Source organism: Patulibacter minatonensis DSM 18081, from assembly GCF_000519325.1.
Taxonomy (GTDB): domain Bacteria; phylum Actinomycetota; class Thermoleophilia; order Solirubrobacterales; family Solirubrobacteraceae; genus Patulibacter; species Patulibacter minatonensis.
In genome coordinates, this window is sequence record NZ_KI912613.1 from 4,348,469 (window position 1) to 4,406,139 (window position 57,671).

Here is a 57,671-nt window from a genome sequence, read left to right on the forward strand (position 1 = left end):
ACCGATGAACAGAGAGATTGCCATGAATCAAAACAGGGGCACCAGTACACCACGGCACCCCCAACATGACGGAGGAACCGACCCTTCGACACTCAAACGAGCACCACCAGATCGGAACCAAAATATTCAATCGACCGACACCACCCCCGCCCCAAACGAGACAAGAAACGGTCCGGCCATCGAACCTGGACGCACACCCCGCTTCCGCGAGACATGCGCATGCTGTTGCGTTTTCAAAGACCGCCACGCCCTACGGACCAGGTGTTCAAACTCTGGAGGCGCACACCAGACCGATGTCCGATGCGGGCTGATCACTGTAGCGCATCCGCCCCTGCCCTGTCGAGCCCAACTTCGGACTCTCGGGCTCGGCGCCACGCCGCGGTGACCAGCGGCTCGATGAATATACATACGACCCCCCAGCCATGCGGCGCGACCCCCGTCCCTCGTCGCGTCCGGGGGTGCTCAGGCGGCACTGCGTGCCGCAGATCGCCAGTGCGCACCGAGGTTCCGGCGTTCGAGAACGTTTCTCGAAACGAGTGCGTTCCGTCGGCCCGGGACCAGTCGGATGTCCTACTCGGACCCCGATGCCCGCGATCCGTCCGGCGCATTCGCGCGGCTTCCGCGTCTCCCGCCCGGTCCTCGGTCCGTGCGTGAGGGCCCGGGCTTCCGCTCGCTCCGCGCGCTGCCGGCCTCATCGATGATCCTTCGCGCCGGTGTGGCTCCCTCAGGCCGGAGCCGGGACGACCAGGCGCGCGAACCGGCGCTTCCCCAGCTGGAGGACGACCCCGTCCAACCGGTCGACGCCGACGTCGAGGACGTCCTGGGGCCACGGCTCCCCGTCGATCCGGACGCCGCCCTGCGTGATCGCCCGCCGGCCTTCCGACCGCGACACCCCGAAGGCGTCGGCCAGGAGCGCCGGGAGATGGACGTCGTCCTCGCCGCCGAGCTCGTGGACCGGGATGTCGTCCGGGATCGCACGGTCCTTGAAGAGGCGATCGAAGGCCGCCTGCGCACGATCGCCCTCCCCCTCGCCCGCGAACCTGTCGCACAGGCCTCGCGCGAGCGCGCGCTTGCGCCCGCGCGGGTCGTCGCCCGGTGTTCCCGGCAGGTCCACGCCCAGCAGGTCCGACCAGGGATCGATCAGCTCGTCGGGGATCCGCATCGTCCTGCCGAAGATCTCCTCGGCCGGCTCCGTGATCCCGATGTGGTTGCCCAGGGACTTGGACATCTTCTGGACCCCGTCGGTGCCGACGAGCAGCGGCATCGTGAGGACCGTCTGCTCCGGCCGGCCCTCGGCCCGCTGCACGTCGCGCCCGAAGAGCAGGTTGAAGGTCTGGTCCGTCCCGCCGAGCTCGACGTCCGACTCGACCGCGACCGAGTCGTACCCCTGCAGGAGCGGGTACACGAACTCGAGCAGGCTGATCGGCTTCCCACCGGCGTACCGCTTGGCGAAGTCGTCCCGCTCGAGCAGCTGCGCCACCTTCGGGATCCGCGCGAGGGTCAGGAAGGCGTCCATCCCCATGTCGAGCCACTCGCCGTTCCGGCGGACCTCGAGCCGGTCCGGCGCGTCGTCGAGCACGCGGAGCGCCTGCTCCTGGTAGGTCAGGGCGTTGCGGTCGATCTCCTCGCCGGTCAGCACCGGACGGGTCGCCGACCGACCGCTGGGGTCGCCCACCCGCGCGGTGTAGTCGCCGATGATCAGGACGACGCGGTGCCCGAGATCCTGGAACTCGCGGAGCTTCTGCAGCACGACCACGTGTCCGAGGTGGACGTCGGGCGCCGTGGGGTCGATCCCGAGCTTGACCCGGAGCTGCCGTCCGTCCTTCGCCGCCTGCCCCAGCCGCTCCTCGAGCGCACCCGCGGGCTGGGCCGCCGCGGCGTTGCGGGTGAGGAACGCTGCGTCGGTGCGGGGGTCTGCCATCGGACCGATGTTAGGATATGCGGGCTCTTGTTCCGCGAGCGAGAGTCGGGCCCCGCCGCCGTACCGCCCGACCAGCCCGCGTTCACCCATGATCGAACCGACCGGACATCCCGGTGCAGGGCCCTCCGGCCCGCACCCCGGACCCGGCGCCGCGCCTGCGGTGCCGCCGGTCGTCGACCCCCACGCGCCCTGGTGGGGAGCCCGGGGCGGGGCCCCCGGATCCGCGGCGGGGACCGGGCGCTCCGGGGTCTCCGAGGCCCGTGAGGACGCGGGCGCGTCGCGTCCGTCCGCGGCCGCCGACGGTCCGCCGACGGCGGCGCTCCCGCGGGCGTCAGCTCCCCGTCCGACCACCCCGATGCCGTCGCCGCCCGCCGGGTCCGCCTTCCGGACCCCCGCCCCGGGAGGCGCCCGGTCCCGCGCGGCGTCGTCGGTCCCCGGTGCCGGGTCCGTCGGCGCGCCGCCGTCGACGGGCGGCTGGGCCACGACGTCCTCCGCCCCCGTCACCCCCGCCGGTGACGCACCGGTCCCGCGCCCGCGGGCTGCCGCGACGACCGGCCCCTCGGCCGCGGTCGAGGCGCCCGCCGCACCTCCGGCGCCCGGCGGTCCCGGGGCGAACGACGGCTCCGGCGGAGGGGCCTCCGGGGGCGGCGACGGCGACGGACGCGGCGACGCGGACGGCCCGATCCGCCCGAAGCTCCGTTTCCGGTGGCTGCGCCTGCTCCTGCTGCTCGTCCCGCTCGGTGCGCTCGCGGTCGTGTCGACGATCTTCGGGATGATGATGGCCGTCTCGACGGACCTCCCGGACCTCGACACGGCGAAGGAGTTCCAGACCGCCAAGAACTCGGTGCTCCTCGACCGGAACCACCGGCCGATCGGCGTGCTGGCCGACTCCTCGCGGTACATCGTCGCGTCGAACCAGATCAGCACGTCGATGAAGGACGCCGTCGTCGCGATGGAGGACGAGCGCTTCTACCAGAACAGCGGCGTCGACCTGAAGGGCATCGGCCGCGCCGTCGTCCAGGACGTGATCTCCCGCGGCGCGGTGCAGGGCGCGTCGACGATCACCCAGCAGCTCGTGAAGGTCTCGCTCGAGGCGGAGAACAAGCGCACGGTCTTCCAGAAGCTGCGCGAGGCCGCGCTGGCGTACCACATGACCAAGCAGTGGTCGAAGCAGAAGATCCTGACGACGTACCTCAACCGGATCTACTTCGGCAACGGCGCCTACGGCGTCGAGTCGGCCGCCAAGACGTACTTCGGCTCGCTCCCCGACCACGCGGGCTGCGCCCCGCCCGACGACCCGTGCGCCGAGGGCTTGTCCCCCGCCGAGTCCGCGCTGCTGACCGCGATCATCGCCTCGCCCAGCAAGTTCGACCCGCTGACCGAGCCCGAGGCCGCGCGTCGCCGGCGGGACACCGTGCTCCAGAAGATGCGCCAGCAGGGCAAGCTCTCCGAGGAGGACTACCAGCTGGCCCTCATCGAGCCGCTGCCGACGCGGGACCAGGTCGAGCCGCCGACGCTCGATGCCACGAACCCGTACTTCGCGTCCTGGGTCAGCGCGCAGCTCGTCGACAAGGTCGGCGCCCAGCGCACGTTCGAGGGCGGCCTGAAGGTCACGACGACCCTGGACCAGAACCTCCAGAAGGCCGCGCAGGGCGCGATCGGCGCGTACCTCACGAAGCCGACGGGGCCGCAGGCGTCGATGGTCGTGATCGACAACAAGACCGGCGAGGTCCGTGCCATGGTCGGCGGGCGCGACTACTCGAAGCGGCCGTACAACCTCGCCACGCAGGGCCAGCGGCAGCCCGGCTCGTCGTTCAAGCCGTTCGTGCTGACGCAGGCGCTGCGCGAGGGGATCTCCCCGAGCCGGACGTACGCGTCGAAGAAGCTGACGCTCAAGGTCAAGGACTCCCGCGGCCGGACCGAGGCCTTCCCCGTCACCAACGACGAGAGCGCCTACTCCGGCCGCTCGACCATCGCACGCGCGCTGACGTTCTCCGACAACGCCGTGTACGCGCAGCTCGGGCAGACGGTCGGGACGAAGCGGGTCTCGAAGCTGATCACCCGGATGGGCGTGCGGACGCCGGTCTCGAGCAACGCGGCGCTCGCGCTGGGCGCGATCGACCCCGGGGTCACCGTGCTCGACATGGCGCACGCGTACGAGACGTTCGCGACCCGCGGGCTCCGCGTCAACGGCACCCTCGGCGGGCCCGGGGGCGGCGCCGTCGGGATCAAGGAGATCAAGGAGCCCGGTCGCAAGACCCGCGTGAACCGGCGCCGGACCGAGCGGGTGATCTCCCCCGAGGTCGCCGACACGGCCACGTCGATCATGCGGACCGTCGTGTCGAAGGGCACCGGGCACCGCGCGCAGTACGGCGGGTTCGCCGCCGGAAAGACCGGCACCACCGAGAACAACGTCGACGCCTGGTTCGTCGGGTTCAGCCGCGACCTGACCGTCGCCGTCTGGGTCGGGTATCCCGACTCCGGCAAGCCGATGCAGACGGAGTGGATGGGCGAGCCCGTCGAGGGCGGCACCTTCCCGGCGGCGATCTGGGGCGAGTTCATGGCCCGCGCGACGGGCATCCTCGACGCGCGCGACCCCGACCGCGCCAAGAAGTCGAAGAAGGACGCCGAGCTGCCGAAGGAGAGCCCGGAGCCGACGGTCAGCGCCGCGCCCTCGGGCAGCACGGACTCGTCGGGCGACGGGTCGGACGGCGGGTCCGGCACGTCGGGATCGGGCTCCACCGGCTCCGGGTCGGGCGGCACGTCGTCCGGGACGACCGGTGGCGGCGACGGCGGCACGCAGTCGCCGGCGCCGTCGAACTCGACGCCGCCCTCCGGCACGGGATCGGGCAGCGGCACCGGGTCGTCGGGCACCGGGTCGTCCGGCACCGGCTCCGGGACGGGGTCGTCGGGCACCGGCTCCGGCGGCGGCTCCGGGAGTGGCGGGTCGGGCAGCGGCGGCGTCCCGCTCGAGTAGGACCGGCGCCGATCAGCGCCCGCGCCGCATGGCCGGGGGCCACGGGCGGGAGACGTCGGGGCTCGACGCGTCGATGAACCGCCACGGCAGCTCGGTCGCACGCGTGATGCCGATGCGCGGTCCCGTCACGATCCGTGGCTCGCGATCCGCGCTCCGCGGTGGCCCGATCCGCACCGGCCCCGTGCTCAGATCCGTCCCGTCGTGCTCCATCCGCACGTCGAGCGCGAGCGTCAGGCGGCCGGGTCCGGCGACGAGCTCGCGGTCCGGCCGGCCCGGCCGGCGCTCCCGCATCAGGTCGAGGCCGTCGAGCGGCTCGACGGCCCGGATCAGCACGGCCGCGGCGACGCCGGCGGGCTCGCAGACCGCGTTCAACATCGTGTGGATGCCGTACGACCGGTACACGTAGGCGACGCCGGGCGGACCGAAGAGCGCGGCGGTGCGCGGCGTCGGCCGGGGCATCGCCGGCGGCGGCCGCCAGGCGTGACAGGCGCCCTCGGTCTCGTGGTACGCCTCGGTCTCGACGATCCGGGCGTTCGTGTCGCCGTGGATCAGGACGCAGCCGAGCAGGTCGCGGGCGACGTCGACCACCGATCGGTCGTAGAAGGCGTGGGGCAACGACGCGGGCGCGGCGTGGTGCCCGTCCTGCGCGGTCACCGGCCGGACCGTCGCGCGATCAGGCGAGGAGGGCCCGGGCGAGATCGAGCTGCTCCGCGACCCGCGCCGAGGACGTGCCGCCCTGGCTCTGCTTGCGCTCGAGCAGCGACAGCGGCTCGAGGAGGTCGCGGATCCACGGGCCCAGGTGCTCGCTCTGCGCCGTGAGCTCGTCGTCGGAGAGCTCCGACAGCGTCCGCTTGGAGTCGACGGCCTCGCGGACGAGCCCGCCCACGATGGCGTGGCACTGGCGGAACGGCACGCCGCGCTTGACGAGCTCGTCGGCCAGGTCGGTCGCAGCGAGGAGCTCGTCGGCCGCGGCGGCTGCCATGCGGTCGGCGCGGAAGGCGGCGCCGCCGATCATCCCGCCGGCGGCGGCGAGGGCCTGCTCGAGGGTGTCGGCCGCGTCGAAGACATGCTCCTTGTCCTCCTGGAGGTCCTTGTTGTACGTCAGCGGCAGGGCGTGGATCACGCCGTGCAGCGCCGAGAGGTGCCCGACGATGCGGGGCGCCTTGGCGCGCAGGAGCTCCGCGCAGTCCGGGTTCTTCTTCTGCGGCATCAGGGAGCTGCCGGACGACCAGGCGTCGGGGAGCGTGAGGAAGCCGAACTCCTCGCTCGCCCACTGCACGATCTCCTGGCCCAGGCGCGAGAGGTGCGTCGCGCAGGTCGCCGCGGCCCCGAGGTAGTCGAGGGCGAAGTCGCGGTTGGAGACGGCGTCGATCGAGTTCGGGTGCGGCTCGTCGAAGCCGAGCTCCGCCGCGGTCATCGTGCGGTCGGTGTCGAAGTTGACCCCGGCCAACGCGCCGGCACCGAGCGGCATGCGGCGCAGGGCCTGCTCCTGCGTGAAGCGGAAGCGGGCGCGGTCGCGCTCGAGCATCCAGACGTAGGCGAGCAGGTGGTGGGCGAGGTAGACCGGCTGCGCCCGCTGGAGGTGCGTGTAGGCCGGCATCGGCCAGTCGGCGTGCGCGGTCGCGACGTCGATCAGGACCCGCATGAGGCCCTCGATCGCGTCGACCGCGCGGCCGGCGGCCTCGCCCGTCCAGAGCGCGAAGTCGGTGGCGACCTGGTCGTTGCGCGAGCGAGCCGTGTGCAGGCGGGCGCCGGGGTCTCCGACGAGCTCCGTCAGGTGGCGCTCGATCGCCATGTGGATGTCCTCGTCCTCCGCCCCGAACGGGAACGTCCCGTCCGCGAGCTTCGCCTCGATCGTCTCGAAGCCGGCGAGGATCGCGGTCAGGTCCTCCTCGCCGATGATCCCGCGGGACGCGAGCATCCGCGCGTGGGCGCGGGAGCCGCGGATGTCCTGCGGCCACATCCGGCGGTCGTAGCCCAGGCTGGTGTTCATCTCCCGGAAGACGGGGTCCTGCGGCTCACTGAAGCGCGACATACCGGCGGGAGTCTATGGAGCCGCAGGACCCGGCCCTGGCTCCCCTCCCGCCCACCGCAGCGCGACGTACCGGCGGGAGTCGATCAGCCGCGCCGCCGCGCCGAGCGGCGGATCAGTCGCCGGTGAGCACGGCCGTCAGGTCCGCGACCACCCGCTCGACCTGGTCCTGGGTCATCTCCGGGAAGAAGGGGAGCGACAAGCCGCGCGTTGCGGCGTCCTCCGCGACCGGGAACTGCCCCTCGCGGTAGCCGAACCGCTCGCGGTAGAAGGCGAAGAGGTGGATCGCGGGGAGGTAGGGCCGGGTCTGGACGCCGCGCTCGGCGAGGCCCCGGATGGTCGCATCGCGGTCGACGCCGTGCGGCACCCGGACGACGTAGACGAACCACGAGCGGCGGGCGCCGCCGTGGTCCTCGCACAGGAGCTCGAGTCCGGTGCGCTCCGCCAGCGGGCGCAGGGCCTCGCGGTACCACGCGGCGGCGCGGCTCCGGCCGTCGATCATGTCGTCGAGCCGGTCCAGCTGCGCGATGCCGAGCGCGCAGTGGAGGTCGGACAGCCGGTAGTTGAAGCCGAGGCGGTCGTGGTCGAGCCACTGCATGTCCGGCGCCCGGCCCTGGTTGCGCTCGGAGTCGATGCGCTCCTTGATCGCCGCGTCGCCGGTGACGACCATGCCGCCCTCGCCGGTGGTCAGCTGCTTGTTCGCGTAGAAGGCGAAGATCGTCGGGTGGCCGTGACCGCCGACGGGCACGCCGTCGGCGTGGACGGCACCGAGCGCCTGCGCGCCGTCCTCGACGATCGGCAGCCCCAGGCGGGTCATCGCCGGCACGTCGGCGGGGTAGCCGAAGATGTGGACCGGCAGGAGCGCCTTCGTCCGCTCGGTGACCGCGGAGGCGACGGCGTCGGGCGTGACGTTCAGGGTGTCGGGGTCGACGTCGACGAAGACCGGGGTCGCGCCCTCGAAGAGCACCGCGTTGGCGGTGGCGATGAACGAGAACGGCGAGGTCACGACCTCGTCCTCGGTCGTGCAGTCCTCGACCCCGACCGCGCGCAGCGCGAGGTGCAGGCCTGCCGTCCCGGACGAGACGGCGCAGGCGTGGGTCGCCCCGACGCGGTCCGCGAACCCGCGCTCGAACGCGGGCACCCGCGGTCCGAGCGACAGGTGCCGCGAGCGCAGGACCTCGAGGACCGCCCGCTCCTCCTCCTCGCCGATGACCGGCCGGGCCAGCGGGACGGGGGTGCGGTCGTCGGCGGGCGACGCGGGCGTGCCCGCGGTGTCGGACGTCGCGGCCTCGACGTCCGAGGCCGACACGGCCCCGGGGTCGACGGACGCGCGGATCGACCGGGCGTCGCCCGCCGCGCTCACGCCTCGACCTTCGGGGTCGCCGCGGCCCCCGCGACGCGCCGGCCGGACTGCTCGCTGCGGGCCAGCGAGTCGACCAGGGCCTCCCACGAGGCGGCGATCAGGTTCTCGTCGACGCCGATCGAGCCCCAGGTCTCCTGGCCGTCGGACGCGTCGATCAGGACGCGGGTCGTGGCGCCGGTGCCCTTGGTGGAGTCGAGGATGCGGACCTTGAAGTCCGTGAGCTCGATGTCGCGCAGGTGCGGGTGGACCTGCCCGATCGCGGCGCGCAGCGCGGCGTCGAGCGCGTGGACGGGGCCGTTGCCCTCGGCGGTGCGCACGTAGCGCTCGCCGCCGACCCAGATCTTGATCGTCGCTTCGGTCTCGACGCGGCCCGCGGCGCGCTGCTCGACGATGACGCGCCAGGACTCGAGCTCGAACAGCGGCTCGTAGACGCCGGTCTCGCGGCGCATCAGGAGCTCGAACGAGCCGTCGGCGGCCTCGTACTGGTAGCCCTGGTGCTCGAGCTCCTTGACCCGCTCGATGATGTGGGCGGCCTGGTCGCCGTCGACCTCGATGCCGGCGTCGGCGGCCTTCTCGACGATCGTGCCCCGGCCGGCGAGCTCGGAGACGACGATCTCGCGGGCGTTGCCGACCGCGGTCGGATCGACGTGCTCGAACGTGCGGGCGTCGGCGCGCATGCCGGCGATGTGGAGGCCGCCCTTGTGGGCGAACGCGTTGCGGCCGACGTACGGCTGGGTCGCCCGCGGCGTGCGGTTCAGGAGCTCGTCGACGAAGTGGGAGGCCTCGGTCAGGCGCTGCAGGCCGCCCTCGGGGAGCGAGCGGACGCCCATCTTCAGCTCGAGGTCGGCCGTGATCGTCGTGAGGTTCGCGTTGCCGGTGCGCTCGCCGATCCCGTTCATGGTGCCTTGCACCTGCGTGGCCCCGGCCTCGACGGCGAGCAGCGAGTTGGCGACGCCGCAGCCGGCGTCGTCGTGGGCGTGGATCGCGACGCGCGCGTGCTCGCCGAGCTCGGTGACGACCGTCGCGACCGCCTGGTGGATCTGGAGCGGCAGCGACGAGCCGTTGGTGTCGCAGAGCGAGAGCGTGTCGGCGCCGGCCTCGACCGCGGCGCGGAGGCAGCGCAGGGCGTAGGCCTCGTCGTCGCGCCACGCGTCGAAGAAGTGCTCGGCGTCGTAGATCACGCGCTTGCCCTCGCCGCGCAGGAACGCGACGGAGTCCGTGATCAGCCGGAGGTTCTCCTCCGGGTCGACGCGGACGACCTTCTCGAGGTGCAGGCCCCAGGTCTTGCCGACGATCGTCGTGACGGGGCAGAAGGAGTCGGCGAGCGTGCGGAGCGCCGGGTCGGCGTCGGCCGTGACGTCGCGCCGGCGGGTCATGCCGAAGGCGGCGATCGTGGCGTTCGTCCACGTCTCGCGGGACAGGAGGTCGAAGACCTCGAGCTCCTTCGGGTTGCTGGACGGGAACCCGGCCTCGATGAGGTGGACGCCGAGCTCGTCGAGCTTCTTCGCGACGCGGAGCTTCTCGTCGGCCGACAGCGTCATGCCCTCGCCCTGCATGCCGTCGCGGAGCGTGGCGTCGTAGAGCTCGAAGGGGCGGGTGGTGGTCGTGCGGGTCATCAGGTCGTCTTCGTGTGGTCCGCGACCGGTCTGCCGGTCGCGGGGAGGGATGCGGACGGGGGCGTGGGGCTCCCGTCCGCGCACGCGCGGCCGAGGCCCCTAGGGAATTCGCCGTCCCACGAAGGGGGTCGCCGCGGTGCGCACGGTGCTCAGCCGACCTGCTCGCGGACCGGGACCGGGTCGAGCCAGCCCGCGTAGCGCTCGTCGCGCCCGTGGAGGGCGTCCTCGAACACGCGCTGCAGATCGGCGGTGATCGGGCCCATGCCGCCGGCGCCGATGGTGTGGTCGTCGATCTCGCGGACTGGGGTGAGCTCGGCGGCGGTGCCGGTGAGGAAGATCTCGTCCGCGAGGTAGAGCTCGGCGCGGCCGAGGTCGCGCTCGACGAGCTCGTAGCCGAGGTCCGCGGCGATCTGCATGACCGAGCGGCGGTTGATGCCGTCGAGGATCGACGCCGACTGCGGCGGGGTGAAGACCACGCCGTCGCGGACGACGAAGATGTTCTCGCCGGAGCCCTCGCAGACCATGCCGCGGTCGTCGAGGAGGATGGCCTCCTCGTAGCCGGCCTTCGTGACCTCGATCTTCGCGAGGATCGAGTTCAGGTACTGGCCCGACGCCTTCGCGTGCGGGATCAGCCCGGCGGGCGACAGCCGCCGCCACGACGAGACCTTGGCGCGCACGCCCTTGGACTTGCCCTCGTCGCCGAGGTAGGAGCCCCACTCCCAGCAGGCGACGATCACGTCGACCGGTGAGTCCAGGGGGCTGAGGCCCATCGGGCCCTCGCCGCGGAACACGAGCGGCCGGACGTAACAGGAGCGCAGGCCGTTGGCGGCGATCGTCTCGAGGGTCGCCTGCCGGATCTGCTCCTTCGTGAAGGGCACCGGCATGTAGAAGAGCTCGGACGACATGAACAGCCGGTCGACGTGCTCCTGGTGGCGGAAGACCGCCGGGCCGTGCGACGCGGTGTCGTAGCAGCGGACGCCCTCGAACACGCCCGTCCCGTAGTGCAGCGCGTGGGTCAGGACGTGGACCTTGGCGTCGTCCCACGCGACGAGCTCGCCGTTCTTCCAGATGTAGTCGCCCTGCGGCACCGCGCGCTCCTCGTCGGTCAGTCCGCGCCGACGCGGACGCGACGAGCGGCTGCGACCCACTCTACCGGGGTGCAGACGCAGGACGGCGGCCCCCGCGCTCCCGCCCCGGCCGGGGACGACGTCCCCGGAGGAGCACAGGTCCGACCTGCTCGATCGGACGGCCGCCGTCGGAAGGTGGTCCGGGCCGTCAGCGCCGCAGACGGAGCGACCGGCTCACCTCCGCGCCCGGGCGCCCTCCGGCGCTCGGACGCACGACGACGCGGTAGCGCCCGGGCCGATGACCGAGGAAGCTCGCGGACAGGCGGACCTTCGAACTCCCGCCTCGCAGGTTCGACGTCCGGACCCTCAGGGTGGTGGTGCGTGTGCAGCGCCGTCCCTTCCGGTTGCTCCCCGGCGTGAGGCAGCGCGCGCCTCGCCGCACCCCGGTGTCCAGCCGAACGAGCGCGATCCGCACGGTCGCCGCACGGTCGAGGGCGAGCTGCAGCGTGGTCGCGCGACCGATGCGGACCGTCCGAGCAAGCCGAACGCCCGAGAGCTTCGGCGCGGCCTGCTCCTCGGTGCCGCCGCCCGTTCCGCCGCCCCCGGTGCCGCCGCCCGTTCCGCCCCCACCGGTTCCACCGCCCCCGACCGGCGGGGCGCCGGTCGTGAACGTCACGTCGGAACCGGTGGCGGTGCCCCCGGCGGTCGTGACGACGAGCCGCGCATGGTACGTCGTGCTCGCGGACAGGCCCGTCAGGTCCGCGGCGACCGAGCGCGAGCCCGCCGATCCCGCGGCTACGGTGCTGTCGGGCGTCGAGGACCCGTACGCGGTGCTCGTCCCGTACTCGAAGTGGGCGGAGCCGGGGAGGCGGCCCGTGCTGACCGTTCCGTGCAGGGAGGCGACCGACGGGGTCACCCCGTCCGCAGCGGTCGTCGTCGAGGTCGGAGGCGGCGCCAGTTCGTCGGCACCGACGTCTGTCGCGGCCCCGAGGATGCGCGGCAGCGTCCCGCCGAGAGCGAAGGGCCCGTCGGCGTCGTCGTCGACCCCGGCGTCGACGGTCGGCGACGCAGCCTGCTGGCGCAGGTCGCCCGTGGACGGCGAGACCAGCACCGGCGGCGCCGCGAAGTTGTCGGCGGCGTTCGGACCCGTCGCGCCGCCGACGAGCAGGACCTTCGTTGGGTCGTACGCGCTGTGGGTCGCTGCGACCGTGACCGGCGTGGAGTTGACGGCGGCGTAGAGATCCCCTGCCCCGCCGTGGAGGATCGTGTTGACGAACTGGAGCTGGACGGACCGCCCGCTGCTCGACGCGACGTACACCCCGTTCGCGCTGCCCGCGGACCAGAGGGTGCTGTTGCGCACCACTGCGTCGGTCGGACCCCAGAGCGCGCTCACGAGTCCGAGCGCCGAGACGTTCGCCGCGTCGCTCCAGCACGTCGAGTTGCGCAGGACGTTCTTCCCGACACCGCCGAGCAAGCACGCGTAGCCCGTCCCGCCGACGCGGCGGACGACCACGTCGTCGACGACGACCGGCGAGGGTGACCCGGTGGTGGCCGCCGTCACCGCGAGGCCGATCTGGCCGACGCCCGACGAGCGGACCGCCTCGATCTGCAGGTGCGACACGTGGGTGGCCGGGCTGCTGATCGTGACCCCGTAGTCCGCGGTCGTGAAGATCCGCGGCCGCGGTTGACCCGCGACGCCGTGGATGTCGATCCCCGCACCGGAAGGCGAGAGCCCGATCGTCAACGGCGTCGAGGCGCTGCCGTAGTCGCCGGGGGCGACCTGGACCTCGTCGCCGGCGCCCGCCCCGCCGACACCCGTGGCGATCGCACACGGCGCGGCGGTGGTGCACGCGGCTCCCGATCCGGACGGGGTCACGTACCGGGTCGCGGCCTCTGCCCCGGCGGGCACGAGGAGCGGCAGCAGCACGGCGACGGGTGCGAGTGATCGGCGCATGCCCCGATGATGCGACTGTCGGACCCCGCTCGCCAGCATCCTGGCGTCCAGGCGCTCGCGCGGGACCGTCCTGGGACGAACCGGCGCGCCCTCCACACCGAGCGCCCCGCTCCGTAGACGGCCGGGCGACGCCCCACCACCCCGTCGTTGCCGGACGTTCGTCGCGGTCCCTGTCGCCTCCACGCGAGCGCGGCCGACCCCCCATCCGTCGCACGGCACCGCTCGAGGCGTGGACCAGCAGGCCCGGGGTTCCTACGCTGAGAGGAGCACGTCGGGGTGCCGGTCCGCGGATCGGCCGCCCACGTCCCCCGGCGCACGGAGGAACCATGACCGACCACACGATCGACACCGCCGACCGCGACCGCCGCGTCCGCGCGACGCTCGCGCAGCAGGGCGGCAACCTCGACGACGTCTTCACCGACGACGGCCACGCGCCGGACGCCATCGACGCGGAGGCCCTCGGCCACTGCCGCGTCTCGGTCCAGGCGACCGTCGCCGACGGCCGGCCCGTCGCCGTCTGACGCCACCTGATCCGTCCGCGGCCGCCGGCCGCGGATCCGTGGTCCGGCATCCGCCGGGCCGCCCGCGACGGGCCCGGTCACGACCGGGCCCGTCGCGTGTCCGGGGTCGGACAGCGCGGCCGCCCGCCCGCCGACCGGTCAGTCGGCCCCGACCCGGGCCCGCTCCGCCGACGCCCGGGTCCGCTCGGCGCCGAGCTGCTGCAGCCGGCCCCAGTCGACGTCCCGGAAGTTGTGCATCGGGCAGTACTTCGGCCCGCACATCGAGCAGAACTCCGCGGTCTTGAAGTAGTCGTCCGACAGCGTCTCGTCGTGCATGGCGCGCGCCGTGTCCGGGTCGACCGAGAGGTCGAACTGGCGATTCCAGTCGAAGTCGAACCGCGCCTGCGACACCCCGCGGTCCCACCGCGCCGCGCGGGCCCCGTGGGCTCCCCCGCGCGCCAGGTCGGCCGCGTGCGCCGCGATCCGGTAGGCGATCAGTCCCTGCTTGACGTCCTCGGCGTCCGGCAGCCCGAGGTGCTCCTTGGGCGTCACGTAACAGAGCATCGAGGTGCCGTGCCAGCCCACGACCGCGGCCCCGATGGCGCTCGTGATGTGGTCGTAGCCCGGAGCGACGTCCGTGACGAGCGGGCCGAGGGTGTAGAACGGCGCCTCGCGGCAGACCCGCTGCTGGCGCTCGACGTTCTCCTGCAACTGGTGCAGCGGGACGTGGCCGGGACCCTCGACCATGCACTGGACGCCGGCGTCCCAGCAACGGCCGACGAGCTCGCCGAGCGTGTCGAGCTCCGCGAACTGGGCGGCGTCGGAGGCGTCGGCGATCGAGCCGGGCCGCAGGCCGTCGCCGAGCGAGATCGTCACGTCGTGCTCGGCGCAGACGGCCAGCACCCGGTCGAAGTGCTCGTAGAGCGGGTTCTGCTGCTCGTGGTGGACCATCCACCGGCCCAGCAGGCCGCCGCCGCGCGAGACGATCCCGGTGACGCGGTGCTGACAGAGCGCGAGGTGCTCGAGCAGGACGCCGGCGTGGATCGTCATGTAGTCGACCCCCTGCTCCGCCTGCTCGGTGATGACCTCCATCAGCAGGTCGATCGAGACGTCCTCCGCGGTCGTCACGCGCTCGAGGGCCTCGTAGATCGGGACGGTGCCGATCGGGACCGTCGAGACGTCGAGGATCGCCTGACGGGTCTCGCGGATCCGCTTGCCCGTCGACAGGTCCATGACCGTGTCCGCTCCCCAGCCCTGCGAGAGCTCGAGCTTCTGCACCTCCTCGTCCAGCGAGCTGGTCGTCGGGCTCGAGCCGATGTTCGCGTTGATCTTCACCCGCGCCTTCAGCCCGATCGCCATCGGGTCCAGCGCCGCGTGGTGGCGGTTGGCGGGGATCACCATCCTGCCGCGGGCGACCTCGGCGCGGACGTCGTCCGGCTTCAGGCCCTCCCGCTCGGCGACGCGTGCCATCTCGGGCGTCACCGTCCCGTCGTTCGCCGCGCGGTGCTGCGTGCGCGACGTCCCGTCCTCGTCGAAGACGTGCCGTTCCATGATGCTCCCTCCGCCGGTATGAACCGGATCAGGTCGTCGGGTACGCGCGGATCAGCGCCATCTCAGCCCCTGCCTGGGACCCCCCGGATGTGGTTGGTCCGGCGAGCGTAGCGCGACGCGCCGGGAACGGCCGTCCGAGCTGCGAACACTCGCAAGTTGACGTTTCCGTCACCTCCGCGGTGCGCCGATCGGCGAGACTGTTCGGATGCACCGCGGTCGTTCATCGCTCCTCGCCCTGCTCGCGACCACCGCGGCGGGTGCCGCCCTGCCCCCCGTCGCGTCGGCCGACCAGAAGCCGGGGCAGTCCAAGACGGCGTACGTCCAGAGCGGCGACTACGCGAAGGACGTCGCCGCGGCGGCGGCGCCCGCGACGGCGTGGATCCGCGAGCGCAGCGACCAGCTGATCGAGCTCACCGCAGCCTGCAAGGCCTACGGCCTGCCGGTCGGGGGCGACGGGGTCGCGACGTCGCCGACGGTCGCCCAGCCGACGGCCGCGCAGGTCGCCCAGGCCGCCAGCACGAAGAAGGCCGCGGCGCGCGCCGCGAAGCGGGCGAAGGCCGCGAAGGCCGCCAGCTCGCGGCTCGCCCGGAAAGCCGGCGCCTCGGCCGCCGCCCGGCGCAAGGCGCGGGCGAAGGCGCGGACGTTGGACCGGCGGTCGAAGGCCGCCGCGCGGAAGGCCCGCGCGGCCGCCGCGGCGGCGACGACCTCCGTCGCCGTGCCCGACGCGGCGGACTGCCGGGGCCTGATCCGCCCCGCCGTCGTCTTCGACATCGACGAGACGCTGCTGTCGAACTACATCGGCGTCCCCAACTCGGACCCCGAGACCGGGTCGGCCGGGCAGTTCCCGGGCGCGCTCTCCGGGACCGGGACGCGGATGCCCGGCGTCGGAGAGGCGTTCGACGCGGCGAAGAAGCGCGGCATGGCCGTCTTCCTGATCACCGCGCGCCCGTCGCTCGTGCCCGGCCTGCAGGAGACCACGATCCGCAACCTCGGCGCCGCCGGGTACAGCGGGTGGGCCGGCCTGTCCCTGAAGGCGGACGCGACCGAGGCGTCGGCGAAGTACAAGACCGCCACCCGCGCCGCGATCGAGGCCGAGGGCTACACGATCATCGCGAACGTCGGCGACCAGGAGAGCGACCTCGTCGGCGGGCACTCCGAGCGCCGGTTCAAGCTGCCGAACCCGTTCTACACGGGCTGAGCGCCGGACGGTCCGGGCGCGGCCCCGCGGGCCGTCCTCGGCCGCCGGTCCGCCCGGCGCCGGTTCAGACCGGGACGCCGAGGCGGTCGTAGACCGCGAGCGTCCGCGCCGCCGCGTCGTCCCACGAGAACCGGGCGGCGTGCGTCGCCCCGGCGACGACCAGGCGCCGGCGGAGCGCGTCGTCGTCGAGCAGGCGACGCAGGGCGGCCGCGAGGGCCCGGACGTCGTCGGGCGGCACGCGGACGCCCGTGCCGTCGGGGACGACCTCGCGCAGCCCGCCGGTCGCGGCGGCGACGCAGGCGCAGCCGCCGCGCATCGCCTCCAGGGCGACGAGCCCGAACGGCTCGTACAGCGAGGGGACGAGGCAGACGTCGGCGGCGCGGTAGAGCGCCGGGAGCGTCGCGTCGTCGGTCCAGCCGAGGAACGTGACCGCGTCGTCCAGGCCGAGGCGCGTGGCCTGGGCGTGGAGCTCCGCCTCGTGCGGACCCGAGCCCGCGACGACCATGCGGGCCGGTGGCGCCGCCGGGGCGGTCGAGCGACGGACGCGGTCGAACGCGTCGAGCGCGACCTGCCAGCCCTTCTCGTAGACGAGCCGTCCGGCGCAGAGGACGAGCGCCTCCCCCGCCGGCGCGAGCTCGGCCCGGAGCGCGGCCACGCGGGCCTCGTCGACCGGCGGCTGCGGGTCGATGCCGTTGCGGACCACGACGACGTCGTCCGGCGCGGGGCCGAACACGTCGAGGACGTGGCGGCGCATGAAGTCCGAGCACACGAGGACCGCGTCCGCGCGGGCCATCATCGCCTGCTCGACGCCGTGGACGTGCGACTGCGGGTGCTTCTGGACCCAGCCCTGGTGTCGCCCGTGCTCGGTGGCGTGCACAGTCGTGACGTACGGGACGCCGAGCGCGTCCGCCAGCGCCGCGGCGGGCGCGGCGACGAGCCAGTCGTGTCCGTGGACCACGTCGGGGCGACGGTCGGCCGCCGCCGCGGTGCCGGCGGCGAGCAGGTCGTCGCCGAGCTCGTCGACCCAGGCGAGGAACGCGTCGAGCCCCGCCGGCGGGGACGTCCGCTCGACGCGCTGGACGTTGACGCCGTCGGACTCGGCGTGCGCGGGGACCGCCTCGGCGCCGCGGGTCAGGACGCGGACGTCCGCACCGCGTCGCACGAGTCCGGCGGACAGCCCGTGGACGTGCCGCGCCAGACCGCCCTCGACGACCGGCGGGTACTCCCAGGAGAGGGTGAGGACGTCGGGACCGCTCACCGGTCGTCGCGCCGGCGTCGCAGGAGCGCCAGTCCGTGCTCGTCCACGAGGGACGCGACCGTCGTCGGACCGTCGGCAGACAGGTCGGGGCCGCCGATCGCGCTCTCCCAGGTCCCCGAGTGCTCAGGCCCCAGCTGCAAGACCGCGGCCCCGCCGTCGTCGGTCGCAGCGTTGGCGCGGACCACGACGACCACGAGCACGTCGTCCCCGCGCGTGAACGCGACCACGCCGGGACCGGCCTCCACAGGACGGTACGCGCCGGTCGCGAACGTGTCGGGCAGCCGGCCGCGGAGCGCGAGGGCGCCGTGGACGATCGCGAGCTTCCGGCGGTCGAAGGCGACGGTCGAGGCGTCCGAGAACGGGTCCGGGTCGGCCCCGGCGTCCGTGGCCTGCCCCACCGTCGTCGCGTCCGCGGCCTCCGTCGTCCCGGGCCACGCGGCAGCGGCGTCGGCCACGACCGACGCGAGCAGGCCCCTCCGCCGCTCCCAGTCGACCGGCCGGCGGTTGTCGGGGTCGACGAGGCTCAGGGTCTCGAGCTCGTCGCCCTGGTAGACGTCGGGAACGCCCGGGACGGTGAGCTTCAGCAGCGTCTGGGCGAGTGCGGACCGCCTGCCCCGGGCGGCGACGCGCGCCGCGAACGGCACGAAGCCGTCGAGGAACGGCCGGTGCTCGAGCAGCGCGGTCGCGAACCCGATCACGGCGGACTCGTGCGCCTCGTCGGGTGCCGCCCACGTGGTGTGGACCTTCGCCTCGCGCATCGCCTTCTGCAGGAAGCCGGAGAGACGGTCGGCCGTCAGGGGCCAGGCGCCGACGAGCGTCTGGAGGATCGTGAGCTCCTCGACGCCGTCGGGCGCGTCCCCCGTCCGGAGGTCGGCGGTGAGCGCACGCCAGCGGTGCACCGCGTCCGCCCATTCCCCCGCCATTCCCGCCAGCGCGCCGATCCGCGCGCGGACGTCGCCGGAGCGCTTCGTGTCGTGGGTCTGCGTCGAGAGCAGCCCGTGCGGGGTGTGCTCCAGGCGCGCGGTGTTGCGGGCGTGGAACGCGTCGACCGAGAGCGAGAAGCGGTCGGGCTCGTGGCCGACCTCGTTGAGCGCCAGGAGGCGGACGTACCGGTAGAACGCGGTGTCCTCGACGCCCTTGGCCGTCACCGGCGGGGAGGTCTGCTGGAACTTCGTGACGAAGTCGCCGTGGCCGGGCTCCTCGAGTCGCAGGACCCGCTGGAGCTCCTCCGGGGCGTCCGAGGCGGCGATCGCGTCGCGGTCGGCGGCGGACAGCGACGAGGGGCCGCTCGGGAGCGGATCGTCGCCGTCGCCGGACGCGGGACGCGCGTACGTCCGGTAGACCGGGATCCCGGCCAGCGCGTCCGCGATGCCCAGGACGTCGTGCAGCGTCCGGAGGCGCTCGACCTCGCGGCTGAACGTCGTCGTCGCCTGGACCCGCTGGGTCTCCAGCGCGACCTCGTCGAACCGCCGCGTCTCCCCCGTCAGCTCGGCGAAGAGGTCGGTGAGGATCTCCTCCCCCGCGGGGTCGACGAACAGCGCCGTCGCGTCGCCGAGGAACTCGTAGCCCACGGTGCCCTCGACCGGCCAGTCGGGGAGCTCTTCCACCGGGTGCTGCGCGCTCAGGATCTTCTCGACCCACACGTGCGCGACGCCGGCGTCCTGCAGCCGCCGCAGGTACTGCGCGGGGTCGGCCAGGCCGTCGGGATGGTCGATCCGCAGGCCGTCGACGACGCCGTCCCGGACGAGCTCGAGGACCTTGTCGTGGGTCAGCGCGAAGACGTCGGGGTCCTCGACGCGCACGCCGGCGAGGTCGTCGATGTCGAAGAAGCGGCGGTACCAGCCGTCCTCCGGGTCGTAGTCGAAGACGCGGACCCGCTCTTCGGGGTCGCTCCACCAGCGGTTCTCGTCGCCGACGCCCATGTGGTTGGGGACGATGTCCAGCACGATCCCGAGACCGGCGTCCGCGAGCGCCCGGAGGCCGTCCTCGCCGCCGAGCGCCGCGCTGACGGTGGTCGGGTCGACGACGTCGTAGCCGTGCGTCGAGCCGCTGCGGGCCGTCAGCGAGGGCGACAGGTAGAGGTGGGAGATCCCCAGGTCGCGCAGGTACGGGACGAGCTCCCGGACCGCCGCGAAGTCCTGGTCCGGGGTCAGCTGGATCCGGTAGGTGGCTCGGGGGACGCTCACGAGGCGCGCTTGAGGATCGTGATCGACCGGCTCCGGACGACGAACTCCGAGCGGGCCTCGTGCGTGTCGCCGTCCGCCCGGGCGGTCGGCTCGAAGGTGCAGAGCTCGAGCTCCCACGCCTCGCCGTAGGCGGTGGACGGGAGCGTGAACGTCGCGTCCTCGTGGTGCGCGTTGACGAGCAGGACGAACGAGTCGTCCTGCAGCGGCTCGCCGCGCTGCGTGCGGTCCGCGATCGCGTCGCCGTTGAGGAACACGCCGAGGACGCGGCAGTCCGGGTCGTCCCACTCGCGCGTGGTCATGCGGTGGCCGTCGGGGCGGAACCACCAGACGTCGGGCAGGTTGTCGCCCTCGGGATCGCGACCGCGCAGGAACTCCTGGCGGCGGAACACCGGGTGCTCCTCGCGCAGGCGGATCAGCCGACGGGTGAACTCGAGCTGCTCGACCTGCTTGACCTCGGGCGACCACGAGTACCAGGAGATCTCGTTGTCCTGGCACCACGCGTTGTTGCTGCCGTTCTGCGTGCGGCCGATCTCGTCGCCGCCGAGCAGCATCGGCGTGCCCTGCGACAGGAGCAGCGTCGTCAGCATGTTGCGCTGCTGCCGACGCCGGAGCTTGTTGACGGCCGGGTCGTCGGTCTCGCCCTCGACGCCGCAGTTCCAGGAGCGGTTGTCGTCGGTGCCGTCCCGTCCGCCCTCCTGGTTGGCCTCGTTGTGCTTCTCGTTGTAGGTGACGAGGTCGCGCATCGTGAAGCCGTCGTGGGCGGTCACGAAGTTGATCGACGCGAACGGGTCGCGGCCGTCGTCCTCGTAGAGGTCCGCGGAGCCGGAGAAGCGGTCCGCGAAGTCCGCAGCACCGGCGGCCCCGCGCCAGAAGTCGCGGATCTGGTCGCGGTAGATGCCGTTCCACTCGCTCCAGAGCACCGGGAAGTTGCCCACCTGGTACCCGCCGGGACCGACGTCCCAGGGCTCGGCGATGAGCTTCACCTGCGAGAGCACCGGGTCCTGGTGGATCGTGTCGAAGAACGCGGAGAGGCGGTCGACGTCGTAGAGCTCGCGGGCCAGGGCGGACGCGAGGTCGAAGCGGAAGCCGTCGACGTGGCACTCGATCACGAAGTACCGCAGCGAGTCCATGATCATCCGCAGCACGGCGGGCTGCCGGGCGTCGAGCGTGTTGCCCGTGCCCGTGTAGTCCATGTAGTGGTGCAGGTCGTCGGGGACCAGGCGGTAGTACGTCTTGTTGTCGACGCCCTTCATCGAGAGCATCGGGCCGAGGTGGTTGCCCTCCGCGGTGTGGTTGTAGACGACGTCGAGGATGACCTCGATGCCGGCCTTGTGGAGGGCCTTGACCATGCCCTTGAACTCCGAGACCTGCTGGCCGCGGGTGCCCGACGCCGAGTAGCCGGCGTGCGGCGCGAGGTAGCCGATCGACGCGTAGCCCCAGTAGTTGCTGAGGCCCATGTCGTGGAGGAACGACTCGTCGGCGATGTGGTGGACCGGGAGGAGCTCGACCGCCGTGACGCCGAGGTCCTTCAGGTAGCCGAGCGCGGCGTCGGAGGCCAGGCCCGCGTAGGTGCCGCGCAGGTCCTCGCGGACGTCGGGGTGGGTCATCGTGAAGCCCTTGACGTGGGTCTCGTAGATGACCGTCTCGTTCCACGGCCGCTCGAGGCGGACGTCGCCCTCCCAGTCGAACCACTCGTCGACGACGACGCACTTGGGCATCGCGACGGCGGAGTCCTCGTCGTCGATCTCGAGGTCGGCGTCGTCGTGGGTGTCGGCGCCGCCCGGGACGTACGGGAGCGTGTTGGCGGCGTCCCAGTCGACGCCGCCCTCGATCGCCTTGGCGTACGGGTCGATCAGGAGCTTCGCGGGGTTGAACCGGTGCCCGCCCTCCGGGTCGTACGGCCCGTGCACGCGGAAGCCGTAGCGCTGCCCCGGCCGGGCGTCGGGCAGGAAGCAGTGCCACTGGTGCGCGGTGCACTGCTCGACCGGTATGCGGGTCTCGACGTCGTCGTCGTCGAACAGGCAGAGCTCCACGCGCTCCGCGTTCATCGAGTACAGCGAGAAGTTGACGCCCTGGCCGTTCCAGATGGCCCCGAGCGGGAACGGCCGGCCGGGCCAGACGGTGACGCTCATCCGAGGAGTATCCCGGCGCGGGCGGCGATCAGGACCCCGCCCTCGACGGCCTCGGCACCCCCGGGCGTCTGCAGGAGCAGGTCGACGCCGTCCGCTGCCACCAGGGTCGGCTCGTCCCCGAAGTTCGCCACGATCACGTGCGATCCCCGCTCCACGCGGAGGATCCCGTGCTCGTCGTCGTGCTCGACGAGCGTCGCGTCGCCGGGGGCGATCGTCGTCCGGACGCGCAGGAGGTCGCGGTAGAGGGCGGCGAGCTCCGGGTCCTCCCGTCGCGTGAGCTTGCTCCGGAGGAAGGTCTCCTCGGCCTGTGGATCCGGGACCTCCTCCCCCTGGAACGCCGCGAACGACGCGAACTCGCGGCGGCGTCCGTCCCGGGTGGCGACGGCGATCTCCTCGTCGATGTGGTCGGTGAAGAACTGGAAGGGGGCGTCCTCGCCGTACTCCTCGCCCTGGAAGAGCATCGGCGTGAACGGCGAGAGCAGCGTCAGGAACGCGGCCAGCGGGCGGATCGCGGGCGGTAGGCGGTCGCCCACGGCGCGGTTGCCGACCTGGTCGTGGTTCATGTCGAAGACGACGAACTGGTGGGCCGGGCGGTCGTCGTGCGGCGCGCCGAAGCGCTTGCGGCGGCTCGGCGAGTACCCGCCGTCGGGCAGCACCGGGCGGCGGAACGCCTTGGCGAGGTCCGAGAGGGCCCCGAACTCGGCGTAGTAGCCCTCCTTCTCGCCGGTCATGAGCACGCGGAGGGCGTGGTGGAAGTCGTCGGCCCAGACGCCGTCGCAGCCGAGGCCGCCCTCCGACGCCGGGCGGATCACGCGCGGATCGTTCAGGCCGCTCTCGGCGACGACCAGGACCTCGCGACCCTGCGCGCCGGGCCCGTGCGGCTCGGCCGGCCGACCCGCGGCCCGGGCGCGGGCCACGACCTCGCCGACGATCGGGCGCGCCGAGTCGTCGTAGATCGCGTGGATGGCGTCGAGGCGCAGCCCGTCGACGTGGAAGTCGCGGATCCAGCCCTCGGCGCTCTGGAGCACCCACTCGCGGACGGGGTCGCAGTCCTCGTCGTCGTAGTTGACGGCCTTGCCCCAGAAGGTGTCGTGCTTGTCGGTGAGGTACGGCCCGTAGGCCTCGATCGCCTGCACACCGGACGCGCCGAGGTGGTTGTAGACGACGTCGAGGATCACGCCGAGCCCGGCCGCGTGCGCGGCGTCGACGAGGCGCTGGAAGCCCTCGGGGCCGCCGTAGCTCGACTGCGCGGCGGAGAGGAACACGCCGTCGTAGCCCCACCCGCGGGCGCCGGGGAACTCGGCGACCGGCATGACCTCGATCGTCGTGACGCCGAGCTCCGCCAGGGCCGGGAGGTGCTCGATCGCGCCGTCGAACGTGCCGGCCTCGCTGAACGTGCCGACGTGCAGCTCGTAGAGGACCTGCGCGGAGCGGTCGACGCCGCGCCACCCGTCGTCGGTCCACGTGAAGGAGGCCGGGTCGACGACGCGGGAGACGCCGCGAAGGCCGTCCGGCTGCCAGCGCGACGAGGGGTCGGGCAGGGGCTCGCCGTCGAGGACGAAGCGGTAGTCGGTGCCGTGCGGCGCCTGCAGGGCCGCCTCGTGGACGCCGAAGCCGGCGTCGACCGTGGCGTGCAGCTCGCCCGCGACCTCGACCTCGACGCGCTCCGCCCGTGGCGCCCAGGTGCGGAACGTCGTGCGGCCGTCGCCGGTCGGGGTCGCGCCGTGCCGACGCTCCCAGGCGTACGCGCCGCCGGGCGCGTGGGGTCCGGGAGCGCTCACGCGGCGCCGGCGTCCGGGACGAGCCACAGCACGCCGAGGGGCGGCAGTGCGAGCTCGGCAGAGCACGGCTGACCGTGCCAGGGGACGTCGTCGGGATCGACGCGACCGGCGCTGCCGGCGTCCGACCCGCCGTAGCCCGCGGCGTCGGTGTTGACCGCGACCCGCCACGGACCACCCCGCGGCAGTCCGACGCGGTAGCCCTCGCGCGGCACCGGCGAGAGGTTCGCGACGCAGATCACGAGATCGCGGGACTCGAGGGTCGCCGGGTCCGACGGCTCGACGGCGCCGGCCCGGGCGAACGCGACGACGTTGTTCTCGGCGTCGTTGGGCTCCAGCCACCAGAAGCCGTCGGCGTCGTTGTCGCGCTGCCAGAGCGCGGGGTGCTCGGCCATCACGTGGTTGAGGTCGCGGACGACCGACTGGACGCCCGAGTGCGTCGGGGGCGTCGTGTCGTCGTGCTGCTCGTCGAGCAGGTGCCAGTCGAGCGAGCGCTCGTGGCTCCACTCCCGCTCCTGGGCGAACTCCTGACCCATGAACAGCAGGTTCTTGCCGGGGTGCGCCCACATGAAGCCGTAGAGCGCGCGGAGGTTCGCGAGCTGCTGCCAGCGGTCGCCCGGCATCTTCTCGATCAGCGAGCCCTTGCCGTGCACGACCTCGTCGTGGCTGAGCGGCAGGACGAAGTTCTCCGAGAACGCGTAGTGCAGCGCGAACGTCAGGGAGTGGTGGTGGTAGCGGCGGTTGATCGGGTCCTGCTGGAAGTACTCCAGCGTGTCGTGCATCCAGCCCATGTTCCACTTGAAGCCGAATCCCAGGCCGCCGGTGTAGGTGGGCCGCGACACGCCCGGCCACGACGTCGACTCCTCGGCAGCGGTGATCGTCCCCGGCTCGCGGGCGTAGACGACCTCGTTCATCTCCTTCAGGAACGCGACGGCCTCGAGGTCCTCTCGTCCCCCGTGCTCGTTGGGGACCCACTGGCCCTCCTCGCGCGAGTAGTCGAGGTAGAGCATCGAGGCGACCGCGTCGACGCGCAGCCCGTCGACGTGGAACTCGTCGACCCAGAAGAGCGCCGAGGCGAGCAGGAAGTTGCGGACCTCGTTGCGCCCGAAGTTGAAGATCAGGGTGCCCCAATCGGGGTGCGATCCCCGGCGCGGGTCGGCGTGCTCGTAGAGCGCGGTCCCGTCGAACTGCGCGAGCGCCCACGAGTCGCGCGGGAAGTGCGCGGGGACCCAGTCGAGCAGGACGCCGACGCCGCGGGCGTGCAGCGCGTCGACGAACGCGCGGAAGTCGTCGGGCGACCCGTGCCGCGGCGTCGGGGCGAAGTACGAGGTCACCTGGTACCCCCACGACCCCGGGAACGGGTGGCCCATGACCGGCAGGAGCTCGACGTGCGTGAAGCCCATCTCCACCGCGTAGTCGCCGAGCTGCTCGCCGAGCTCGGCGTAGCTCAGGAGCGCGTCGCCGTCGCCGCGGCGCCACGAGGGCAGGTGGACCTCGTAGACCGACATCGGGGCGGCGAGGTGGTCGGTCGCGTTGCGGCGGGCGACCCAGTCGTCGTCCTGCCAGACGTGCGCCGTCTCGTGGACGACGGAGTCGGTCTCCGGCGGGACGAGGGTCTGGAACGCGAACGGGTCGGCGTTGAGCTTCAGCGTCCCGTCCTGGGTGCGCAGCTCGTACTTGTAGGGCTGCCCGTCGCCGACGCCCGGGACGAAGAGCTCCCAGACGCCCGAGGCGCCGAGGGTCCGCATCGGGTGCAACCGGCCGTCCCAGCCGTTGAACTCGCCCACGACGGAGACCGACCGCGCGTTCGGGGCCCAGACCGCGAACGACGTCCCGCGGACGCCGTCGAGCTCCCGGACGTGCGCGCCGAGGCGTTCCCACAGCGCCTCGTGGCGGCCCTCGCCCATCAGGTGCAGGTCGAGGTCGCCGACCGTCGGCGCGTGCCGGTAGGGGTCGTCGACGGGGAACGTGCCGTGCTGGCCGTAGTCGACCTCGAGGCCGTAGCGGAGCGGGACCTCGGCGCCGGGCACCTCGACCTGGAACAGGCCTGCGTCGTCGATCCGCTCCGCCTCGACGGGATCGCCGGACTCCGGGTGGACGACCACACCGTAGGCGTCGGGACGCCAGACGCGGACGACCGCGCCGTCCTTCGTGGGGTGCGCGCCGAGGAGGCGGTGCGGGTCGGCGAGGTCCCGGGCGACGAGCGCCGCGACGTCCGCCGGCGAGGCCTCGGGGCCGGCCGACGGCGGGGCCTTTCGGGGCAGGTCCTTCGGACTCATGCGATGGGCTCCTCGAGCAGGCGGGCGATGGCGGCGGCCGGGATCGGGACCCAGTCGGGGCGGTGGTCGAGCTCGTACCGGAGCTCGTAGACGGCCTTCTCGAGCTCCAGGATCGAGAGCAGGGTGCGGGTCGCCGTCGCGGACGGCGGCATCAGCGACGGCTCGATCTCCGCGAGGTAGTCGTCGAGGAAGGCGGCGCGGGCGCGCTCCTCCCAGCCCTCGGGCGGCTCGAACCCCCGCTGGAGCTTCGCGGCGGACGCGGCGTAGGCCAGCGAGCGCAGGAGCCCCGCGACGTCGCGGAGCGGCGAGCGCTTGCGGCGGCGGTCCAGGAGCGCGCGGGCGGGCTCGCCCTCGAAGTCGAGGATGATCCAGGACGGCCCCGCGTCGCCGTCGGCCACGCGCAGCGTCTGGCCCAGGTGGAAGTCGCCGTGGTGCCGGATCAGCCGTCCGGCACCGCCGATCTGCGACACGAGCCGCAGGCGGTCCCGGGCCTCCTCGCCGCGACCGGCGATGGCCTCCAGGCGCTCGTCGTCGTCGGGTAGGTCGACGAAGAGCCGCTCGATCTGCTCGTCGATCGTGGCGACCATGATCGCCAGCGCCTCGTCCGTGGGCTCCTCCGGAGCGAACGCCGGATCGTTCAGGTCCGACGCCAGGACGTTGTGCATCCGGGCGACGACGACGCCGAGCGCGGCGAGCTGCGGCAGCAGGCCCTCCGGGTCCTCGGCGAGCTCGTCGAGGACGAGCTCCCAGCCGTCGCGCCCGCCCTCGACGAAGCGCTGGACGACCCCGAACGTGGCCTCCATGACCTCGCCGCTGTAGCCGTACCAGCCGCCGAGCTCGGCGATGTGCGGGAACGCGCGCGCCGAGAGGAAGCGGGTCATCTCGAGCTCGGGGTTCTCCCCCGGCTCGATCCGGCGGAACGCCTTCATCACCAGCGCGTCATCGATGACGACCGACGAGTTCGACTGCTCGGCACCCATCGCGCGGACGACCGGCTGCTCGGCCGGCGGCAGGACGGCGTCGACCCAGTGGAACTCGATGCGCGGGTCCTCCCCCAGGACGGCGCGGTCGCGCAGCATCCCGGCGATCAGCGCGGCGGCCTCGGGGTCCGACAGCGCGTCGTAGACCGTGTGGCCGCCCAGCTGCTCGAGCACGGCCGTGCTCCAGGCCTCGGAGGCGGGCCGGATCGCGAGCGGCAGCTGGTAGAGGTCGTGCGTGCCGCCGGGGAACCGGGCCTCGACGACCGCGACGGCGAGCCTGAGCGCGGGGTCCTCGCGCAGGACGACGACGTCGAGCACGCGGACCTGGGCGAGCTCGCGCGACTTCGCGCCGAACCAGCGCTGACCGGCGAGCCACTCGGCGAGGTTCGCCTCGTCCAGACCGCTCAGATCAACCGACATCGGGGACCTCCTGGTCGGCGACGACCGGTTCGAGGACCGGGCCGTCGTCGGTGTCCCGCAGCAGGAACCAGAAGAACCCGCGTGGCGCGAGCGTCAGGAGGTACGGCAGCTCGCCGATGCGCGGGAAGAGCGTCCGGCCGAACATCTCCTCCGGGCAGCGACCCTCGAAGGCGGAGAGGTCGAGCTCGACCGCCTGCGCGCTGCGGGCCATGTTGTGGACGCAGAGGACGACGTCGTCCTCGTAGCGGCGGACGTGCGCGAAGACCTTCGAGTTCGACGGCGAGAGCGGCTCGTACGTGCCGACGCCGAAGACCGGGTGCTCCTTGCGCAGCTGGATGAACCGCTTCATCCAGCGCAGCAGCGAGGTCGGCGTGCGCAGCTGGGCCTCGACGTTGACCGCCTGGTAGCTGTAGACCGGGTCCATCAGGGGCGGCGCGTAGAGCTGCGCGAAGTCGGCCTTCGAGAAGCCGCCGTTGCGGTCGCCCGTCCACTGCATCGGGGTGCGGACCCCGTCGCGGTCGCCGAGGTAGACGTTGTCGCCCATCCCGATCTCGTCGCCGTAGTAGAGGACCGGCGAGCCCGGGAGCGAGAACATGATCGCGTTCATCAGCTCGATCTCGTCCCGGCCGTTGTCGAGCAGCGGGGCGAGCCGCCGGCGGATGCCGACGTTGAGCTTCATGCGCGGGTCCTTGGCGTACTCGCCGTACATGTAGTCCCGCTCCTCGTCCGTGACCATCTCGAGCGTCAGCTCGTCGTGGTTGCGGAGGAAGATGCCCCACTGGCAGTTGTCGGGGATGTCGGGCGTCTGCTCGAGGATCTCGTACATCGGCGTCGCGTCCTCGCGGCGCAGCGACATGAACATCCGCGGCATCACCGGGAAGTGGAACGCCATGTGGCACTCGTCGCCGTCGCCGAAGTACTCGACGACGTCGGCCGGCCACTGGTTGGCCTCGGCCAGCAGCACCCGGTCCTGGTAGCCCTCGTCGACCTCGCGGCGGACGCGCTTGAGGAACTCGTGGGTCTCCGGCAGGTTCTCGCCGTTGGTGCCGGGGCGCTCGAAGAGATATGGCACGGCGTCGAGCCGGAACCCGTCGAGCCCGAGGTCGAGCCAGAAGCGCAGGGCCTCGAGCATGGCCTCCTGGACCGCCGGGTTGTCGTAGTTCAGGTCCGGCTGGTGGGCGAAGAAGCGGTGCCAGTAGTACTGGCCCGCGACGGGGTCCCACGTCCAGTTCGACGGCTCGGTGTCGATGAAGATGATCCGGGCCTCGGAGTACAGCTGGTCGTCGTCGTTCCAGACGTACCAGTCGCGCTCGGGCGAGCCCTTCGGGGCGTTCCGGGCCTTCTGGAACCACTCGTGGTCGCTCGAGGTGTGGTTCATCACGAGGTCGGCGATGATCCGGATGCCGCGCTCGTGCGCCGCGTCGATCAGCGCGCGGATGTCGTCGATCGTCCCGTAGTCCTCGTGGACGAGGTAGAAGTCGGCGATGTCGTAGCCGCCGTCCTTCAGCGGCGAGGCGTACATCGGCAGGAGCCAGATGCAGTCGACGCCGAGCCACTGCAGGTAGTCGAGCTTCTCCGTCAGGCCGCGGATGTCGCCGGATCCGTCGTTGTTGCCGTCGAAGAACCCGCGCAGATGGATCTCGTAGAAGACCGCGGTCTTGAACCACAGCGGGTCGCTCTCGAACCACGAGTTCGGGTGGTTCGGGGTCGCGACCTCGCGCCCGCCGCCCGCGGGGTCCGCGGATCCCGGGGTCGGCAGGGTCGTCGTGTCGCCGCCCGCGGGCGCCTGGGTCGCGGTGCCCTGGGGGTCGCGGGGCTCGGGGAGGCTCGCGGCGTCGGGGCCGCCGGGGGTCGGGAGGTCGCCGCTCATCGGGTGTCCACCCGCAGCACGTGGGCGGCCCGTTCGCCGGGCACCAGCCGCACGTAGTTGCCGCCCTGGTGCCAGTCGAACCGCTCGACGCTCAGGAGGTCGGTGACGGTGTAGGTCCCGGGCAGCCCCAGGTCGTGCGGGATCTCCACGAGGCCCTCCTGGGCGGTGTGCGGGTCGACGTTGACGACGGTGATGACGACGTTGTCCTCTCGGCGCTTCACGTAGGCGACGAGCGCCTCGTTGCGGGTGTCCAGGAACCGGAGGTCCCCGAGGTGCTGCAGCGCGGGGTTGTCGCGCCGGGCGCGGTTCAGGGTCCCGATCAGCGGCAGCAGCGGACCGTCGAGCCGACGGTCGTGGGCCTCGTACTTCTCCGAGTCGAGGTACTCCTCGCTGTGCGGCTTGACCGCGGTGTGCTCGAAGTTCTCGAAGCCGGAGTAGACGCCCCAGCTCGGGGACAGCGTCGCGGCGAGCACCGCGCGGACGGGGAACGCGTTCGGCCCGCCGTGCTGGAGCTCCTCGCTGAGGATGTCCGGCGTGTTGACGAAGGCGTTGGGCCGGAAGTACTCCTGCTCGCCGGAGTGCGCGAGCTCGGTGAAGTAGTCGCGTAGCTCCCACGACGCGTTCTTCCACGTGAAGTACGTGTAGGACTGCTGGTAGCCGGCCTTCGCGAGCGCCTGCATCACGCGACGGCGGGTGAACGCCTCGGCGAGGAAGATCACGTCGGGGTCGGTCTTCCGCACCTCGGCGAGCAGCCACTCCCAGAACGGGATCGGCTTCGTGTGCGGGTTGTCGACGCGGAAGACGCGGACGCCGTGGTCGATCCAGAAGCGGACGACGTCCAGGAGCGCCTGCCAGAGGCCCTCCCAGTCCTCGCACGCGAAGTCGACGTTGTAGATGTCCTGGTACTTCTTCGGCGGGTTCTCCGCGTACTTCAGCGTGCCGTCGGGGCGGCGGTTGAACCACTCCGGGTGCTCGGTCAGCCACGGGTGGTCGGCGGAGCACTGGATCGCGAAGTCCAGCGCGAGCTTCATGCCGTGGTCGTCCAGGACGGACACGAGGCGGTCGACGTCCTCGATCGTCCCGAGCTCGGCGTGGACGGCGGTGTGGCCGCCCGACGCGTCGCCGATCGCGTACGGGCTGCCGGGGTCGTCCGGTCCGGCGACCAGCGTGTTGTTGCGGCCCTTGCGGTTCTTGAGGCCGATCGGGTGGATCGGCGGGAAGTACAGGACGTCGAAGCCGAGCTCCGCCAGGCGCGGGACCTGCTCCGTGGCGCCCTTCAGGCCCCCGAACGACCGGGGGAACAGCTCGTACCACGAGCCGAAGCGCGCGATGACCGGGTCGACCTGGACCGGCAGCGACTCACCGGCGGCCTGCTCGGCGCGGTCGGGGTGGTCGGCGAGGATCGCGGCGAGGTCCGGGTCCAGCGCGACCTCCGGACGCGCGTCCGGGCCCTCGAGCAGGGCGGCGGCCTCCTCGATGCGGCGACGGGCCGCGCCCTCGGCGTTCCTCGCGGCGTCGCGCAGGATCAGGACGCCCTCCGACAGCTCGCCCGAGAGGTCCTCCTGACCCGCGGCGTGCTTGCGGTCGATCTCGTGGCGCCAGGTGGCGAAGCGGTCGACCCAGGCCAGGACGTGCCAGGTCCAGTCGCCGAGCGTGTCGTCGAGCTGCAGCTCGCCCTCCCAGCGGACGCCCTGCTCGTGGGCGTCGACCGGGCGCAGCGGGGACTCGCGCCAGGCCTCCTCGCCGGCGGGCCGGAAGCGGGCGACGGCGCGGAGCGTGTCGTGGCCGTCGCGGAAGACGTCCGCGTACACGGCAAGCACGTCGCCGGCGGTGCGCTTGACGGCTGCGCGGCCCCCGTCGACGGCCGGGCCCGGACGTTCGATGCGGATGCGGGGCGGCGGGGATTGCGAGGATGGGGCGCGGGGCACGTGTCCGATCCACTATCCAGCAGCCCCGGACAGGAAACGTTCACCAGATGTCAATACCGCGCTCGAGCGGGATCCAGTTGCATCTCTCGTCGCTGCCCGGCGGCCGTCTCGGCGCGGAGGCCCGGGCGTTCGTCGACTGGCTCCACGCGGCCGGCCAGTCGTGGTGGCAGACCCTGCCGCTCGGCCCGCCGGACGAGTACCGCTCGCCCTACAAGTCCGCCTCGGCGTTCGCCGCGTGGAACGGGTTCCTCGAGGATCCCGAGGCCCCGGTGAGCGCCGACGAGGAGGACGGGTTCCGGGCGCGCCACGGGTTCTGGGTGACCGACTGGGAGGCGTTCGCCGGCGACGGCGCCGTCGCCGACCAGGTCCGCTTCGAGCGCGAGTGGTCCGCCCTGCGCGCGTACGCGGCGGAACGCGGCGTACGGATGATCGGCGACGTCCCGATCTACGTCGCGCCCGACGGCGCCGACCACCGGGCGCACCCGGAGCTGTTTCGCGAGGGCGTCGTCTCGGGCGCGCCGCCGGACGCGTACTCCGACAAGGGCCAGTTCTGGGCCAACCCGGTCTACGACTGGCCGGCGCTGCAGCGCCGCGGCTACCGCTGGTGGACGGAGCGGTTCCGCCGCACGTTCGACCTCTTCGACCTCGCCCGCATCGACCACTTCCGTGGCTTCGTGTCGTATTGGGCCGTTCCCGAGGACGCGCCGGACGCGTCGCACGGGCGCTGGGCGCGTGGTCCCGGGCGCGCCGTGTTCGACGCGGCGGCGCGGGATCTGCGGTCGGATCTGGAGCACCGGGCCCGCGAGTCGGAGGCCGGCGGGCCGCCGGTCACGCCCGGCGGGGCGAGGACCGGTGCATCGGCCGGGAACGCGACGTCCGACGGCACCGTGGAGACCCCCGTCGGCCTCCCCCTGATCGCGGAGGACCTGGGCGTGATCACGCCCGCGGTCGAGCGCCTGCGCGACGGCCTCGGTCTGCCGGGGATGGTCGTCCTGCAGTTCGCGTTCGACCCGGACGACCCTGACGGCCCGCACCGGCCGGAGAACCATCGGGAGCACCAGGTCCTCTACACCGGCACCCACGACAACGACACCCTGCGCGGCTGGTGGGAGTCGATCCCCGACGACAGACGCGCCGAGACCGACGCGGCGATCGACGCTGCCGGCGTCCGCCAGGACGAGCCCTGGTGGTCGCTGGTGGCCCTGGCGCAGTCCTCGCGGGCGTCGCTCTGCATGCTGCAGGTGCAGGATCTGCTCGGTCTGGGCAGCGAGTACCGCATGAACGTGCCGGGAGAGCAGGGCGGGTCGTGGGGCTACCGGTTGGAGCCGGGGCAGCTGACGGCGCAGGACGCCGCGCGGCTGAAGGCGCTGACGGTCGGGGCGGGGCGATGACGCGTCCCGACGTCCGTTCCGCGGGGAGCACCCGGTGAGCCCGTTCTCCGCGATCCCCGGCGAGGCTCCGGACGTCCTGCCGCCCGAGGGTGCCGCCAGCCGGCGCGGGGTCGTGGCCCTGGGCGACTCGATCACGGTCGGCGAGGGCGAGCCGCTGCTGGGCGTCGCGATGCAGTCCTGGGGCGCCTGGGTCGCCGAGGCGTTCGACGTCCCGTTCCACAAGCTCGCCCGCAACGGCGCGACCGCCCGCGAGATCCTGGCCGACCTCGTGCCGCGGATGCACGGCCGCTACGACGTCGCCCTGGTCTACGCCGGCGTCAACGACGTCCGTGGCGACCCGTGGGACGCCGACGACTACCGCCTGACGATGGACGCGATCGTCGGTGCGGCGACGACCCACGCCGACCGCGTCGTCGTGGCGACGCTGCCGGCCGACCTGGGCCGGCCGAGCTGCGCGCCGAAGCCGTCCCGGGCCTCGGCGCTGGTGCGCGACGTCGCGGCGGTCCACGGGGCGCTCGTGCTCGACCTCGCGGACTTCGGCGGACGGAGGCACGTGCTGCCCGACGTCGTCCACCCGTCGGCACCGGGCCAGGTGGAGATGGCCGCGCGGACCGTGGCGGTCCTGGCGGCCGACGGCCTGCACGGTCCCGGCGGATCGGCGCCCACCGACCCGTGGGCGCTCGCGGACCCGTACGACTCGCCTCGGGCGAAGCTCGCCGCCGAGCGTCGCTGGGTGCGGGGCTTCGGCCGCGACGTCGGCCGGCGCGCGGTCGAGGCGGCCCAGCGCCGGGCGCGCGGCTGACGGTCGCCGCGCCGCCGCGCGCCCGCTACTTCAGGCGCGACCGCACCGCGGCCAGCGCCTCGGCCGTGGTCGCTTTGCCGCCCAGGTCGCCGGTGCGCAGGCCGTCGCCCAGCGCGCCGTCGACCGCGGACTCCAACGCGGTGGCCTCGGCCTCGAGGCCGAAGTCGTAGCGGAGCATCATCGCGGCGGAGAGGAACATCGCCAGCGGGTTGGCGATGCCCTGGCCCGCGATGTCCGGTGCGGAGCCGTGGACGGGCTCGAACATGCCGGGCTGCGACGGGTCGCCGATCGAGGCGGAGGGCAGCATCCCGAGCGAGCCGGAGAGCATCGCCGCGGCGTCGGAGAGGATGTCGCCGAAGAGGTTCTCGGTGACGATCACGTCGAACTGCGTCGGGCGGGCGATGAGCTCCATCGCGCACGAGTCGACGAGCTGGTCGCGCAGCTCGACGTCGCTGTACTCCTCGGCGTGGATGCGGTGGACGACCTCGCGCCACTGGCGGGAGGTCTCCATGACGTTGGCCTTGTCGACCGAGTGCACGAGGTTGCGACGCTTGCGTGCGGTCTCGAAGGCGGATCGCGCGATCCGCTCGACCTCGGCGACGGTGTAGTGGCAGAGGTCCGACGCGTCGGTCGCGGTGCGCGTCTTCTCGCCGAAGTAGATGCCGCCGGTGAGCTCGCGGACGACGAGCAGGTCGGTGCCGTCGAGGACCTCGCGCTTGAGCGCCGAGGCGTCGTACAGGGCCGGGACCGGGCGGACCGGGCGGAGGTTGGAGAACAGGCCGAGCTCCTTGCGCAGGCCGAGCAGGCCCTGCTCCGGGCGCGGCGCGTTCGGGTCCGTCGTGTCCCACTTCGGCCCGCCGACCGCCGCCAGCAGGACCGACTCCGACGCCTTGCACGCGGCGGTCGTCTCGTCCGTCAGCGCGGTCCCGTGCAGGTCGATCGACGCGCCGCCGAACGGGTGCTCGGTGAACGTGAAGTCGCCGAGCTCCCCGAGGATCTCGAGGGTCGGCGCGGTGATCTCCGGGCCGATCCCGTCACCGGGCAGGACTGCGATCGCGTGAGCCATGCCGCCCACGATATTCGGGACCCCTCCCCCGCCGCCGTGCGACCCACGGAAGGACGCACGACCGTCCGGTTTCCGGGACGACCGGGTCAGCTCGCGCGAAGCCGCTCCATCGCCTGCTCCGTCTTCTCGCGCTGCATCCGCGTCGTCGCGTGGCGTTCCTCGGGCGCCCATTCGCAGAGGTCGTCGAGCATCACCCGGAGGTGGCGGCGGACCTGCGCGTGGCGGGCACCGAAGTCGGCGAGCTCCTCGCACGACAGCCGCAGGTAGTGCCCCCAGCTCGGCGACGGCATCGTGACGCGCACGGCGCCCTCGGCGTCCCGGACGCGCAGCTCGCCGAGCTGCCGCCACGCCAGTCGGCGCAGCAGGTCGTGCATCTGGTCGATCGCCTGGACCGCGGTCGTCGGGTCGTTGACGCCGGGCGCGAGGCCCTTCAGCCCGATGTCGACGAGCACCCGGAACGCGTGACGGGGGTCCGAGGCCAGCGTCGGCTCGCTCGCCCAGGCCAGCGCCGAGCGCAGCGTGCGCTCGTGGTCGAGCGCCCGGGCGCCGTGGACGCGCAGGACGGCCGCGCCCGCGGGGAGGAACCGGCCGACCGGGGCGTGCAGGTCGATCCGGGTGTCGAGCTCCGCGGCCAGCCGGGACAGCGCGACCAGATCAGCCGCGACCAGCACGCCGGGGCGGCCCTCGTGGTGCAGGGTCTCGTCGCCGTCCCCGAGGAAGCGCCGGGTCGGCGGCATGCCGCGGTCGCCGTCCCAGTACTCGGCCTCCGGGCCGTCGTGGACCTCGATCGTCGCGTCCCCGGGTGCCTCGAGGGGCGCGTCCGGGGCGGCGCCGGCCAGCGGGGCGTCGGCCTCGTCCCCGAACGCCACGGGGTGCACGACCTCGAGCTCCGTCCGGGCCTTGTCGCCGACGGTCGCCACCGCGTTGCCGGCGCGCAGGGTGTTCGTGATCCGGTCGAGCATGACGACGAACATCACCGCGGCGAGGATCGACCAGATCGTGGCGATGATCCCGAACAGGTCGTCGGCCGGGTTCTCCTCCGGCTTCACGAGCAGCGCCCCGATCGTGGAGAACGTGAACGCGCCGAACGCGAGACCGAGGGCCCGCTTCACCATCCGGTCGCGCCGGAGGATGCCGACGAGACGCGGGGACATCGCGATCGACGCGAACTCGACCGTGATGAACGAGATCGTGATCACGAACCCGGCGAGCGCGAGCATGCCGCTGGCCACCGACGTCAGCAGCGTCGCGTCGACCTGCGGGGCACTCAGGAGGTCGACCTCCGGCAGGACCTCCACCACGACGACCATCACGAACGCCAGGGCGACGTAGATCGCGGGGATCAGCCACAGGCTCTCCCCCGCGAGGTAGCGCAGCCGGAACCGCGTGATCGACAGGACGCCGGACAGGCGACGGGAGCGGGAGGTCATCGGGCGAGCGTTTACCCGCCACGTTCCGCCCAAGCTCCTTGCGTGCGCAACTGCACAGGAGTGCACGGGCGTGCACCCGGTGCGTGGGTGTCCGCACGGACGACGTGCACCCGGTGACACCGACGGGCGACGCCCGCGAGGCGGCGGCGGAGACCGATCCGGCCGACCGCGGGGGCCGGCCGGCGGGTCAGCCCCGCAGCCGCGCGGCCAGGTCCTCCGGCGACTCCGGGATCGCCTCGCCCGGCTGCCGGAGCGGCGTCCGGGCCCCGGCCTCGCCGCGCGTCGCGCTCATGTTCAGGCGGACGTAGTCGAGGGTGACCCCGTCGCCGGTGTCGAGCTCCTCGCGGACGGCCTCGACGAAGTCGTCGTGGGCCTCCTCCGGGAGGCGCGCGAGGTAGCTGCCGAGGACGACGGTGCGGAGGAACACGTGGGCATCGTCCAGCGCGACCGGCCGCGGCTCGAGCCAGCAGCGGACGTCGAGGAACCCGGCGGCGCGCAGACGCTCCTCGGTCTCCTCCGGGCCCGCGAAGTTCCAGTCGTCGACCCAGCCGTGGAACGCGTCCGACCACGGGGCACGCTCGCGGAGGCGGCCGATCGCGGCCTCCACCGAGGCGATGTTCCCGTGCCCACCGCACTGGGCCTCGAGCCGGCCGCCGGCCACGAGGGCGTCGGCCAGCCGGTGGAACAGCGTCGCGTGGTCGGCGATCCAGTGGAACGTCGCCGTCGACACGATCACGTCCACCGGGGAGTCGATGACGAGCGCGGTGAGGTCCTGGACCTGCAGCTCGACGGTCTTCGGCAGGACCCGGCCGGCCTGCTCGATCATCGACGGCGAGCCGTCGACGCCGATCACGCGGCCGCGGGGCACGAGCTTCAGAAGCTCGGCCGTGACCCGCCCGGTGCCGCAGCCGGCGTCCAGCGCGGTCTCGTCACCGCGGAGGTCGAGCCGGCCGAGGACGTCCCCGCCCCACGCGCGGTGGGGCGTGGAGACCCGGTCGTACGTGCGGGCCTCCCAGTCGCGGGGGCCGTCCTCAGCGCTCATCTCGTCCCCCGCGTCCGGCCCGCGCCCTCAGGCGACGGGCGTCGACTGGATCGTCTTGCCGTCGGGGCCCTGCGGGGGCAGCGACAGCGAGCTCGGGCCGGGGAACGCCGACGCCGCGCGCTGCTCCTCGTACGTGGTGATCGCGCCCTCGTCGCCGAGGGTCAGACCGATGTCGTCCAGGCCGTTGAGCAGCCGGTGCTTCGTGCCCGGGGCGATGTCGAACGAGAAGGTCTCGCGGGCGTGGGTGGGACCGATCTCGACGGTCTGGGCGTCGAGCTCGATGCGGGCCTCGCCGGCCGCGGCGATCTTCCGCACCTGGTCCTCGGGCAGCTCGATCGGCAGCAGGCCGACCTTCGTGCAGTTCGACGCGAAGATGTCGGCCAGCGACGTCGCGATGATCGCCCGGAAGCCGGCGTCCTCGAGCGCCCACGGCGCGTGCTCGCGGCTGGAGCCCGAGCCGAAGTTCGCGCCGGAGCAGAGGATCGGGTTGCCGATCTCGACGTTCCAGTCCGGCGCCTCCTTGGCGTCGTTGAACAGGAACTCGCCGAAGCCGGTCCGCTCGACGCGCTTCATGAAGCGCGCGGGGATGATCTGGTCGGTGTCGACGTCGTCGCGCGGCAGGTCCGAGACCTTGCCCTCGATGATGCTGATGGGATCCATGTCAGGTCCTCGTTCTCGAAGTCGGTGCGGTCAGGCCGCGACGGGCTCGCCGGCGGGCTCGAAGGTGCGCACGTCCACGAAGTGCCCGGCGATCGCCGCGGCGGCGGCCATCTGCGGCGAGACGAGGTGCGTACGGCCGCCCTTGCCCTGCCGCCCCTGGAAGTTGCGGTTGCTCGTCGACGCGCAGCGCTCGCCGGGCGAGAGGACGTCCGGGTTCATGCCCAGGCACATCGAGCAGCCGGCGCCGCGCCAGTCGAAGCCGGCGGCGGTGAAGACCTTGTCCAGGCCGAGCTCCTCGGCGGCGATCTTCACCTGGACGGAGCCGGGGACGACCATGGCGTAGACGCCGTCGGCGACCTTGCGGCCCTGGATGACGTCGGCGGCGGCCTGCAGATCGGCCAGCCGGCCGTTCGTGCACGAGCCGAGGAACACGCGCTCGATCGAGATGTCCTCGATGCGCTCGCCGCCCTTCAGGCCCATGTACTCCAGCGCGCGCTCGGCCTGGCCGCGCTCGGCCGGGTCGTCGAACGACTCGGGCGTCGGGACCGTGCCGTCGACGCCGACGACCATGTCCGGGGTCGTGCCCCACGTGACGCGCGGCGACAGCGCCGTCACGTCGACGTCGATCTCGCGGTCGAAGGTGGCGCCCTCGTCGGTGTAGAGCTCCTTCCAGGTCGCCACCGCGGCGTCCCACGCGGCGCCGGTCGGCGCGGCGGGCTTGCCCTGGACGTAGTCGAAGGTCGTCTGGTCCGGCGCGATCATGCCCGCGCGGCCGCCGCCCTCGATCGTCATGTTGCAGATCGTCATGCGGCCCTCCATCGAGAGCTGCTCGACGGCCGGGCCGGCGAACTCGACGACGTGGCCGACGGCGCCGTCGACGCCCATCTGGCCGATCGCACCGAGGATCATGTCCTTCGCCGTGACGCCGAACGGCAGGTCGCCGACGAAGTTGATCCGCATCGACTTCGGCTTCTTCTGCACCAGGCACTGCGTGGCGAGCACGTGCTCGACCTCGGAGGTCCCGATGCCGAACGCGAGCGATCCGAACGCGCCGTGCGTGGCGGTGTGGGAGTCGCCGCAGACCATCGTCATGCCCGGCTGGGTCATGCCCTGCTCGGGGCCGACGACGTGGACGATGCCCTGGCGATCGGAACCGAGCGAGAAGACGGGCACGCCGAACTCGGCGCAGTTCTCCTCGAGCGTCTCGACCTGCTTGCGCGAGAGCGCGTCCTTGATCCGGGCGGCGACCGGGGTGCCGTCGGTCGGCACGTTGTGGTCCGCGGTGGCGAGCGTCTTGTCCGGGCGGCGGACGGGGCGGCCGGCCAGGCGCAGGCCCTCGAAGGCCTGCGGGCTCGTGACCTCGTGGACCATGTGGAGGTCGATGTAGATCAGGCCGTCTCCGACCTCGTGGGTCTCCCAGATCTTGTCGAACAGCGTCTTCGGCATGGCGGGTCTCGTGAGGGTGGTGGGTGTGAGGGGGAAGGTGGTCGGCCGCGGCGCGCCGGAGGGCGGCGGCGCGGCGTCTGGAGGTGCAGCGGGCGCTCAGCTCCGGCGGAGCCCCGCGTTGACCACGGCGAGCAGCACGGCGGTGCCGGGTCCGTGGTTCTCGAAGTGGTGCGGCAGGTCGGCGTCGAACGTGACGCAGTCGCCCTGCTGCAGCGGGTGCGGCGTGCCGTCGCAGTGGAGGACGACGGAGCCCTGCTCGACGAGCGCGATCTCGCGCGTCCCGGGCTCGTGCATCGGCGGGTCGCCGACGTTGCCGGTCCGCGCGCCCTCGCGCAGCTCGTGGCGCGTCAGCTCGCTGCGCTGCCCGGGCAGCGGTGCGGTGAGGATCTCCACGGCGTGCCCGCGCTCGGGGTCGCCCCCGCGCCGGCGCTCGGACGGTCGGACGACCGTGACCGAGCCTCCCTCATCCAGGCGCAGCAGCTGGCTCAGCTTCAGGTCGAGCCCGGCGGCGATCCGCGCGGCGACCTGCAGCGTCGGCGAGCTCTCGCCGCGCTCGACCTGGCTCAGCGTGGTCGCCGAGACGCCGCAGCGCTCCGCGAGGTCCCGCAGCGACAGGCCCATGTTGTCGCGCAGCGCCCGCACGCGCGGACCGATCTGGATCCGCTCGCGCTCGCTGGCGGGGATCTCCGTCCCCGTGGGCACCGCTGCCATGAGTCGTACCGTATCACGTACGGACGTCCCGTCGACCGGACGACGATGTGACAGCGGTCACTTCTCGGCGGGCTTTCGGGCACCGCCGAGGACGCGGACGAGCTCGAGGGCGCCGCCCGGGTTGCGGCCGTGGACCGAGACGACGAGGACGCCGTCGGTGGGACCGGCGGCCCGGATCGGCAGCCCGAACGCGCGCTCGCCCTCCACGACCGGGCGCAGCGGTGTGCCACCGGGCCCGACCAGCTCCTCGAGCCCCGGGGCGAGGTCGTAGAGCGCGCCGGTGGCCACCAGCGCTGGGATCGCCGCCGCGTCGTCGGCCACGAAGACGTCGCAGTCCTCCGACTCGCGGCGCTGGAGCGCCTCGAACGCGCGGAGCGCCACGCCGTCCCCGTCGGGGAACCCGAGCGTCGAGAGCTGGAGACGCTCGTTGCCGGCGTCGATCCTGCGGAGCTCGCCGCGGAGCGCCCGCATCCGCGACGTCGAGCCGCAGACGCTGACGGCGCCCACGGCGTCCTCGGCGCGGTCGGCCTTCAGGCGCTTGGCGTCCGCCGGGGTCGTCACGGCGGCGGCGGTCGACGCGGTCGATCCTCCGCCGGAGCCTCCACCGCACGCCGTGAGCACCAACGTGGCGGCGAGGAGCGGGAGGAGGAGCGTGCGTGCGGTCATGGAGGGTCAGACGGTGCCGTAGGAGAAGTACCAGACGAAGACGGCGGCGACCGCCCCGAGGAGCGGGTGCACGTCGCGCCACCGGCCGCGCAGCAGCGCGATCAGGACGTAGAGGATGACGCCCGCGCCCACCCCGTTGGCGATCGAGTACGTGAAGGGCATCAGCACGACCGTCGCGAAGGCCGGCAGCGCCACGCCGATGTCGTCCCAGTCGATCCCCGAGATCTGGCCGATCATCATCGCGCCCACGGCCACGAGCACCGGTCCGGTGGCGGCGGACGGGATCACCGCGGCCAGCGGCGAGAGGAACATGCAGCAGAGGAACAGGACGCCCGTGACGACGTTCGCGAGCCCCGTCCGCGCGCCCTGTGCGGCGCCGGCGGTGCTCTCGACGAAGATCGTGTTCGACGACGCCGACGCGGCGCCGCCCGCGATCGCGCCGGCGGACTCGACGAGCAGGATGCGGCGCAGCATCGGCAGCCGGCCGTCCTCGTCGACCAGCCCGGCCTTGCGCCCGACGGCCAGGGCCGTCCCCATCGCGTCGAAGAAGTTCGCCATCAGGACGGCGACGACGACCGCGATCGCGGCGCCGGTGCCGAGGGCGTCGAAGACGTTGAACGACACGTCGCCGACGAGCCCGAAGTCGGGCGTCGCGGTCACGGAGCCGGGAAGCTCGGCGCCGGGGACCGGCGTGCCGTCCGAGATGCCGTTGATGACGACGCCGAGCACCGTCGCCAGCAGGATCCCGAGCAGCAGCGCCGCGGGCACCTCGCGCGCCACGAGGACGCCGATCGCGACGAGCCCGACGACGAAGACCAGCGTGTTCCAGGTCGCGATGTCCGGGTTCATCGCGATCACCGTCCCGCCGTCCTTCGGGTGCTCGACGATCCCGGCGGTGACGAGCCCGATCAGGGCGATGAAGAGCCCGATCCCCGCGCCGATCGACCGCTTCAGCACGTCGGGGATCGCGTTCATGATCGCCTCGCGCAGCCCGGCGAGGACGAGGACGAGCATGATCGCGCCCTCGATGACGATCACGCCCATGGCGTCGGACCAGTCGAGGCCCCGGCCGGCGACCAGGGTGTAGGTGACGAAGGCGTTGATCCCGAGGCCGGCGGCGAGCGCCATCGGGACGTTCGCGAAGACGCCCATCGCGATCGTCAGGAGTCCCGCGACGAGCGCGGTGGCGGTGACGAGCTGCGCGTGGTCGAGCTTCAGCCCGGACCCGTCGGCGACCGCGCCGAGGATCGACGGGTTGACGACGAGGATGTAGGCCATCGTCGCGAAGGTCGCCAGTCCGGCGAGGACCTCCGTCCGCACGGTGCTCCCACGCGCGGAGATCCGGAAGAAGCGCTCCATGGCCCCGGAGGCTACGACGCGGCTCCCCCGGAACGACGACGGGCCCCGATCGCCGGAGCGATCGGGGCCCGTCGGACCACCCGGATGCCGTCCCCGTGCGGGAACGGCATCGTCGTGGACGTCGCTGGTGCGACTAGATCTTGCTCTTGTCGAAGCTCTTGACGAGCTTCGTGGAACCGACGACCTTCAGGACCTGACCCTGCGTGCGGGCCTTGTCGAACGAGACCGGGGCCGGGAGGGCCGAGGTCTTCGCCGTGTTGACGTCCGACGGGAGCAGCAGGGTCCGGATCCAGGCAGCGTGACGCGCCTCGACCGAGTGGATCTGCAGGGCGGCGACGACGAAGCCCTTGGTCTTCAGGTTCGGGCCCTGGCCGGCGTACGCCGACACGCCCGTGTCCTCGAGCGCCTGGGCGGTCGCGGCGAAGTTCTCGACCGAGATCGCCGTCTTGACGGCGTCCGTGTTCAGCGTCGGGACGCCGATCGCGGACTTGCCGAGGCCCTTCTTGAGGAAGTCGACGTGCGCCTTCTCGTGGGCGCGGACGACCGCGGCGAACTGCTTGAGCGGCTCGGACGCGAACGTGCCCTGCTTGACGGCGGCGTCGTAGAAGCTGAACTCGAGGTACTCGAGGAGCAGCGCGTAGTTCAGGATCTTGACGTCGTTCTTGAGCGACTTCTTCTTCGTCGAGATCGTCGCGTCTGCGATCGACGGGAGGCCGAAGATGCCCAGGCCGACGGCACCGGCGCCGGCGAGCGCGCCGTTGCGGAGGAACGTGCTCCGGTCCACGCCGGCGTCCTCGGCGATCTGGCGGACGTCGCCGGACTTGTCGAGCTCGTTGAGGTTGATCTGCTGCGACACAGGTGGTCTCCTGAAATCGGGGTTGTCGGGCACCGCCGCGCGGCCCCCGGGGTTCTCGTGGGTGGGAACGACGCGGTCTGCGGATCGGATGCACCACGGAGACGAAGTCGCCGCATCTGCCCGGAACCGACCGCCATGGCCCACCTCCTCACCGGCCCCTCCCGCCTCGCCACGGGTCGGGGACAGCCCGCAGCGGTTACCCGCACGAGGCACCCGGAAACCCGGCCTCCCCGATCCACCGGGGCCGCGTCGGTCGGGCCGTGCGAAGACGCCGGCATGCGACACCCCCCGATTCGGACTATGGTCCGTTTCTGCGCTACGCTGGGCCCATGAGCTCCCCGTCGTCCCCGACCGACCTCCTCGCGCTCTCCTCCGAGGCGCAGCGGCTCCTCTTCAGCGAGGCCCGCACGGCCAACACCTTCACCGACGAGCCGGTGACCGACGACCAGATCCGCGCGATCTACGAGCTGGTGAAGTGGGCGCCGTCGGCGGCCAACACGCAGCCGCTGCGCGTCGTGGTCGTCCGGTCGGAAGCGGCGAGGGCCCGGCTGCTGCCGCTGATGAGCAAGGGCAACCGCGACAAGACCGCGAGCGCGCCCGTCACGGCGATCCTCGCGGCCGACACCCGCTTCTTCGAGCACTGGGACCGCCTGCTGCCGTACAAGCAGGGAGGCGGCGCGTCGTTCGAGGGCTCGCCCGACGCCGAGCCGATGGCGCGCTTCAACGGCGCGCTGCAGGCCGGCTACTTCCTGCTCGGCGTCCGCGCCGCCGGCCTCGCCGCGGGCCCGATGGCCGGGTTCGACAAGGCCGGCGTCGACGCCGAGTTCTTCCCCGACGGGCGCGAGCGCTCGCTCCTCGTCGTGAACATCGGGCGCCCGGGTCAGGACGCCTGGTTCGACCGCCTGCCGCGCTTGGAGCACGACGAGGTCGTCACGACGCTGTAGAGCGGGTCCCGGCCGGCCGGCCGGGACCCTCCGCCCTACAGGGTGACGGTGCGGCCGTCCTCGATCCCATCCAGGGCGAGGATCTGCTGCAGGGTGTCGTTCCAGACGGGCTGGTCCGTCGTGATCAGCATCACCGCGTGGGCGCCGCGGGTGCCCTCGGCGTCCTGGTGGTAGCCGACGGCGGCCTGTTCGATGTTGACGTCCTTCTCCCCCAGGAACTGCCCGATCCGGCCGACCATGCCGGGCTGGTCGGCGTAGCGGAGGATCAGGAGGTTGCCGTCGAGCTGGAGGTTGAAGCGCTGGCCCCAGGCCTCGAGCAGGTACGGGCGGTCCTGCCGGCCGAGCGTCGTGCCGACGACGCGGTGGCGCTCGCCGCCGGAGACGACCGTCACGCGCACGAGGTCGGTGAAGTCGCGCGCCTGGCTGCGCGTCGTCTCCGCGATCTCGATGCCGCGCTCCTTGGCGATGCCCGGAGCGTTGACGTCGTTGACGTGCTCCTCGGTGCGGCCCTGGAGGACGCCGCGCAGGACGGCGAGGGACAGCGGGCGCACGTCGCGCTCGCCGATCCGGCCGAGCGCCTCGACCTCGATCCGCTCGACGGACGAGCCGCCGGCGAGCTCGACCGCGATGCGCCCGAGGCTGACGGCGAGCGGGACGAACGGCGTGAGGACCTCGAGGTCCTCCTTGCCGACGGCCGGCGCGTTGACCGCGGTGGTCACCGTCCCGCCGGAGAGGGCCGCGACGATCTGCTCGGCGGCCTGGAACCCGGCGCGGTCGTTGGCCTCGGCCGTCGACGCGCCGAGGTGCGGCGTGAGGATGACGTTGTCGTAGCCGCGGAGGATGTGGTCCGTCTCGGGCTCGGACGCGTACACGTCGAGCGCCGCGCCGCCGACGCGACCGTCGTCGAGGGCGACCTTCAGGGCCTCCTCGTCGATCAGGCCGCCGCGCGCGACGTTGAGGACGCGCACGCCCTCCTTCGTCTTCGTGAACGCCTCGGTGCCGAGCCAACCGGTGGTCTCCGGCGTCTTGGGCAGGTGGATCGTGATGAAGTCGGCGACGGCGTAGATCGCGTCGGAGTCCTCGGCCTTCTCGACGCCCATCTCCTTGTACCGCTCGGCGGAGACGTAGGGGTCGTACGCGATGACGTTCATCGCGAGGCCCTTGGCGCGCTCGGCGACGAGCTGACCGATGCGGCCGAAGCCGATGACGCCGAGGGTCTTGCCGTAGAGCTCGACGCCGGAGAGCTTCGAGCGCTCCCACTTGCCGGCGTGCATGCCGGCGTTCGCTCGCGGGATGTTGCGGGCCAGGGACATCATCAGCGCGACCGTGTGCTCGGCGGCGGTGACGACGTTGGACTGCGGCGCGTTGACGACGATGATCCCGCGCTTCGTCGCGGCGGCGATGTCGACGTTGTCGACGCCGACGCCGGCACGGCCGATGACCTTGAGGTTCGAAGCCGTCTCGATCAGCTCGGGCGTGAACGTCGTCGCCGAGCGGATCAGGACGCCGTCGTACTCGGGGAGCTTCTGCAGGAACGTCTCGTCGTCCCAGTCGATGCCGAGGTCGACCTCGAAGCCGGCCTCCTTCAGGGCCTCGATGCCGGACGGGCCGACCTTCTCCTTGACCAGGACCTTGGGGGTGGTGCTCATGTTCTGTTCTCCGTCTCAGGCGGTCTGGCGCTCGACGACGAAGTCGATGGCCTGGGTGAGGCGCTCGACGTCGGACGTCTCGATCGCCGGGAAGGTCGCGACGCGCAGCTGGTTGCGGCCGAGCTTGCGGTACGGCTCGACGTCGACGATGCCGTTGGCGCGCAGCGTCTTGGCGACCTGGATGGCGTCGATCGCGTCGTCGAAGTCGATCGTCGCCACGACAGCCGAACGGTGCGCGGGGTCCGCGACGAACGGGGTCGCGAAGCTCGAGGCCTCGGCCCACGCGTAGAGGTGCCCGGACGACGCGGCGCTGCGTCCCGCGGCCCAGTCGAGGCCGCCGTGCTCGTTGAACCAGTCGATCTGCTCGGCCATGAGGAGCAGCGTGCCCAGCGCGGGCGTGTTGTAGGTCTGCTCCTTGCGCGAGTTGTCCAGCACGGTCTTCAGGTCGAAGAACGCGGGGACCCAGCGGTCGCTCGCGGCGATCTTCTCGATGCGCTTGATCGCGGCGGGCGAGAACAGGCCGAACCAGATGCCGCCGTCGGAGGCGAAGCACTTCTGCGGCGCGAAGTAGTAGACGTCGGTCTGCGACACGTCGACCGGCAGGCCGCCGGCACCCGAGGTGGCGTCGATCAGGACGAGCGCGTCGCCGGCGTTCTCCGGACGGACGACGGGCGTCTGCACGCCGGTCGAGGTCTCGTTGTGGGCCCAGCCGACGACGTCGAACTGCTGGCCCGCCAGCGCGGCTTCGACGGTCTCGAGGCTCGCGGTGGTGCCGGGCTCGGCGTCGATCACGAGCGGGTCCTCGAGGAACGGCGCGTCCTTGTTCGCCTTCGCGAACTTCGAGGAGAACTCGCCGTTGACGAGGGCCGCGGCGCGCTGGTCGACCAGGCCGAACGTGGCGGCGTCCCAGAACGCGGTCGTGCCGCCGTTGCTCAGCAGGACCTCGTGGCCCTCGGGGAGGGAGAACAGCTGCTTTAGGCCCGCGCGGACGCGGCCGACGGTGTCCTTGACCGGGGCCTGGCGGTGCGAGGTGCCGATGATCGGCGCGCCGTCGGCGGCGCGGGCGGCGGCCAAGGCGGTGAGCTGCTCGGGGCGGACCTTCGAGGGCCCGCAGCCGAAGCGGCCGTCGACCGGCTTCAGGTCGTCGGGGATCTCGATGGTGGTGCTGCTGGGTCCGGTCATGCTGCTCCTCGGAAGTCGGGAGGGAGTCGGGTGCCCAGGCGCGCGGCGGTATGCGCCATCGCTCCCCGGTGGTCAGTTCCACCTGATGGGCGCCAGTCGCGACGGCGCGGCCGAGTCTACAAGAGGACCACGGACCCCCTCCGTGCGAGGGGTCCGGATTCACGACCCGGTCACGGGGTTGCGCAGGAGTTCGCCCGGCGTCCGCCGGAACCGACACGATGGGGCCGTGACCGACGCCGCGATCGACGCCCTCCGCACGCACCTCGCCGAGGTCGCGGACCTCCACCACGCCGCGATGCTGATGGGCTGGGACCAGCAGACCCACATGCCCCCGCGAGGCGCGCAGGGCCGGGGCCAGGCCGGCGGGACGCTGGAGCGGCTCGCCCACGAGCGGACCGCCGACCCGGCCCTCGGGACGCTGCTCGACGGCGCCGAGTCCGCGGGCGAGGCCCCCGGGCTGATCCGCGCGGTGCGCGAGGACCACGAGCGCGCCGCGCGCGTCCCCGGCGCGCTGGTCGCCGAGATGGCCGAGGTCGCGGCGGAGGCGCAGGGCGTCTGGGAGGCCGCGCGGAAGGCCGACGACTTCGCGTCGTTCGCGCCGCTGCTGCGCCGCCACGTCGACCTCTGCCGGCAGTACGCGGCGTGCTTCCCCGAGGTCGAGCACCCCTACGACGCGCTGATGCAGCGCTTCGAGCCCGGCGCGACGACGAGCACCGTGCGCGCGGCGTTCGCGGAGCTCCGCGAGGGCCTCGTGCCGCTGATCTCCGCAATCGCCGCGAAGCCCGATCCCGGCGAGCTCGCCGGCCCGTTCCCGGTCGCCGACCAGCGCACGCTCGCGCTCGAGATCGCCCGCTCGATGGGCTACGAGGACGCAGCGTGGCGGATCGACGAGGCCGCCCACCCGTTCATGGCGAGCATGGGTCGGCAGGACGTCCGGATCACCACGAAGGAGGACGAGTCGACGCTCGCGATCGGCCTCTTCGGCGTCCTCCACGAGACGGGGCACGGGCTCTACGAGGCGGGCATCGCGCCGGAGTGGGACCGCACGACGGTCGGCACCGGCACGTCGCTCGGCGTCCACGAGTCGCAGAGCCGCATGTGGGAGAACATGGTCGGCCGCTCGCGCCCGCTGTGGACCCGCTGGCTCCCGCGCGCGAAGGAGCTGTTCCCGGGCCCGCTCGAGGGCCTCGAGGTCGACGACCTCCTGCGGCGCATCAACGCGGTCCGCCCGTCGCTGATCCGCGTCGACGCCGACGAGGCGACGTACTGCCTCCACGTCCTGCTGCGCTTCGAGCTCGAGGTCGAGCTGTTCGAGGGCGCGCTGGAGGTCGACGACCTGCCGGCCGCCTGGAACGCTCGCATGCGCGAGTACCTGGGCGTCGACGTCCCGTCCGACGCCGACGGCGTGCTCCAGGACGTCCACTGGGCGCACGGCGTCTTCGGGTACTTCCCGACCTACGCGCTCGGCACGATGATCGCCGCGCAGCTCTGGGAGGCCGCGCACGTCGCGATCCCCGACCTCGACCGCCGCATCGAGGACGGCGACCTCGGGACGCTCCGCGAGTGGCTGCGCGAGCACGTCCACCGGTACGGACGCACGCGCACGGGCGACGAGATCCTGCACGACGTCACGGGCCGCGGCCTCGATCCGGCCCCGCTGCTGCGGTACCTGAACGACAAGTACGGCGCGCTCTACGACCTGTGAGCCCCGTGCGGATCCTGCTGCTGTCCGGCAGCACCCGGTCGGCGTCGACGAACACCGCGCTGCTGCGGGCGGCGGCCGAGGTCGCCCCCGTAGACGTCGAGCCCGTCCTCTGGACGGACCTCATGGCCCTGCCGCACTTTGACCCCGACGACGACGTCGAGCCGCTGCCGGCCGCGGTCGCCCGGATGCGCGGGGCGATCGCGGACTCCGGCGCGGTCCTCGTGTGCACCCCGGAGTACGCGGGTGCGCTCCCGGGGTCGTTCAAGAACCTCCTGGACTGGACCGTCGGCGGGACGGAGACGAGCGCCAAGCCCTTCGGCTGGATCAACGCCTCCGGCCGGCCGGGTGGCGCTGCGGGCGCCCACGACGAGCTGCGCACCGTCCTGACCTACACCGACGCGCGGATCGTCCCGGAGGCCTGCCGCGCGATCCCCGTCCAGCGCGCCGACGTCGTCGACGGGGTCGTCGTCGTGGAGCCCGTGCGGGCGGCCACGGCGGAGGTCCTCCGGGCGCTGGCCGCGGCGGCCGCCTGACCGCCGCGACCACGACCGCAGGCAGGTGGCTCAGACCCGACGGTACGTCGCCTCCACGAGCTCCGCGAACCCCGATTCGCCGGCGAGCCGGACGGCGATCGTCTGCCGGAGCTCGCCCGGGGTCGCCAGGTCGAAGGTCGTCCGGTTCGTGCCGCGTGACGTCGTGCGCTCCAGCGTCAGGACGTCGCCGACCGCGGTCCCGCGCGCGGGCTGAAGCGGCGGATGCCCGATCGAGTCCAGCCACCACCAGAGGACGCCGTCGCCGTCGGGGTCCGCGGTCAGGAGCCCGTGGCCCTCGAGCGTCACCACCCCGTCGCGCCGCTGCTCGTACTCCTGGACGAGTCCGCGACCGCCGGCGACCGGCCGGAACCCCAGAGCGGCGTCGGCCTCGCCGGCCGCCGCCCAGGGCGACGCCGCGAGGGCCTCGCGCCCGTGCCAGTCACCGACCAGCGCGGCGAGGACGGGGTGGTCGGGACGGGACGCGGTCGAGCTCATTCATTGGAGTACACCAAAGATTGGTCAGCACCATAGGATCATGGCGTGTCGCCCTCTCCCACCCCGCCCGCGTCGCTGCTGCAATCGACGACCTACCGGCTCTCGGCGGCCGGGCGGGCGTCCCGCGCATCGGCGGTGGCCGCGCTCGCGCGGGAGGAGCTGCGGCTCGACCACGTCGCGGCGCTCGCGGTCCTCACCGAGGGCGAACCGCCGTCCCAGCGGTCCCTCGGGGACCGCCTCGCGAAGGACCCGGGCGACGTCGTCCGCCTGGTCGACGAGCTCGAGCGCCGGGGCTGGGCGACGCGGAGCCGCGACCCCGCGGACCGCCGGCGCTCGCTGGTCGGACCGACCGCGGACGGTGAGGACGTGCTGCGACGCGCGATGGCGCTCCTGGCGGCCGACGAGGACGAGGTCCTCGCGCCGCTCACCGCGAAGGAGCGCCGGACCCTCCACGCGCTCCTCGAGCGCCTGGACCCCTGAGAACGACGAAGGCCCCGCCGGAGCGGGGCCTTCGGGACTGCGTCGGCCGAACGCGTCGGCCGCGGGGCTCACCCCTGCGCAAAGCCCGAGTCGTCGATCCAGTCCATCTTGGAGCGGAGCTCCTTGCCCGTCTTCTCGATCTGGAGCGCGGCCTGCTCCTCGCGGAGCCGGTTGAAGTTCTCGTTGCCGGCGCGGTGCTCGGCGATGAACTCGCGGGCGAAGTCGCCGTCCTGGATCTCCTTGAGGATCTTCTGCATCTCCTTCTTCGTCTCCGCGTTGACGACGCGCGGACCACGGGTCAGGTCGCCGTACTCGGCGGTGTTGGAGATCGAGTACCGCATGCCGGCGAGACCCTTCTCGTACATCAGGTCGACGATGAGCTTGAGCTCGTGGAGGACCTCGAAGTACGCCATCTCGGGCGAGTAGCCGGCCTCGGTGAGGACCTCGAAGCCGGTCTGCACGAGCGCCGAGGCACCGCCGCAGAGGACGGCCTGCTCGCCGAACAGGTCGGTCTCGGTCTCGTCCTTGAACGTCGTCTCGATGACGCCGCCGCGGGTGCAGCCGATGCCCTTGGCGTACGCCAGGGCGAGCTCGCGGGCGTTGCCCGTGGCGTTCTGGTGCACGGCGATGAGGCCGGGGACGCCGGAGCCCTCGAGGTACTGGCGGCGGACCAGGTGGCCCGGGCCCTTGGGGGCGGCGAGCGCGACGTCGACGTCCTCCGGCGGGGTGACCTCGCCGTAGAGGATCGAGAAGCCGTGGCCGAAGAGGACCAGGTTGCCGGAGGAGATGCCCTGGGCGACGTGGTTCTCCCACACGTCGCGGTGCTGCTCGTCCGGGGTCAGGATCTGGACGATGTCGCCCTTCTGGGCGGCGTCCTCGATCGACAGGACCTCGAGGCCGGCGTCCTGCGCCTTCTTGATCGAGGAGCTGCCCTCGCGGAGACCGACGACGACGGAGACCCCGGAGTCCTTGAGGTTCTGCGCGTGGGCGTGGCCCTGGGAGCCGAACCCGATGATGGCGACGGTCTTGCCGTCGAGCAGCGTCAGGTCTGCGTCGTCGTCGTAAAACATGCCCGCGATACTACGCGCGGCCCCGCGGTGGGCGCGGTCCGCCCGTACGGCATCCCATCCGAGCGTGCCGCATCCCGCGCGGACGGGCCCGACGATCCTGCCGCCCTCCGCGTCGGTCGGCGAGCAGCTCGACCGGCGCGGTTCCCTCCGGTTCAGGCGTCGGCGCCGGCGACGAGCACGGCCCCGGGGAGCGCGATCGCGCCGTCGGGGCCGTCCGGATCCGGGAAGGCCGAGAACGCCTCCTCGATCTCCGCGTGGACGGCGGCGCGCTCGTCCGCCGGGACGTCCGCGAGCGCGGTGGTCGCGCGGTCGGAGAACGCCAGGAAGTTCTCCCGCGCGGCCGCGGCGCTCGGCGAGCGGAACGCGACGTCGAGGCGGACGATCTCCGGCAGGACGAACCCCGTGCCGCCGAGGAGCTCGTCGAGCCGGTCGCGCGACGACAGGGAGAACGGCCCGGGCTCGACGCTGTCGGGCGACCACGGCTCGGTCAGCCCCCGGTCGGCGAGGAGCGTCGTCCCGAGCCCCAGCCACGGGTTGTCCTCCACGCGGTCCCAGACCGCGAGCGCGATCCGGCCGCCCGGGCGCAGCACGCGGCGGGCGTCGCGCAGGGCGGTCTCGGGGTCGGGCACGAGCATGTAGCCGAAGCGGACGAGGATGCCGTCGACCGACGCGGCGGGCATGTCCAGCCACTCGAGCTCCATCGGCGACACGTCGACGTTGACGATGCCGCGCTCGGCGGCGTGGCGCTTGGCGGCCTCGACCATCGCCTCGGCCCCGTCGCTGAGGATCACCTTGCCGCCCGGATGGACGAGCTCGGCCGCCAGGAGGCCGGTGTCGCCGAGCCCCGCGGCGGCCTCCAGGACGACGTGCCCCGGCTGCGGGTTCAAGAGCTCGATCATCGCGTGCGAGACCGGCGCGGCCGCGGCCTGGAACCAGTCGCGGCGCTCCTCCCACACCGGCGCCGAACGCTCCCAGCGCTCGCGCGAGGTGGCCCGGAGGTCGTCGGGCGTCGGGGTGGGGTCCGGTGCGGCGGCGCTCACCAGGACATCGTCGCAGGCGCCGGTCGGCCCGCCACGCCCGAGCGCCCCGTCAGCGGCGCCGGCCGTGACGGCCGTGGTGGTGGCGGTGCGGCCGGTGCGGGTCGTGGTACTCGCGGCGCTCGCGCCGCTCCTCCGCCCGCTCGAGCTCGCGGACGGGATCGCCACCGGGGCCGAGGCCGCGCCACCACGTCGCCCCCACCCCGACCCCGGTCCCGAGGATCACCCACATCGGCCAGAAGTAGTCCGCGCCGGTCAGCGCCCAGATCACCACGCAGAGCGCGCTGATCGCGGCCGCCCCGCCGCCGCGCTGGACCAGGTGGGCCTGCAGCTCGGCTCGCGCCTCGAGGTCGACGGGGCGCTCCGGAGACGCCGGGGCCTCCGCGAGCACCGGCAGGTCCGCCGTCAGCTCCTCGAGCTCCCCGACCGTCCGCGCCGCGTAGGTGCCGGAGAGCCGGTCGTCGAGCTCGTCCGGGTCGAGTCGCCCCTCCGCGGTGTGGCGCCGGAGCTGGTCGGCGACCCGCTCGCGGTCGGCGTCGGACGCCCGGAGCGCCGGGACGGGCGCGTCGTCGGGACGGGGGGCGTCGCCGGGACCGGGCATCGACCGGGACCCTACCCGCGGGAGACGCGGATCTCGACCGGGGCCCCGGTCACGTGAGCTGCCGGCGCAGCAGCTTGCCCGACGGGGTCCGCGGCAGGTCGTCGACGACCTCGATCTCCCGCGGGACCTGGTGCCGGAGGAGTTGCGCGCCGGCGGCCGCCCGGAGCGCGGCGACGTCGACCTCCCGTCCGGGCGCCGGGACGACGCGCGCGCAGACCCGCTCGCCCCACTCCCGGTCCGGTCGCCCGAAGACGGCGGCCTCGGTCACCGACGGATCGGTCTCGAGCACGCGCTCGACCTCGAGCGGCAGCACGTTCTCGCCGCCCGTGATGATCGTGTCGCTGCTGCGCCCGACGATGCGCAGGTGGCCGCGCTCGTCGAGGACCCCGAGGTCCCCGGTGTGCAGGAGCCCGTCGTCCGCGACCGCGGCGCGGCTGACCGTCGGCCCGGAGACGAGGACCTCCCCCGTCACGCCGGGCGCGGTGGTCGGCGTCCCGTCGGCCGCGGTGATCGCCACGCGCGTGCAGAACAGCGGAGCGCCGAGGGTCGCGATCTGGCTGGTGGTCTCGCTCATCCCGTAGGTCGGCGCGACCGGGATCCCCGCCTCGGCGGCCTCCTCGAGCATGCCGCCGGGGATCGACGCGCCGCCGAGCAGGACCCAGCGCAGCGCCATCCGATCCGTGCGGTGGAGCCCCGCGTCGAGCAGCCGGCGCAGGGTCGTCGGGACGACGGAGACGACGGTCGGCGGCGGCCCCTCCTCCGGGAGCCGCCCGGAGAGCGACGCGAGGACCCGCTCGGTGTCCCACCCCCCGTGGACGACGGCGGTCGTCCCGGCGATCGCGCTGCGCAGCAGCACGCTGAGCCCGCCGACGTGGTTCAGGGGCAGGGCGCAGAGCCACCGCTCGCCGGGCGGGCACCCGAGCGTCGCAGCGGAGCCCAGTGCGCTCCAGAGCCAGTTGCCGTAGGTCAGCGGGATCGGCTTGGCCGGTCCGCTCGTCCCGCTCGTGTGGACGACGATCGCGACGGCGTCGAGGTCGTGCTCGTCGCGCAGGTCGGCGGCGGCGTCGGGGCCGGGGAGCCCGTCGACCGCGGCGGCGTCCAGCCGCAGCACCGCCCGGGACAGCCGCCGGTCGACCTCGGCGACCGGGAGCCGCGGGTCGAGCGGCACGACCACCGCACCGATCCGCAGGAGCGCGTGGAGCACGGTCACGAACGGCCGCCCCGGCGGGAGCAGCACGCCGACCTCCGCGTCCGGGCGGGCCCCGGCCGCCCAGAGCCGACGGGCGAGCAGGTCGGTGTCGCGCAGCAGCTCCGCGTAGGTCACGTCCAGGAGCGCCTCGTGCTCCGGCCGGCGGCGGGCGGAGCGCAGGAGCCAGGACTCGACGGACGACACGCCCTCGAGGCTATCCGGGCGCCCGGGTCGCCCCCGTGACGCCCGAGGGGTACGGCGTCCGCCGGCTCGTCGGCCCGGCCGCCCCCGTCCCGGCCGTGCTCCCCGCACGGTGGGCCGCGACAGGCCCGCGGCCCGGTCGCCCGCCGTCCGGACCGCGTGCGGACTAGCCTTCCCGACGGCCGTACGGAGAACCGAGGAGCACCGTGACCGTCACCTGGAACGCCCCCGCGGGCAGCGACTACACCGACATCCGCTACGAGGTCTCCTCGGGCGACGGCGACAACCCGTCCGACAAGGGCGGGATCGCGAAGATCACGATCGACCGCCCCCAGGTCCGCAACGCGTTCCGCCCGCAGACGCTGATCGAGGTCGGGCACGCGCTCGACCTCGCGCGCGAGGACCCGCGCGTCGGCGTCATCGTGCTGACCGGCGAGGGCCCGCTGGCGTTCTGCTCCGGCGGCGACCAGCAGGTCCGCGGCGACTCCGGCTACCTGACGGACCCGGACAACCCGGACCGCCAGCCGTCGGGCGCGTCGGTCGGCCGCTTCCACGTCACGGACCTCCAGGTCCAGATGCGACGCCTGCCCAAGCCGATCGTCGCGATGGTCGCCGGGTACGCGATCGGCGGCGGCCACGTGCTGCATCTCTGCTGCGACCTGACGATCGCCGCCGACAACGCCCGCTTCGGCCAGACGGGCCCGAAGGTCGGCTCGTTCGACGGCGGCTTCGGCGCCGCGGTCCTCTCCGACCTCGTCGGTCCGAAGAAGGCCAAGGAGATCTGGTTCCTCTGCCGCCAGTACTCGGCGAAGGAGGCGCTCGACATGGGGCTCATCAACACCGTCGTCCCGCTGGAGCGGCTCGAGGAGGAGACCGTCGCCTGGTGCGACGAGATGCTCGCGAACTCGCCGTTCGCCCTGCGCCTGCTGAAGGCGAGCTTCAACGCGAACGAGGACGGCTATGCCGGCCTGCAGCAGCTGGCGCACGACACGAACCTGCTCTTCTACGGGTCGGAGGAGGCCCAGGAGGGCCGCGACGCCTACAAGCAGAAGCGCCGCCCCGACTTCGGCCAGTTCCCGCGCCGCGCATGAGCACCCACGCCGACCATTTCGGCGGCGACGGATCCGGTCCGTCGGCGCCGCGCCCGAGCCCCGTCCGCATCTGGGTCCTCGCGGCGCGCCCGAAGACGCTGCCGGTGGGCCTGGCTCCGGTGCTCGTCGGCACCGCGCTGGCGATCCAGCAGGACGCGTTCCGGCTGGGACCGTTCATCGCGGCGCTGCTCGGGGCGCTCTTCATCCAGGTCGGCGCGAACCTCGCCAACGACTACTCCGACGCCCGACGCGGCGCCGACACCGACGACCGGCTCGGTCCGCTCCGCGTCACCGCGGGCGACCTCGTCCCCCCGCGCCAGGTGCTCCTCGCGACGTACCTGACGTTCGGCGTCGCGGTGCTCTGCGGGGCCTACCTGATCGTGGTCGCGGGCTGGATCATCCTCGCGATCGGCGCGGCGTCGATCGTCGCCGGGCTGCTCTACACCGGCGGGCCGCGTCCGTACGGCTACGCCGGACTCGGGGAGCTCTTCGTCTTCCTCTTCTTCGGCCTCGTCGCGGTCACCGGCACCCACTACGCGCTGACCGAGCACTTCGACGGCACCGCGCTCGCGCTCGCCGTCCCCGTCGGCCTGATGGCGGCCGCGGTGCTCGTCGTCAACAACGTCCGCGACATCGACACCGACCGGCGGGCGAACAAGAACACGCTCGCCGTCCGCCTGGGGCGAACGCGCACCCGGGTGCTGTACGCCGCGATGCACGTCGCGGCGTACGTCGTGACCGCGGTCGTCGGCGCGGTCGACCCCGACCTCACGCTCTGGTTGCTCGTCGTGCTGGTCGTCTCCCCGCTGTCTGTCCGCCTGTCGCGGACGGTCGCCACCCACACCGACGGCCCGACGCTGAACGGCGCGCTCGCGGGCACGGGACAGCTCGAGCTCTTCTTCTGCGTGCTGCTGTCGGCGGGCATCCTGCTGTCCTGAGGACCACCCCGGGACGCCCCGCTCCCGGGCTCCGCGTGCGCCCTCCCGGCGTCCGCGGAGCGCCCCGGCCCACCCGTCCGACCGTCTCCGCGCCGTCCGAATACGCTGCGCGACGTGGATCTGCGCATCGAGGAGGTGGCCCTCCGGCTCGCGCAGCCGATGCGTGCGGCGTGGGGGGAGATGACGGAGCGGCGGCTGCTGCTCGTCGAGCTCGAGGACGACGACGGCATGATCGGCTTCGGCGAGGCCTCACCGCTGCAGCCGTACGACGGCATGCCGCTCGACGTCTGCCGCGACGCCCTGCAGTCCTGCGCCAGGGCGCTCCGGGAGACCCCGGTCGCGTCGGGCGCCGAGGCCCTCGAGCTGTGCCGCGCCGTCACCGACGTCCCGCACGCCCTGGCGGCCGTCGACCTGGCGCTGTGGGACCGCGCGTCCCGTCGCGAGGGCCGCTCGGTCGCGTCGATGCTGACCGAGGACCCGTACCGCTGGGTGCCGGTCAACGCGACGATCGGCGGTCACGATCCCGAGGACGCCGCCGAGCTCGCCCGCGAGTGCGCGGACGCCGGGTTCGAGACCGTGAAGCTCAAGGTCGGCCTGCCCGACGACGAGGAGCGCGTCCGTGCCGTCCGCGAGGCCATCGGCCCGGACGTGGCGCTCCGCCTGGACGCCAACGGCGCGTGGACCGTGAACGAGGCGATCGCCGCGATCGCGACCCTCTCGCCGTACGGGGTCGAGCTCGTCGAGGAGCCGGTGCACGGCATCGAGCCGATCCGCGCGGTGCGCGACCGGCTGCCGGTCCGGGTCGCGATGGACGAGACCGCGGACGTCCCCGGCGCCATCGCCTCCGGTGCCGCCGACGCGGTGGTGCTGAAGATCAGCCGGTCCGGCGGGATCGGCGGGCTGCTGGCCCGTGCGACGCTCGCGCGGTCCACCCGCGCCGACGTGATCCTCGCGTCCGCGTGGGACGGTCCGCTCGCCGTCGCCGGGGCCGTCCACGCCGCCGCCGCGCTGCGCCTGCGCGACGCGTCGGGCCTCGCGACGCTCCAGCTCTTCGAGCCCGCCGCGCTGGACGCCGTCGGCATCGGCGGCCAGAGCCTGGGCGACCTCGCCGCCCGGCTCGTCCCCCGCGACGGCACGCTCAGCGTGCCGCGCACCCCGGGCCTGGTCTGAGACCGGCGGAGGCGCACGGACCCGGCGGCGGGCGCGGCGTTATCGTGGCCGCGCGATGACCGACTCCCCCGCCAGCCTCCCGCTCCTCGGCCTCCACGTCTCTCCCGCCGGAGGCCTGCCGAAGGCGGTCGAGCGCGGCGTGGAGCGCGGCTGCGAGAGCATCCAGATCTTCACCCAGAGCCCCCGCCGCTGGGCGCCGACGAACCACAGCGACGAGTCGATCGCGGAGTTCCGCGAGGCCCTCGCGGCGTCGCCGATCGAGTCCGTCGTGATCCATGCGCTCTACCTCAGCAACGCGGGGACGCCGGACCCCGAGCTCCGCGAGAAGTCGCTGACGGCGATCACCCACTCGCTGCGGGTCGGCGACCAGATCGGCGCCGTCGGCGTCGTGCTGCACCCCGGGTCGGCCAAGGACGGCGACGTCGGCGAGGCCCTGGACCGCTGCGGCGACGTCTTCAAGGAGGCGCTGGCGGAGTCCGAGAACTGCCCGCTGCTGCTCGAGGACACGGCCGGCACCGGCGGCACGCTCGGCCGGTCGTTCGAGGAGCTGAAGATCCTGCTCGACGGCACCGGCGGCCACGACCGCGTCGGCTTCTGCCTCGACTCGTGCCATCTCCTCGCCTCCGGCTACGACGTGCGCACCACCGACGCCCTCGACGCCGTCCTGGCCGACGCGGACGCGACGTTCGGGCTCGACCGCCTGCGCTGCATGCACGTCAACGACTCCCAGACGCCGCTCGGGTCCAACCGCGACCGGCACGCACCGCTCGGCACCGGCGAGATCGGCGAGGACGGCATCGCCGCGCTCCTCAGCGAGCCGCGCTTCGCCGGGATGCCCGTGATCTTCGAGGGCCCGGGCGTCGACGGCAAGGAGCCGCAGATCGCGGACATGGAGATCGCCAAGCGGCTCCGCGAGCAGGGCCGCAAGGCCCGCGGGCTCGCCTGAT

The 57,671-nt window shown here is 73.1% G+C and carries 45 protein-coding genes and 2 riboswitches; of the genes, 13 read left to right on the plus strand and 32 right to left on the minus strand.

Features of this window, described 5'->3' with window-relative positions:
• Nucleotides 1-724: 724 nt before the first annotated feature.
• Nucleotides 725-1,921 (minus strand): tyrosine--tRNA ligase, encoded by a 1,197-nt coding sequence (gene tyrS, locus PATMI_RS32005; RefSeq protein ID WP_036729271.1) that lies wholly within the window; start codon nt 1,919-1,921, stop codon nt 725-727.
• A gap of 355 nt (nt 1,922-2,276) precedes the next feature.
• On the opposite strand from tyrS, the gene PATMI_RS0120350 reads away from it, so the two are divergent.
• A complete protein-coding gene (locus PATMI_RS0120350; RefSeq protein ID WP_026912220.1) occupies nt 2,277-4,898 on the plus strand; it encodes a transglycosylase domain-containing protein in 2,622 nt (873 codons plus the stop codon).
• A gap of 12 nt (nt 4,899-4,910) precedes the next feature.
• On the opposite strand, the gene PATMI_RS0120355 is transcribed toward PATMI_RS0120350, so the two are convergent.
• From PATMI_RS0120355 to PATMI_RS37675, 6 genes are all read right to left on the minus strand, one after another.
• Nucleotides 4,911-5,552 carry a DNA-3-methyladenine glycosylase gene (locus PATMI_RS0120355; RefSeq protein WP_245604233.1) on the minus strand — a complete coding sequence of 214 codons (642 nt, stop codon included), beginning with the start codon at nt 5,550-5,552 and terminating at the stop codon, nt 4,911-4,913.
• A 19-nt stretch (nt 5,553-5,571) separates the two neighbouring features.
• Nucleotides 5,572-6,933: an argininosuccinate lyase gene (gene argH / locus PATMI_RS0120360; RefSeq protein ID WP_026912222.1), complete on the minus strand. Its 1,362-nt coding sequence runs from the start codon at nt 6,931-6,933 to the stop codon at nt 5,572-5,574.
• 112 nt (nt 6,934-7,045) lie between these two features.
• Nucleotides 7,046-8,293 carry a DegT/DnrJ/EryC1/StrS family aminotransferase gene (locus PATMI_RS32010; protein ID WP_245604238.1) on the minus strand — a complete coding sequence of 416 codons (1,248 nt, stop codon included), beginning with the start codon at nt 8,291-8,293 and terminating at the stop codon, nt 7,046-7,048.
• Nucleotides 8,290-9,909 (minus strand): citramalate synthase, encoded by a 1,620-nt coding sequence (gene cimA / locus PATMI_RS0120370; RefSeq protein ID WP_026912223.1) that lies wholly within the window; start codon nt 9,907-9,909, stop codon nt 8,290-8,292. The genes PATMI_RS32010 and cimA overlap by 4 nt, the downstream gene beginning before the upstream one ends.
• 149 nt (nt 9,910-10,058) lie before the next feature.
• A complete protein-coding gene (locus tag PATMI_RS0120375; RefSeq protein ID WP_026912224.1) occupies nt 10,059-10,997 on the minus strand; it encodes a branched-chain amino acid transaminase in 939 nt (312 codons plus the stop codon).
• Between the two features lie 187 nt (nt 10,998-11,184).
• Entirely contained in the window at nt 11,185-12,930 is a 1,746-nt protein-coding gene (locus PATMI_RS37675; protein ID WP_026912225.1) for a hypothetical protein, read from the minus strand.
• 326 nt (nt 12,931-13,256) lie between these two features.
• Between PATMI_RS37675 and PATMI_RS0120385 the strand changes: the two genes are divergently transcribed.
• Nucleotides 13,257-13,451 (plus strand): hypothetical protein, encoded by a 195-nt coding sequence (locus PATMI_RS0120385; RefSeq protein ID WP_026912226.1) that lies wholly within the window; start codon nt 13,257-13,259, stop codon nt 13,449-13,451.
• A gap of 138 nt (nt 13,452-13,589) precedes the next feature.
• On the opposite strand, the gene thiC is transcribed toward PATMI_RS0120385, so the two are convergent.
• Complete coding sequence (gene thiC, locus PATMI_RS32015) at nt 13,590-14,981, minus strand: phosphomethylpyrimidine synthase ThiC (protein ID WP_051472091.1); 1,392 nt, start codon at nt 14,979-14,981, stop codon at nt 13,590-13,592.
• A riboswitch (TPP riboswitch) is annotated at nt 14,970-15,076 on the minus strand. Its footprint overlaps the gene before it by 12 nt.
• A 110-nt stretch (nt 15,077-15,186) precedes the next feature.
• Here thiC and PATMI_RS35175 point away from each other — a divergent pair.
• Complete coding sequence (locus PATMI_RS35175) at nt 15,187-16,179, plus strand: HAD family acid phosphatase (protein ID WP_051472092.1); 993 nt, start codon at nt 15,187-15,189, stop codon at nt 16,177-16,179.
• A gap of 64 nt (nt 16,180-16,243) precedes the next feature.
• Here PATMI_RS35175 and PATMI_RS32025 read toward each other — a convergent pair whose 3' ends face one another.
• The 8 genes from PATMI_RS32025 to PATMI_RS0120435 are packed head-to-tail and all read right to left on the minus strand — an operon-like array spanning nt 16,244 to nt 31,010.
• Nucleotides 16,244-17,437 (minus strand): glycosyltransferase family 4 protein, encoded by a 1,194-nt coding sequence (locus PATMI_RS32025; protein WP_036726201.1) that lies wholly within the window; start codon nt 17,435-17,437, stop codon nt 16,244-16,246.
• Complete coding sequence (treY, locus tag PATMI_RS32030; protein WP_051472093.1) at nt 17,434-19,623, minus strand: malto-oligosyltrehalose synthase; 2,190 nt, start codon at nt 19,621-19,623, stop codon at nt 17,434-17,436. The genes PATMI_RS32025 and treY overlap by 4 nt, the downstream gene beginning before the upstream one ends.
• Entirely contained in the window at nt 19,620-21,755 is a 2,136-nt protein-coding gene (gene glgX, locus PATMI_RS0120410) for a glycogen debranching protein GlgX (protein WP_026912227.1), read from the minus strand. Before glgX ends, treY begins: the two co-directional genes overlap by 4 nt.
• Nucleotides 21,752-23,536 carry a malto-oligosyltrehalose trehalohydrolase gene (gene treZ, locus PATMI_RS32035; RefSeq protein ID WP_051472094.1) on the minus strand — a complete coding sequence of 595 codons (1,785 nt, stop codon included), beginning with the start codon at nt 23,534-23,536 and terminating at the stop codon, nt 21,752-21,754. The genes glgX and treZ overlap by 4 nt, the downstream gene beginning before the upstream one ends.
• Nucleotides 23,533-25,812 carry a 1,4-alpha-glucan branching protein GlgB gene (glgB, locus tag PATMI_RS0120420; RefSeq protein WP_026912228.1) on the minus strand — a complete coding sequence of 760 codons (2,280 nt, stop codon included), beginning with the start codon at nt 25,810-25,812 and terminating at the stop codon, nt 23,533-23,535. Before glgB ends, treZ begins: the two co-directional genes overlap by 4 nt.
• Nucleotides 25,809-27,212, minus strand: coding sequence for a maltokinase N-terminal cap-like domain-containing protein (locus PATMI_RS0120425; protein WP_026912229.1), 1,404 nt, complete (start codon nt 27,210-27,212; stop codon nt 25,809-25,811). Before PATMI_RS0120425 ends, glgB begins: the two co-directional genes overlap by 4 nt.
• A complete protein-coding gene (gene treS / locus PATMI_RS32040; RefSeq protein WP_084270120.1) occupies nt 27,202-29,082 on the minus strand; it encodes a maltose alpha-D-glucosyltransferase in 1,881 nt (626 codons plus the stop codon). Before treS ends, PATMI_RS0120425 begins: the two co-directional genes overlap by 11 nt.
• Entirely contained in the window at nt 29,079-31,010 is a 1,932-nt protein-coding gene (locus tag PATMI_RS0120435) for an alpha-1,4-glucan--maltose-1-phosphate maltosyltransferase (RefSeq protein ID WP_026912230.1), read from the minus strand. The genes treS and PATMI_RS0120435 overlap by 4 nt, the downstream gene beginning before the upstream one ends.
• A gap of 47 nt (nt 31,011-31,057) precedes the next feature.
• Between PATMI_RS0120435 and PATMI_RS32045 the strand changes: the two genes are divergently transcribed.
• Nucleotides 31,058-32,401, plus strand: a complete 1,344-nt coding sequence (locus PATMI_RS32045) for a 4-alpha-glucanotransferase (protein WP_157260884.1) — start codon at nt 31,058-31,060, stop codon at nt 32,399-32,401.
• A gap of 34 nt (nt 32,402-32,435) precedes the next feature.
• Nucleotides 32,436-33,203, plus strand: a complete 768-nt coding sequence (locus PATMI_RS0120445; RefSeq protein WP_026912231.1) for an SGNH/GDSL hydrolase family protein — start codon at nt 32,436-32,438, stop codon at nt 33,201-33,203.
• 25 nt (nt 33,204-33,228) lie between these two features.
• On the opposite strand, the gene leuB is transcribed toward PATMI_RS0120445, so the two are convergent.
• The 9 genes from leuB to PATMI_RS32050 form a co-directional block, all read right to left on the minus strand.
• Complete coding sequence (gene leuB / locus PATMI_RS0120450) at nt 33,229-34,269, minus strand: 3-isopropylmalate dehydrogenase (protein ID WP_026912232.1); 1,041 nt, start codon at nt 34,267-34,269, stop codon at nt 33,229-33,231.
• 86 nt (nt 34,270-34,355) lie between these two features.
• Nucleotides 34,356-35,699: a DUF2254 domain-containing protein gene (locus PATMI_RS0120455; protein WP_026912233.1), complete on the minus strand. Its 1,344-nt coding sequence runs from the start codon at nt 35,697-35,699 to the stop codon at nt 34,356-34,358.
• A 187-nt stretch (nt 35,700-35,886) separates the two neighbouring features.
• The gene (locus PATMI_RS0120460; RefSeq protein ID WP_026912234.1) at nt 35,887-36,741 is read right to left on the minus strand and encodes a class I SAM-dependent methyltransferase; all 855 of its coding nucleotides are present in this window, start codon (nt 36,739-36,741) and stop codon (nt 35,887-35,889) included.
• Between the two features lie 27 nt (nt 36,742-36,768).
• Complete coding sequence (gene leuD / locus PATMI_RS0120465) at nt 36,769-37,401, minus strand: 3-isopropylmalate dehydratase small subunit (RefSeq protein ID WP_026912235.1); 633 nt, start codon at nt 37,399-37,401, stop codon at nt 36,769-36,771.
• Between the two features lie 30 nt (nt 37,402-37,431).
• Nucleotides 37,432-38,847 carry a 3-isopropylmalate dehydratase large subunit gene (leuC, locus tag PATMI_RS0120470; RefSeq protein WP_026912236.1) on the minus strand — a complete coding sequence of 472 codons (1,416 nt, stop codon included), beginning with the start codon at nt 38,845-38,847 and terminating at the stop codon, nt 37,432-37,434.
• Between the two features lie 96 nt (nt 38,848-38,943).
• Nucleotides 38,944-39,558, minus strand: a complete 615-nt coding sequence (locus PATMI_RS0120475) for a helix-turn-helix domain-containing protein (RefSeq protein WP_051472096.1) — start codon at nt 39,556-39,558, stop codon at nt 38,944-38,946.
• A 57-nt stretch (nt 39,559-39,615) separates the two neighbouring features.
• Complete coding sequence (locus PATMI_RS0120480; protein WP_026912238.1) at nt 39,616-40,224, minus strand: hypothetical protein; 609 nt, start codon at nt 40,222-40,224, stop codon at nt 39,616-39,618.
• Nucleotides 40,225-40,230: 6 nt separating this feature from the next.
• Nucleotides 40,231-41,583, minus strand: a complete 1,353-nt coding sequence (locus tag PATMI_RS0120485; protein WP_026912239.1) for an NCS2 family permease — start codon at nt 41,581-41,583, stop codon at nt 40,231-40,233.
• A gap of 133 nt (nt 41,584-41,716) precedes the next feature.
• Nucleotides 41,717-42,439, minus strand: a complete 723-nt coding sequence (locus PATMI_RS32050) for a ferritin-like domain-containing protein (RefSeq protein WP_051472097.1) — start codon at nt 42,437-42,439, stop codon at nt 41,717-41,719.
• Nucleotides 42,440-42,768: 329 nt separating this feature from the next.
• On the opposite strand from PATMI_RS32050, the gene PATMI_RS0120495 reads away from it, so the two are divergent.
• Nucleotides 42,769-43,383 carry a malonic semialdehyde reductase gene (locus PATMI_RS0120495; RefSeq protein WP_026912240.1) on the plus strand — a complete coding sequence of 205 codons (615 nt, stop codon included), beginning with the start codon at nt 42,769-42,771 and terminating at the stop codon, nt 43,381-43,383.
• 35 nt (nt 43,384-43,418) lie between these two features.
• Here the strand turns inward: PATMI_RS0120495 and serA are convergent, their stop codons facing one another.
• Together serA and serC are read right to left on the minus strand one after the other, a co-directional pair.
• A complete protein-coding gene (gene serA, locus PATMI_RS0120500; RefSeq protein ID WP_026912241.1) occupies nt 43,419-45,032 on the minus strand; it encodes a phosphoglycerate dehydrogenase in 1,614 nt (537 codons plus the stop codon).
• A 15-nt stretch (nt 45,033-45,047) separates the two neighbouring features.
• Nucleotides 45,048-46,214: a phosphoserine transaminase gene (serC, locus tag PATMI_RS0120505; RefSeq protein ID WP_026912242.1), complete on the minus strand. Its 1,167-nt coding sequence runs from the start codon at nt 46,212-46,214 to the stop codon at nt 45,048-45,050.
• A 25-nt stretch (nt 46,215-46,239) separates the two neighbouring features.
• Nucleotides 46,240-46,324: riboswitch (ZMP/ZTP riboswitch) on the minus strand.
• A 116-nt stretch (nt 46,325-46,440) separates the two neighbouring features.
• Between serC and PATMI_RS0120510 the strand changes: the two genes are divergently transcribed.
• Together PATMI_RS0120510 and PATMI_RS0120515 are read left to right on the plus strand one after the other, a co-directional pair.
• A complete protein-coding gene (locus PATMI_RS0120510) occupies nt 46,441-47,919 on the plus strand; it encodes a carboxypeptidase M32 (protein WP_026912243.1) in 1,479 nt (492 codons plus the stop codon).
• Nucleotides 47,916-48,452, plus strand: coding sequence for an NADPH-dependent FMN reductase (locus PATMI_RS0120515; RefSeq protein WP_211241767.1), 537 nt, complete (start codon nt 47,916-47,918; stop codon nt 48,450-48,452). The genes PATMI_RS0120510 and PATMI_RS0120515 overlap by 4 nt, the downstream gene beginning before the upstream one ends.
• A 30-nt stretch (nt 48,453-48,482) precedes the next feature.
• Here PATMI_RS0120515 and PATMI_RS0120520 read toward each other — a convergent pair whose 3' ends face one another.
• A complete protein-coding gene (locus tag PATMI_RS0120520) occupies nt 48,483-48,947 on the minus strand; it encodes a DUF1579 family protein (RefSeq protein WP_026912245.1) in 465 nt (154 codons plus the stop codon).
• 45 nt (nt 48,948-48,992) lie between these two features.
• On the opposite strand from PATMI_RS0120520, the gene PATMI_RS0120525 reads away from it, so the two are divergent.
• Complete coding sequence (locus PATMI_RS0120525; RefSeq protein ID WP_036726208.1) at nt 48,993-49,427, plus strand: MarR family winged helix-turn-helix transcriptional regulator; 435 nt, start codon at nt 48,993-48,995, stop codon at nt 49,425-49,427.
• Between the two features lie 68 nt (nt 49,428-49,495).
• Here the strand turns inward: PATMI_RS0120525 and ilvC are convergent, their stop codons facing one another.
• The 4 genes from ilvC to PATMI_RS0120545 all read right to left on the minus strand — a co-directional run bounded on the left by ilvC (nt 49,496) and on the right by PATMI_RS0120545 (nt 53,528).
• A complete protein-coding gene (ilvC, locus tag PATMI_RS0120530) occupies nt 49,496-50,497 on the minus strand; it encodes a ketol-acid reductoisomerase (RefSeq protein WP_026912247.1) in 1,002 nt (333 codons plus the stop codon).
• Between the two features lie 152 nt (nt 50,498-50,649).
• Complete coding sequence (locus PATMI_RS32055) at nt 50,650-51,537, minus strand: class I SAM-dependent methyltransferase (RefSeq protein WP_051472098.1); 888 nt, start codon at nt 51,535-51,537, stop codon at nt 50,650-50,652.
• A 49-nt stretch (nt 51,538-51,586) separates the two neighbouring features.
• On the minus strand, nt 51,587-52,135 hold the full coding sequence (locus PATMI_RS35180; protein ID WP_051472099.1) for a DUF1707 domain-containing protein: 549 nt from the start codon (nt 52,133-52,135) through the stop codon (nt 51,587-51,589).
• Nucleotides 52,136-52,184: 49 nt separating this feature from the next.
• A complete protein-coding gene (locus tag PATMI_RS0120545) occupies nt 52,185-53,528 on the minus strand; it encodes a class I adenylate-forming enzyme family protein (RefSeq protein ID WP_051472100.1) in 1,344 nt (447 codons plus the stop codon).
• Between the two features lie 203 nt (nt 53,529-53,731).
• Here PATMI_RS0120545 and menB point away from each other — a divergent pair, with 203 nt between their 5' ends.
• From menB to PATMI_RS0120565, 4 genes are all read left to right on the plus strand, one after another.
• Nucleotides 53,732-54,616 carry a 1,4-dihydroxy-2-naphthoyl-CoA synthase gene (menB, locus tag PATMI_RS0120550; protein ID WP_026912249.1) on the plus strand — a complete coding sequence of 295 codons (885 nt, stop codon included), beginning with the start codon at nt 53,732-53,734 and terminating at the stop codon, nt 54,614-54,616.
• Nucleotides 54,613-55,554 carry a 1,4-dihydroxy-2-naphthoate polyprenyltransferase gene (locus PATMI_RS0120555; RefSeq protein ID WP_026912250.1) on the plus strand — a complete coding sequence of 314 codons (942 nt, stop codon included), beginning with the start codon at nt 54,613-54,615 and terminating at the stop codon, nt 55,552-55,554. Before menB ends, PATMI_RS0120555 begins: the two co-directional genes overlap by 4 nt.
• Nucleotides 55,555-55,668: 114 nt before the next feature.
• A complete protein-coding gene (locus PATMI_RS0120560) occupies nt 55,669-56,724 on the plus strand; it encodes a mandelate racemase/muconate lactonizing enzyme family protein (RefSeq protein WP_026912251.1) in 1,056 nt (351 codons plus the stop codon).
• Nucleotides 56,725-56,779: 55 nt separating this feature from the next.
• Nucleotides 56,780-57,670 carry a deoxyribonuclease IV gene (locus PATMI_RS0120565; RefSeq protein WP_026912252.1) on the plus strand — a complete coding sequence of 297 codons (891 nt, stop codon included), beginning with the start codon at nt 56,780-56,782 and terminating at the stop codon, nt 57,668-57,670.
• The last annotated feature ends 1 nt before the right edge of the window (nt 57,671 follow it).

Coding starts and splice junctions, on each gene's coding strand:
- PATMI_RS0120565 (WP_026912252.1), top strand. CDS start 56,780: ATGACCGACTCCCCCGCCAGCCTCCCGCTCCTCGGCCTCCACGTCTCT.
- cimA (WP_026912223.1), bottom strand. CDS start 9,909: ATGACCCGCACGACCACCACCCGCCCCTTCGAGCTCTACGACGCCACG.
- PATMI_RS0120475 (WP_051472096.1), bottom strand. CDS start 39,558: ATGGCAGCGGTGCCCACGGGGACGGAGATCCCCGCCAGCGAGCGCGAG.
- PATMI_RS0120385 (WP_026912226.1), top strand. CDS start 13,257: ATGACCGACCACACGATCGACACCGCCGACCGCGACCGCCGCGTCCGC.
- treS (WP_084270120.1), bottom strand. CDS start 29,082: ATGAGCGGCGACCTCCCGACCCCCGGCGGCCCCGACGCCGCGAGCCTC.
- thiC (WP_051472091.1), bottom strand. CDS start 14,981: ATGGAACGGCACGTCTTCGACGAGGACGGGACGTCGCGCACGCAGCAC.
- PATMI_RS0120455 (WP_026912233.1), bottom strand. CDS start 35,699: ATGACCTCCCGCTCCCGTCGCCTGTCCGGCGTCCTGTCGATCACGCGG.
- serC (WP_026912242.1), bottom strand. CDS start 46,214: ATGACCGGACCCAGCAGCACCACCATCGAGATCCCCGACGACCTGAAG.
- leuB (WP_026912232.1), bottom strand. CDS start 34,269: ATGGCTCACGCGATCGCAGTCCTGCCCGGTGACGGGATCGGCCCGGAG.
- PATMI_RS0120480 (WP_026912238.1), bottom strand. CDS start 40,224: ATGACCGCACGCACGCTCCTCCTCCCGCTCCTCGCCGCCACGTTGGTG.
- PATMI_RS0120485 (WP_026912239.1), bottom strand. CDS start 41,583: ATGGAGCGCTTCTTCCGGATCTCCGCGCGTGGGAGCACCGTGCGGACG.
- glgB (WP_026912228.1), bottom strand. CDS start 25,812: ATGAGTCCGAAGGACCTGCCCCGAAAGGCCCCGCCGTCGGCCGGCCCC.
- PATMI_RS35175 (WP_051472092.1), top strand. CDS start 15,187: ATGCACCGCGGTCGTTCATCGCTCCTCGCCCTGCTCGCGACCACCGCG.
- glgX (WP_026912227.1), bottom strand. CDS start 21,755: ATGAGCGTCACCGTCTGGCCCGGCCGGCCGTTCCCGCTCGGGGCCATC.
- PATMI_RS0120495 (WP_026912240.1), top strand. CDS start 42,769: ATGAGCTCCCCGTCGTCCCCGACCGACCTCCTCGCGCTCTCCTCCGAG.
- leuC (WP_026912236.1), bottom strand. CDS start 38,847: ATGCCGAAGACGCTGTTCGACAAGATCTGGGAGACCCACGAGGTCGGA.
- serA (WP_026912241.1), bottom strand. CDS start 45,032: ATGAGCACCACCCCCAAGGTCCTGGTCAAGGAGAAGGTCGGCCCGTCC.
- PATMI_RS0120350 (WP_026912220.1), top strand. CDS start 2,277: ATGCCGTCGCCGCCCGCCGGGTCCGCCTTCCGGACCCCCGCCCCGGGA.
- PATMI_RS0120460 (WP_026912234.1), bottom strand. CDS start 36,741: ATGAGCGCTGAGGACGGCCCCCGCGACTGGGAGGCCCGCACGTACGAC.
- leuD (WP_026912235.1), bottom strand. CDS start 37,401: ATGGATCCCATCAGCATCATCGAGGGCAAGGTCTCGGACCTGCCGCGC.
- PATMI_RS0120520 (WP_026912245.1), bottom strand. CDS start 48,947: ATGAGCTCGACCGCGTCCCGTCCCGACCACCCCGTCCTCGCCGCGCTG.
- argH (WP_026912222.1), bottom strand. CDS start 6,933: ATGTCGCGCTTCAGTGAGCCGCAGGACCCCGTCTTCCGGGAGATGAAC.
- tyrS (WP_036729271.1), bottom strand. CDS start 1,921: ATGGCAGACCCCCGCACCGACGCAGCGTTCCTCACCCGCAACGCCGCG.
- PATMI_RS0120555 (WP_026912250.1), top strand. CDS start 54,613: ATGAGCACCCACGCCGACCATTTCGGCGGCGACGGATCCGGTCCGTCG.
- PATMI_RS32045 (WP_157260884.1), top strand. CDS start 31,058: ATGTCAATACCGCGCTCGAGCGGGATCCAGTTGCATCTCTCGTCGCTG.
- PATMI_RS35180 (WP_051472099.1), bottom strand. CDS start 52,135: ATGCCCGGTCCCGGCGACGCCCCCCGTCCCGACGACGCGCCCGTCCCG.
- ilvC (WP_026912247.1), bottom strand. CDS start 50,497: ATGTTTTACGACGACGACGCAGACCTGACGCTGCTCGACGGCAAGACC.
- PATMI_RS0120425 (WP_026912229.1), bottom strand. CDS start 27,212: ATGTCGGTTGATCTGAGCGGTCTGGACGAGGCGAACCTCGCCGAGTGG.
- PATMI_RS37675 (WP_026912225.1), bottom strand. CDS start 12,930: ATGCGCCGATCACTCGCACCCGTCGCCGTGCTGCTGCCGCTCCTCGTG.